53 protein-coding genes, 2 pseudogenes and 2 riboswitches (1 of these 57 cut by a window edge) are annotated in these 55,744 nt (G+C 63.6%); of the genes and pseudogenes, 21 read left to right on the top strand and 34 right to left on the bottom strand.

What is annotated here, in order from left to right:
• Positions 1-234: 234 nt before the first annotated feature.
• The 14 genes from ACSU1G_RS10925 to ACSU1G_RS10990 all read right to left on the bottom strand — a co-directional run bounded on the left by ACSU1G_RS10925 (position 235) and on the right by ACSU1G_RS10990 (position 13,724).
• Positions 235-960, bottom strand: a complete 726-nt coding sequence (locus ACSU1G_RS10925; RefSeq protein WP_439279973.1) for a DUF2786 domain-containing protein — start codon at positions 958-960, stop codon at positions 235-237.
• Positions 961-1,226: 266 nt separating this feature from the next.
• A complete protein-coding gene (locus tag ACSU1G_RS10930) occupies positions 1,227-1,376 on the bottom strand; it encodes a hypothetical protein (protein ID WP_439279974.1) in 150 nt (49 codons plus the stop codon).
• A complete protein-coding gene (gene purL / locus ACSU1G_RS10935; RefSeq protein WP_439279975.1) occupies positions 1,373-3,703 on the bottom strand; it encodes a phosphoribosylformylglycinamidine synthase subunit PurL in 2,331 nt (776 codons plus the stop codon). The genes ACSU1G_RS10930 and purL overlap by 4 nt, the downstream gene beginning before the upstream one ends.
• 81 nt (positions 3,704-3,784) lie before the next feature.
• Positions 3,785-4,606: a 3-keto-5-aminohexanoate cleavage protein gene (locus ACSU1G_RS10940; RefSeq protein ID WP_439279976.1), complete on the bottom strand. Its 822-nt coding sequence runs from the start codon at positions 4,604-4,606 to the stop codon at positions 3,785-3,787.
• A complete protein-coding gene (locus ACSU1G_RS10945) occupies positions 4,606-5,019 on the bottom strand; it encodes a hotdog domain-containing protein (RefSeq protein WP_439279977.1) in 414 nt (137 codons plus the stop codon). The genes ACSU1G_RS10940 and ACSU1G_RS10945 overlap by 1 nt, the downstream gene beginning before the upstream one ends.
• A gap of 13 nt (positions 5,020-5,032) precedes the next feature.
• Positions 5,033-5,632: a TetR/AcrR family transcriptional regulator gene (locus tag ACSU1G_RS10950; protein WP_439279978.1), complete on the bottom strand. Its 600-nt coding sequence runs from the start codon at positions 5,630-5,632 to the stop codon at positions 5,033-5,035.
• Between the two features lie 68 nt (positions 5,633-5,700).
• A complete protein-coding gene (locus tag ACSU1G_RS10955; RefSeq protein ID WP_439279979.1) occupies positions 5,701-6,750 on the bottom strand; it encodes an ABC transporter substrate-binding protein in 1,050 nt (349 codons plus the stop codon).
• A gap of 14 nt (positions 6,751-6,764) precedes the next feature.
• Positions 6,765-7,658 (bottom strand): 3-hydroxyacyl-CoA dehydrogenase NAD-binding domain-containing protein, encoded by an 894-nt coding sequence (locus tag ACSU1G_RS10960; RefSeq protein ID WP_439279980.1) that lies wholly within the window; start codon positions 7,656-7,658, stop codon positions 6,765-6,767.
• Entirely contained in the window at positions 7,639-8,700 is a 1,062-nt protein-coding gene (locus ACSU1G_RS10965; RefSeq protein WP_439279981.1) for an ABC transporter ATP-binding protein, read from the bottom strand. Before ACSU1G_RS10965 ends, ACSU1G_RS10960 begins: the two co-directional genes overlap by 20 nt.
• Positions 8,693-9,481 carry an ABC transporter permease gene (locus tag ACSU1G_RS10970; protein WP_439279982.1) on the bottom strand — a complete coding sequence of 263 codons (789 nt, stop codon included), beginning with the start codon at positions 9,479-9,481 and terminating at the stop codon, positions 8,693-8,695. Before ACSU1G_RS10970 ends, ACSU1G_RS10965 begins: the two co-directional genes overlap by 8 nt.
• Entirely contained in the window at positions 9,465-10,211 is a 747-nt protein-coding gene (locus ACSU1G_RS10975) for an ABC transporter permease (RefSeq protein WP_439279983.1), read from the bottom strand. Before ACSU1G_RS10975 ends, ACSU1G_RS10970 begins: the two co-directional genes overlap by 17 nt.
• A gap of 95 nt (positions 10,212-10,306) precedes the next feature.
• Positions 10,307-11,599: a M20 family metallopeptidase gene (locus ACSU1G_RS10980; RefSeq protein WP_439279984.1), complete on the bottom strand. Its 1,293-nt coding sequence runs from the start codon at positions 11,597-11,599 to the stop codon at positions 10,307-10,309.
• A gap of 109 nt (positions 11,600-11,708) precedes the next feature.
• Positions 11,709-13,091 carry a plasmid pRiA4b ORF-3 family protein gene (locus tag ACSU1G_RS10985; RefSeq protein WP_439279985.1) on the bottom strand — a complete coding sequence of 461 codons (1,383 nt, stop codon included), beginning with the start codon at positions 13,089-13,091 and terminating at the stop codon, positions 11,709-11,711.
• Positions 13,092-13,133: 42 nt separating this feature from the next.
• Positions 13,134-13,724: a biotin transporter BioY gene (locus tag ACSU1G_RS10990; protein WP_439279986.1), complete on the bottom strand. Its 591-nt coding sequence runs from the start codon at positions 13,722-13,724 to the stop codon at positions 13,134-13,136.
• 65 nt (positions 13,725-13,789) lie between these two features.
• On the opposite strand from ACSU1G_RS10990, the gene ACSU1G_RS10995 reads away from it, so the two are divergent.
• Positions 13,790-14,398 (top strand): TetR/AcrR family transcriptional regulator, encoded by a 609-nt coding sequence (locus tag ACSU1G_RS10995; protein WP_439279987.1) that lies wholly within the window; start codon positions 13,790-13,792, stop codon positions 14,396-14,398.
• Between the two features lie 82 nt (positions 14,399-14,480).
• On the opposite strand, the gene ACSU1G_RS11000 is transcribed toward ACSU1G_RS10995, so the two are convergent.
• Both ACSU1G_RS11000 and ACSU1G_RS11005 read right to left on the bottom strand, forming a co-directional pair.
• Positions 14,481-14,849 carry an antitoxin HicB gene (locus ACSU1G_RS11000; protein WP_439279988.1) on the bottom strand — a complete coding sequence of 123 codons (369 nt, stop codon included), beginning with the start codon at positions 14,847-14,849 and terminating at the stop codon, positions 14,481-14,483.
• A 261-nt stretch (positions 14,850-15,110) separates the two neighbouring features.
• Positions 15,111-15,695 carry a large exoprotein gene (locus tag ACSU1G_RS11005; RefSeq protein ID WP_439279989.1) on the bottom strand — a complete coding sequence of 195 codons (585 nt, stop codon included), beginning with the start codon at positions 15,693-15,695 and terminating at the stop codon, positions 15,111-15,113.
• A 173-nt stretch (positions 15,696-15,868) separates the two neighbouring features.
• Between ACSU1G_RS11005 and ACSU1G_RS11010 the strand changes: the two genes are divergently transcribed.
• Positions 15,869-16,354 (top strand): hypothetical protein, encoded by a 486-nt coding sequence (locus ACSU1G_RS11010; RefSeq protein WP_439279990.1) that lies wholly within the window; start codon positions 15,869-15,871, stop codon positions 16,352-16,354.
• Here ACSU1G_RS11010 and ACSU1G_RS11015 read toward each other — a convergent pair.
• Positions 16,338-19,568, bottom strand: coding sequence for a BTAD domain-containing putative transcriptional regulator (locus ACSU1G_RS11015; protein WP_439279991.1), 3,231 nt, complete (start codon positions 19,566-19,568; stop codon positions 16,338-16,340). The genes ACSU1G_RS11010 and ACSU1G_RS11015 overlap by 17 nt on opposite strands.
• A 99-nt stretch (positions 19,569-19,667) precedes the next feature.
• The gene (locus ACSU1G_RS11020; RefSeq protein ID WP_439279992.1) at positions 19,668-20,669 is read right to left on the bottom strand and encodes an SDR family NAD(P)-dependent oxidoreductase; all 1,002 of its coding nucleotides are present in this window, start codon (positions 20,667-20,669) and stop codon (positions 19,668-19,670) included.
• A 74-nt stretch (positions 20,670-20,743) separates the two neighbouring features.
• Between ACSU1G_RS11020 and ACSU1G_RS11025 the strand changes: the two genes are divergently transcribed.
• Both ACSU1G_RS11025 and ACSU1G_RS11030 read left to right on the top strand, forming a co-directional pair.
• A complete protein-coding gene (locus tag ACSU1G_RS11025) occupies positions 20,744-21,319 on the top strand; it encodes a TetR/AcrR family transcriptional regulator (RefSeq protein WP_439279993.1) in 576 nt (191 codons plus the stop codon).
• A 20-nt stretch (positions 21,320-21,339) separates the two neighbouring features.
• On the top strand, positions 21,340-21,852 hold the full coding sequence (locus ACSU1G_RS11030; protein ID WP_439279994.1) for a hypothetical protein: 513 nt from the start codon (positions 21,340-21,342) through the stop codon (positions 21,850-21,852).
• A gap of 34 nt (positions 21,853-21,886) precedes the next feature.
• Here the strand turns inward: ACSU1G_RS11030 and ACSU1G_RS11035 are convergent, their stop codons facing one another.
• On the bottom strand, positions 21,887-22,390 hold the full coding sequence (locus ACSU1G_RS11035; protein WP_439279995.1) for a DUF4188 domain-containing protein: 504 nt from the start codon (positions 22,388-22,390) through the stop codon (positions 21,887-21,889).
• A 70-nt stretch (positions 22,391-22,460) separates the two neighbouring features.
• Here ACSU1G_RS11035 and ACSU1G_RS11040 point away from each other — a divergent pair, with 70 nt between their 5' ends.
• On the top strand, positions 22,461-23,105 hold the full coding sequence (locus tag ACSU1G_RS11040; RefSeq protein WP_439279996.1) for a MerR family transcriptional regulator: 645 nt from the start codon (positions 22,461-22,463) through the stop codon (positions 23,103-23,105).
• On the opposite strand, the gene ACSU1G_RS11045 is transcribed toward ACSU1G_RS11040, so the two are convergent.
• Positions 23,099-23,473: a winged helix-turn-helix transcriptional regulator gene (locus ACSU1G_RS11045; protein WP_439279997.1), complete on the bottom strand. Its 375-nt coding sequence runs from the start codon at positions 23,471-23,473 to the stop codon at positions 23,099-23,101. The genes ACSU1G_RS11040 and ACSU1G_RS11045 overlap by 7 nt on opposite strands.
• A gap of 82 nt (positions 23,474-23,555) precedes the next feature.
• Here ACSU1G_RS11045 and ACSU1G_RS11050 point away from each other — a divergent pair, with 82 nt between their 5' ends.
• Together ACSU1G_RS11050 and ACSU1G_RS11055 are read left to right on the top strand one after the other, a co-directional pair.
• Entirely contained in the window at positions 23,556-23,966 is a 411-nt protein-coding gene (locus tag ACSU1G_RS11050) for a RidA family protein (protein ID WP_439279998.1), read from the top strand.
• A gap of 99 nt (positions 23,967-24,065) precedes the next feature.
• A complete protein-coding gene (locus ACSU1G_RS11055) occupies positions 24,066-24,581 on the top strand; it encodes a nucleoside deaminase (RefSeq protein ID WP_439279999.1) in 516 nt (171 codons plus the stop codon).
• Between the two features lie 53 nt (positions 24,582-24,634).
• On the opposite strand, the gene ACSU1G_RS11060 is transcribed toward ACSU1G_RS11055, so the two are convergent.
• Positions 24,635-25,021, bottom strand: a complete 387-nt coding sequence (locus ACSU1G_RS11060; protein ID WP_439280000.1) for a hypothetical protein — start codon at positions 25,019-25,021, stop codon at positions 24,635-24,637.
• A 254-nt stretch (positions 25,022-25,275) separates the two neighbouring features.
• Here ACSU1G_RS11060 and ACSU1G_RS11065 point away from each other — a divergent pair, with 254 nt between their 5' ends.
• Entirely contained in the window at positions 25,276-25,452 is a 177-nt protein-coding gene (locus ACSU1G_RS11065; RefSeq protein ID WP_439280001.1) for a hypothetical protein, read from the top strand.
• 21 nt (positions 25,453-25,473) lie between these two features.
• On the opposite strand, the pseudogene ACSU1G_RS11070 reads toward ACSU1G_RS11065, so the two are convergent.
• A pseudogene (locus tag ACSU1G_RS11070) lies at positions 25,474-25,686 on the bottom strand (PIN domain-containing protein); the annotation flags it as partial.
• 149 nt (positions 25,687-25,835) lie between these two features.
• Positions 25,836-26,444, bottom strand: a complete 609-nt coding sequence (locus tag ACSU1G_RS11075) for a TetR/AcrR family transcriptional regulator (protein WP_439280002.1) — start codon at positions 26,442-26,444, stop codon at positions 25,836-25,838.
• Between the two features lie 109 nt (positions 26,445-26,553).
• On the opposite strand from ACSU1G_RS11075, the gene ACSU1G_RS11080 reads away from it, so the two are divergent.
• From ACSU1G_RS11080 to ACSU1G_RS11095, 4 genes are all read left to right on the top strand, one after another.
• Positions 26,554-27,867 (top strand): MFS transporter, encoded by a 1,314-nt coding sequence (locus ACSU1G_RS11080; protein WP_439280003.1) that lies wholly within the window; start codon positions 26,554-26,556, stop codon positions 27,865-27,867.
• Positions 27,868-27,897: 30 nt separating this feature from the next.
• Complete coding sequence (locus ACSU1G_RS11085; RefSeq protein WP_439280004.1) at positions 27,898-28,842, top strand: sugar phosphate isomerase/epimerase family protein; 945 nt, start codon at positions 27,898-27,900, stop codon at positions 28,840-28,842.
• Complete coding sequence (locus ACSU1G_RS11090) at positions 28,839-30,383, top strand: GMC oxidoreductase (RefSeq protein ID WP_439280005.1); 1,545 nt, start codon at positions 28,839-28,841, stop codon at positions 30,381-30,383. The genes ACSU1G_RS11085 and ACSU1G_RS11090 overlap by 4 nt, the downstream gene beginning before the upstream one ends.
• A 490-nt stretch (positions 30,384-30,873) precedes the next feature.
• Positions 30,874-31,956: a type I restriction endonuclease gene (locus tag ACSU1G_RS11095; RefSeq protein WP_439280006.1), complete on the top strand. Its 1,083-nt coding sequence runs from the start codon at positions 30,874-30,876 to the stop codon at positions 31,954-31,956.
• 15 nt (positions 31,957-31,971) lie between these two features.
• Here ACSU1G_RS11095 and ACSU1G_RS11100 read toward each other — a convergent pair whose 3' ends face one another.
• Positions 31,972-33,711, bottom strand: coding sequence for a DNA/RNA helicase domain-containing protein (locus ACSU1G_RS11100; protein WP_439280007.1), 1,740 nt, complete (start codon positions 33,709-33,711; stop codon positions 31,972-31,974).
• Positions 33,708-34,058: a nucleotide pyrophosphohydrolase gene (locus ACSU1G_RS11105; protein WP_439280008.1), complete on the bottom strand. Its 351-nt coding sequence runs from the start codon at positions 34,056-34,058 to the stop codon at positions 33,708-33,710. The genes ACSU1G_RS11100 and ACSU1G_RS11105 overlap by 4 nt, the downstream gene beginning before the upstream one ends.
• Before the next feature lie 409 nt (positions 34,059-34,467).
• Here ACSU1G_RS11105 and ACSU1G_RS11110 point away from each other — a divergent pair, with 409 nt between their 5' ends.
• Positions 34,468-35,448, top strand: a complete 981-nt coding sequence (locus ACSU1G_RS11110) for a NaeI family type II restriction endonuclease (RefSeq protein ID WP_439280009.1) — start codon at positions 34,468-34,470, stop codon at positions 35,446-35,448.
• Positions 35,449-35,462: 14 nt separating this feature from the next.
• Here the strand turns inward: ACSU1G_RS11110 and ACSU1G_RS11115 are convergent, their stop codons facing one another.
• From ACSU1G_RS11115 to ACSU1G_RS11125, 3 genes are all read right to left on the bottom strand, one after another.
• On the bottom strand, positions 35,463-36,443 hold the full coding sequence (locus ACSU1G_RS11115) for a DNA cytosine methyltransferase (protein WP_439280010.1): 981 nt from the start codon (positions 36,441-36,443) through the stop codon (positions 35,463-35,465).
• A 336-nt stretch (positions 36,444-36,779) separates the two neighbouring features.
• Entirely contained in the window at positions 36,780-37,754 is a 975-nt protein-coding gene (locus ACSU1G_RS11120) for a PD-(D/E)XK nuclease family protein (RefSeq protein ID WP_439280011.1), read from the bottom strand.
• Positions 37,751-42,955 carry a DEAD/DEAH box helicase gene (locus ACSU1G_RS11125; protein ID WP_439280012.1) on the bottom strand — a complete coding sequence of 1,735 codons (5,205 nt, stop codon included), beginning with the start codon at positions 42,953-42,955 and terminating at the stop codon, positions 37,751-37,753. Before ACSU1G_RS11125 ends, ACSU1G_RS11120 begins: the two co-directional genes overlap by 4 nt.
• Here ACSU1G_RS11125 and ACSU1G_RS11130 point away from each other — a divergent pair.
• A complete protein-coding gene (locus tag ACSU1G_RS11130; RefSeq protein ID WP_439280459.1) occupies positions 42,878-43,219 on the top strand; it encodes a hypothetical protein in 342 nt (113 codons plus the stop codon). The genes ACSU1G_RS11125 and ACSU1G_RS11130 overlap by 78 nt on opposite strands.
• Here the strand turns inward: ACSU1G_RS11130 and ACSU1G_RS11135 are convergent.
• From ACSU1G_RS11135 to ACSU1G_RS11150, 4 genes and pseudogenes are all read right to left on the bottom strand, one after another.
• On the bottom strand, positions 43,190-43,768 hold the full coding sequence (locus ACSU1G_RS11135; protein WP_439280013.1) for a hypothetical protein: 579 nt from the start codon (positions 43,766-43,768) through the stop codon (positions 43,190-43,192). The two genes, ACSU1G_RS11130 and ACSU1G_RS11135, sit on opposite strands and share 30 nt — an antisense overlap.
• A gap of 349 nt (positions 43,769-44,117) precedes the next feature.
• Positions 44,118-46,169, bottom strand: a complete 2,052-nt coding sequence (locus tag ACSU1G_RS11140; protein ID WP_439280014.1) for a hypothetical protein — start codon at positions 46,167-46,169, stop codon at positions 44,118-44,120.
• 351 nt (positions 46,170-46,520) lie between these two features.
• Entirely contained in the window at positions 46,521-47,738 is a 1,218-nt protein-coding gene (locus ACSU1G_RS11145) for an IS110 family transposase (protein WP_439280015.1), read from the bottom strand.
• 165 nt (positions 47,739-47,903) lie between these two features.
• Positions 47,904-48,287, bottom strand: a pseudogene (locus ACSU1G_RS11150) (transposase); the annotation flags it as partial.
• A gap of 227 nt (positions 48,288-48,514) precedes the next feature.
• Between ACSU1G_RS11150 and ACSU1G_RS11155 the strand changes: the two are divergent.
• Positions 48,515-50,335, top strand: a complete 1,821-nt coding sequence (locus ACSU1G_RS11155) for an NERD domain-containing protein (protein ID WP_439280016.1) — start codon at positions 48,515-48,517, stop codon at positions 50,333-50,335.
• Positions 50,336-50,341: 6 nt separating this feature from the next.
• On the opposite strand, the gene ACSU1G_RS11160 is transcribed toward ACSU1G_RS11155, so the two are convergent.
• Positions 50,342-51,766, bottom strand: a complete 1,425-nt coding sequence (locus tag ACSU1G_RS11160; protein ID WP_439280017.1) for an HNH endonuclease — start codon at positions 51,764-51,766, stop codon at positions 50,342-50,344.
• 59 nt (positions 51,767-51,825) lie between these two features.
• Here ACSU1G_RS11160 and ACSU1G_RS11165 point away from each other — a divergent pair, with 59 nt between their 5' ends.
• From ACSU1G_RS11165 to ACSU1G_RS11180, 4 genes are all read left to right on the top strand, one after another.
• Positions 51,826-51,984: a hypothetical protein gene (locus tag ACSU1G_RS11165; RefSeq protein ID WP_439280018.1), complete on the top strand. Its 159-nt coding sequence runs from the start codon at positions 51,826-51,828 to the stop codon at positions 51,982-51,984.
• A gap of 56 nt (positions 51,985-52,040) precedes the next feature.
• Positions 52,041-52,158: riboswitch (SAM riboswitch) on the top strand.
• A 31-nt stretch (positions 52,159-52,189) separates the two neighbouring features.
• Positions 52,190-52,576, top strand: a complete 387-nt coding sequence (locus ACSU1G_RS11170; RefSeq protein ID WP_439280019.1) for a hypothetical protein — start codon at positions 52,190-52,192, stop codon at positions 52,574-52,576.
• 87 nt (positions 52,577-52,663) lie between these two features.
• Positions 52,664-53,122, top strand: coding sequence for a nucleotidyltransferase domain-containing protein (locus tag ACSU1G_RS11175; protein ID WP_439280020.1), 459 nt, complete (start codon positions 52,664-52,666; stop codon positions 53,120-53,122).
• Positions 53,119-53,460: a HepT-like ribonuclease domain-containing protein gene (locus ACSU1G_RS11180; protein WP_439280021.1), complete on the top strand. Its 342-nt coding sequence runs from the start codon at positions 53,119-53,121 to the stop codon at positions 53,458-53,460. The genes ACSU1G_RS11175 and ACSU1G_RS11180 overlap by 4 nt, the downstream gene beginning before the upstream one ends.
• Positions 53,461-53,532: 72 nt before the next feature.
• Here ACSU1G_RS11180 and ACSU1G_RS11185 read toward each other — a convergent pair whose 3' ends face one another.
• Positions 53,533-54,141: a hypothetical protein gene (locus ACSU1G_RS11185; RefSeq protein WP_439280022.1), complete on the bottom strand. Its 609-nt coding sequence runs from the start codon at positions 54,139-54,141 to the stop codon at positions 53,533-53,535.
• Between the two features lie 52 nt (positions 54,142-54,193).
• Positions 54,194-54,310, bottom strand: a riboswitch (SAM riboswitch).
• Positions 54,311-54,376: 66 nt separating this feature from the next.
• Between ACSU1G_RS11185 and ACSU1G_RS11190 the strand changes: the two genes are divergently transcribed.
• Positions 54,377-55,369, top strand: a complete 993-nt coding sequence (locus ACSU1G_RS11190) for a PfkB family carbohydrate kinase (RefSeq protein WP_439280023.1) — start codon at positions 54,377-54,379, stop codon at positions 55,367-55,369.
• A gap of 207 nt (positions 55,370-55,576) precedes the next feature.
• A protein-coding gene (locus tag ACSU1G_RS11195; RefSeq protein WP_439280024.1) for an MFS transporter crosses the window boundary here: on the top strand, positions 55,577-55,744 show its start. The gene runs 1,038 nt beyond the window's last position; the window shows 168 of its 1,206 coding nt (coding positions 1-168); the start codon lies at positions 55,577-55,579; its stop codon lies beyond the right edge, outside the window.

A 55,744-nucleotide genomic window follows, 5' to 3' on the forward strand; every position in this document is an offset into this window, starting at 1 on the left:
TTGGCATCCTCGACGGCTGCCTCCGACACCACACCCCATACGACGAGGAACTTGCCTGGGCGCACCAACACGCCCTCGCGGCTTGACAACTTGCACCCCTGGGATATCTAGGTGGATGCACTCACCTGCCTCCCTTGCGAGTGGGTGCGCGTGGCTCTGTTTCGCGCGAATTCCGAGCCACCATCGCCCACTCGCCGGAGGTGTGGGAGGCGTGAGCGCTGGGAGGGCTGTGCCTCAGCGCGGAAGGCCCCGGCCAGCAGTAAGGGACTTCCCGCCGGTATTCGCGTCACGACCCGACCTGTGCCCATGAGTGAAGGCAGAGAGATCGGCACCCTGACGTGCGCGCGCCCTGACGTGCGGGATGTCGTTGAAGAACGTGTCCACCTGGTCGCGACGAGAGGCAAGAACGACGTCGGTCCCGGTGCTCGACTCCTCGATGATCACACGCCGACTCTCGCGGAGGCGCTGTGACGCACCGATTCCGAATCCCCGGATGAACCCGCTGCGCGCCCGCCGCTTCTCGCTCTCCGAGTGTCGGCGGTACAGCTCCCGTTGACCCGCCCACCATGCCCTCATCGCGACCATCGCCTGCACCTGCAGGCTCGCGGTGAGAATCTTCGCCTGGTGCACATCGGACGTGAAACCGACGAAGTATAGAATCATTCCCCCGCCTGGATGCTCCGCCTGCATCGGGCGGATCGATCCGAGCGCGAACGCGACATTGCCGCCGAGTTCACGGATGTCTCGCGCGTACACACCCGTGAACAGCATCCGTTCCTGGATGATCTCCTCTCGCGTCTGCCCGATCTGCGCACGCCGTGCGTCGAGGCGGGCCTGTTCGATGCCGTACTTCACCATGAGCCGTTCTGCATGCTCGGTCAGAGCCTCGGCCTCTTCTGGAGTCGTACTCTCTGCCTTCGCCAGCAGCTTTGCGATCAGGTCTAACTTGGCTTCGCTCACTTTGTCCTCCTTCATATGCGATGCCTCGTATCCTGCACGGGGCCACCCGCATTGAGGCGCTCGAATACGCGTTCGGTGGATGATCGCGTGTGAGCGACGCCAGTGGAGAAAGAGTCCGCGCCCGCGCCCGGCGCGCCCGACCGCGCCCGCACCACCCGGCGAGCGGCCACTTGTGGCTCACTTTTCGCGAAAAACAGAGCCACGCGCGCCCACTCGCAAGCAGATAGCGAGGAGGGGGAGGAGGGGGAGGAAGGGGCGTGGGGGATCTAGCCGAATAGGAGAGTTAGGACCGTGGAGCCGCCGCCGATGAGGATGAGCGAGACGATCGTTACCCACGCGATGATGCGCATACGACGGTGGCGAGGCTCGCCGAGGCGGCCATAGTCGTCGTCGGTGCGCTGCTCGAGATCACTCATGCTGGCTCGGTGACAGTCGGGCCGAAGGCCGCCGGCAACGTCGCCCGCGACGTGGTGCGCAGTTCCTCTGCCGATACCGTGAACAGCCCAGTGACCTCAAGGTCAGACACCGTGTCGGTGACGCCGATACGCAGCACCGGGTAGCCCCGTCCTTCGCACAGGCCCTGGAACTTCACGTCGTCGTCACGCGGCACGGTCACGATGACGCGGCCGGTCGATTCCGAGAACAGAGCGGATGCCGCATCCACCCCGTCGCGGTCCATGATCTCGGTCAGCCAGACGCGTGCGCCGACGCCGAAACGCATGACGCCCTCGGCGAGTGCTTGTCCGAGGCCGCCCTCCGACAGATCGTGTGCCGAAGAGATCAGCCATTCGTCGCGCGCGGCGGCGATGAGACCAGCGAGGCGCTTCTCGCCGGCGAGGTCGACCTTCGGCGGCAGGCCACCCAGGTGCTGGTGCACTGTCTCGGCCCATGCCGAACCGGAAAGCTCAGTCGAGGTGGTGCCGAGCAGGTAGATGTTCTGCCCCTCGTCCTGCCACCCGGAAGGGATGCGACGGGAGACGTCGTCAATGATGCCGAGCACGCCGACCAGCGGGGTCGGGTGGATCGGAGTGTCACCGGTCTGGTTGTAGAAGGAGACGTTGCCTCCGGTGACCGGGGTGCCCAGTTCGAAGCATCCATCGGCCAGGCCGTCGACGGTCTGCCCGAACTGCCACATGACCTCGGGGTTCTCGGGGGATCCGAAGTTCAGGCAGTCGGTGATCGCGGTCGGGGTGGCGCCGGTGACAGCGACGTTGCGATACGCCTCGGCAAGGGCCAGCTGCGCGCCCGCGTACGGGTCAAGCTGGCAGTAGCGGCCGTTCGCGTCGACCGAGACCGCGAAACCGAGACCGGATTCCTCGTCGACGCGGATCATGCCGGCGTCGTCGGGGAAGGCCAGAGCCGTGTTGCCGAGCACGTAGTAGTCGTACTGGTTGGTGATCCAGCTGGTGTCAGCGAGGTTCGGGGAGCCGACCAGAGCGAGGAACTGCTCACGAAGAACCTCGGGCTCGGAAGAGCGGGGCAGCAGTTCAGCGGCATCCGCCTGCAGTGCGTCGATCCACGTCGGGTAGGCCACCGGACGGTCGTAGACGGGACCATCAACCGCGACGGTGGACGGGTCGACGTCAACAATGCGCTCGCCCTGCCAGTCGATGATGAGGCGGCCGTCGCCGGTGACCTCGCCGAGCACGGAGGTCTCGACATCCCACTTCTTCACGACTTCGAGGAAGGCGTCGAGCTTGGAGGGGGCGACGATCGCCATCATGCGCTCCTGCGACTCCGACATGAGGATCTCCTCAGCGGTGAGCGACGGGTCGCGCAGCAGCACGTTGTCGAGGGAGACCTTCATGCCGCTGTTGCCGTTGGCGGCGAGCTCGCTGGTGGCGCAGGAGATGCCGGCAGCACCGAGGTCCTGAATCGCCTCGACGAGCTCGGCCTTGTACAGCTCGAGGCAGCACTCGATGAGCACCTTCTCGGCGAAGGGGTCGCCGACCTGCACGGCGGGCCGCTTGGTGGGGCCGCCGTCGTCGAAAGAATCGGATGCCAGGATGCTGGCGCCGCCGATGCCGTCACCGCCGGTGCGAGCACCGAAGAGCACGACCTTGTTGCCGACGCCGGTGGCGTTCGCGAGCTTAAGGTCTTCGTGGCGGAGCACGCCGACCGCGAGCGCGTTGACGAGGGGGTTGGCCTGGTAGACGGAGTCGAATACCGTCTCGCCGCCGATGTTCGGCAGGCCAAGGCAGTTGCCGTAGAAGGAGATGCCGCTGGTCACGCCGTGCACGACGCGGGCAGTGTCAGGGTGGTCGATCGCGCCGAAGCGGAGAGCATCCATGACAGCGACCGGGCGCGCGCCCATCGAGATGATGTCGCGAACGATGCCGCCGACGCCGGTGGCCGCGCCCTGGAACGGTTCGATGAAGGAGGGGTGGTTGTGCGACTCTGCCTTGAAGGTGACGGCCCAGCCCTCGCCGACGTCGACGACGCCCGCGTTCTGGCCCATGCCGACCATCAGGCGTTCCTTCATCTCGTCGGAGACCTTCTCGCCGAAGCGCTTCAGGTAGTTCTTCGACGACTTGTAAGAGCAGTGCTCCGACCACATCACGGAGTACATCGCCAGCTCGCCCGACGTGGGGCGACGACCGAGGATCTCTTTGATCTGCGCGTACTCATCGGGCTTGAGGCCGAGGGCAGCGTACGGTTGTTCCTTCTCCGGAGTCGCCGCGGCGTTCTCTACGGAGTCGGGGACATGCTGACGAGCGGATGCTTCAGGGGTGGGGGTGGTCACGCGCACTCCAAGATCAGGGCCGGCGGGGCGTATCCAGTCTACCGGGGGATTAAGTGCGTGAATTGTTGGGCGTCCAGGCCATTACGGTCGGATACCGAGCATCGCACGTGCATCCGATACTGTCATTGGCGTCTGCCCAGCCGCACCGATCACACCGAGAGCGCGGTCAATTAGCTGTTGGTTGTCTTCGACGGGCACGTCACGCGCGAGTGAGAGTGTGTCTTCCATACCGATGCGCAGGTGCCCCCCAAGAGATGTAGCGGCGAGCATGATTGGCACAGATCGCAAACCGACGCCCGTTGCAGACCAGCTGCTCACGGCTGCCGGTAGGCGGGAGACTGCGTAAGCGAGGGTCATCGTGTCTGCTGGCATTCCGCCAGGAACTCCGAGCACGAAGTCGCAGTGAACTTTGCCACCGTACGGCAACCCGTGCCGCTCGAGGAGCTTGTGTAACGCGGCCACCTGGCCTAGGTCGAACAGTTCGTACTCTGGCACAATCTGTCGATCGCGAGCACCCTCGTGCAGAGCGACTATTAGCTCCCATGGATTGCGAAAGATCTCTTTGCCGAAGTTCACCGATCCCATCGAAAGCGAGCAAGAATCGGGGAGAGCATCTAGTGCCGCCAGCCGGTCTTCAAAAGCATCGGCTGTGCTTCCCCCAGTGGAGAGCTGAATGATGAGATTGGTTGAGGCGCGCAGCGCCTCAACCGCTTCGGTGAGAGCCTCGAGTTTCATTGTGGATCGGCCTAGCGTATCGCGCACATGTACGTGAATCATGCCCACACCGCTGAGCTCGGCTCTGCAGGCAACCTGAACCAACTCATCGACGGTGGTGGGGAGGCCGGTCGCAACTGATTTTTGAGTCTCTGCGCCAGTAGGAGCGAGCGTCAACAGCATCGTCATCAGTTGCTCTTTTCCGGTGCCACAACGGTGCCGATCGCAGTGGTGGCGAGGATCGGTTCGTCGAGCACGAGGGCGGTACCGTCAGTCGATCCCGTCCGTCGACGCGACTGTACCCAGACCTCGAACCCCATACGACGGCTGCGCGTGCCTGTCGAGAGCAGTGCGGCACGGCATTCCACGATGTCACCGACGAGGATTGGCTGCAGGAACGTCACTGCGTCGTATCCGGCGAACAGGCCTTCGTTGCCATCGTGCAGCACGCTCAATTCTGTCGCGGCATCGCCGAATAGCTCCATCGCATAAGCACCCGCCGTGATTCCGCCAGCGTAGTGGGCATGCGAATCAGGCACGTAGCGCCGCTGGATGACCAGCGGTCCGTTCTCGAGTGCCTCTTTGTTCAGTACCGCGGCCATTGGGGCCTTCCTCTCACGGTTGGTTGTTGTGGCCGGCGTCGCCGCGGGCCAAAGTGATGCCCATGCGTGCGTAAGATTCGACGAGCTCATCCACGGTTTGTGAGCCATCTGGGCGGTACCAGCGCGCTGGTCCTGTACACAGATCGAGCAACGCAAGTCGGGTGAGGGACGGCGCTGTGATGCGCATGGTGCCGTCTGCTTGTCCGTCTCTGAGGCAACGGCGCCAGAAGGCTTCGTAGCTGTCGCGTAATTCAACGATTTGTTCATGCATGTCTGTGGGCAGCGCCCACAATTCCTCGTCGGTCACCAGACACAGCTTGCGTTCGGTGATGTGCATCCTTACGTGCTGTCGGATGAGTCCATCGAGGCGCTCGAGCGGTGAAGGCGCTGAACGTTCGACCTGCTCAGCTCGGTCGCGTAGTTGCGTCAGGCAGCGCCGCTGAATCTCATAGAGCAGATGCTCCTTAGAGGCGACGTGGTGATAGATCGATGCGAGTGAGATACCGGAACCTGTGGCGATCTGACGGATGCCTGTTCCAGCGAACCCTTGGGTCGAGAAGAGATCGAGCGCTGTTGATTCGATTCGACTCATGGTCGACTCGGTGTCTGTCATGCTGTTGCGGTCCCTTCGACGTTGTGAAAGTGTCCCGGGAGAGTGCGATCCCCCGGGACACTTGGGGGTCATCCGTTGATGAACGCGTCCCAGCGTTCCTGCATCTCAGTCATGTTGTCCGCGAGCCACTGGTAGTCGCGGGTGATCCCGGTGCCATTATCTTGGCCGAGCGGGACGAACAGTTCAGCTGTTTCCTCAAAATCGGGCTGGGCATCAAGGTTGATGGGTCCGTACGCAACGGCAGTCGAGTATGACTCCTGCGCCGAAGCGGATACAGCTTCTGCGAGCAGCTCCATTGCCGCGTCCTTATTCGGCGTGCCCTTGGGAACGACGAGCACGTCGGCGAAGTAGATGGGCTGGTTCCATACAGGCGTGATCGTGGCGCCGTTGACAGCGGCGCCGTAAGCGCGCCCAGGCCAGGCAATCATCATGTCGACGTCGCCACCCTGCAGGAGCTCAGAGCTCTGGGCGCCGGTGTCCCAGAACACGATGTCGTCCTTGATGGTCGAGAGCTTGTCCAGCGCGCGATCGATGTCTAGCGGGTAGAGGTCTTCCGGTGCGACTCCGTCGGCGAGTAGCGCGATCTCCATTGCGGCGTTCTGCGTGATGTTCGCGGCCATGCTGCGCTTGCCGGGGAATTTCTTCACATCGAAGAAATCAGCCCATGACTGAGGGCCGTCTGCGCCATAGGTATCGGAGTTGTAGACGAGCAGGAACGCACTCTTCATCACCGGCACTGCGCATTCCCAGACGAGACCTTCGTCGAGCCGTGACGTGTCGACGATGTCCAGATCGATGGGTTCGAGCAGCGTGCCGCAATTCTGTACGGCGAACTCGGGAACTGAGAGCGACACGTCCCACGTCACTCGATTGGCCTTCACCATTTGCTCAAGCTTGGCGTAGTTAACAGGGGAGTCTTCGATGACATTCACCCCGGTGCGCGCGGTGAATGGCTCAAGGAACGCCACGCGCTGTGCATCCTGCGTGGCTCCCCCGTTCGCCACGTATGTGACGCTCTCTGCTGGGGGCTTTTCGCTCTCCGGGGACGCAGCTGCGCCGCATCCCGCAAGTGCGAGAGTCAGCACTGCGGCGATCGAGAAGCCGGCCGCTGAAGCCATCCGTGTTGTCTTCGTCAACTTTCCACCTCTTTCAGTTCGTGTTCTTCGAATCGTTGTTTCAGGTCTGCAAGTGCGTGTAACCAGCGGTCGCGCCGCGCGGCCAGAGGAGCGGTGCTGCCGTTGCCGTACGCGGCTTCGGATTGTGCGATGAGGTCTTCCCACTTCGCTGGTGTCATTTGCACGGGCGCCGCGGCCTCGTCAATAAGGGCCTCGATGGTTCCTTGGAACTTGTCGTAGTTGTCGCGAAAGCTTGCGCCATTGATGCCTTCGATCGCGAATGGGCCGAACTGCGCCCAGCGCATACCGAGCCCGTCGGTTACGACTGCATCAAGGTCACTTACGCTGATCACGCCGTCGTTCACCAGACGCAGGCATTCACGGAAGAGTGCGTATTGCAGACGGTTGAGTGCGAATCCTGAAACTTCGCGTTGCAGCACGACTGGTCGCTGGCCTACGCTCCACATCAGGTCGGTGGCGATGCGCGTTGCCTGTTCGCTTGTCGCTGGCCCCGGCACAATCTCGACGACAGGAAGCAGATGGGGCGGGTTGGCGGGGTGGGCGACGAGGAAACGTTCGGGGTGGGATGCTGCGCCGACGATGTTTGATATTGGGATTGCCGAGGAGCTAGACCCGATGATCACGCTTGCGGGTAGCGCAGCGTCGATCTGACGCACCATGTCGCGCTTGAGGTCAACGCTTTCCGGCAGAGATTCCTGCACGTAGACGCACTCGGCGAGTTCGTTGAGACTTGACATGAGGGTGATGCCATCGCCGGCATCCGTGGCGAAGGGGTCGTAAGCGATCACACTGTGCCCAGCTCGGGTGAAAACTCGAGCCCAGGACCGCCCAATGGTGCCCAGCCCTATGACTCCGATGAGTTGCGGCATGTCAGTTGTTCTCATCGGCATAGGCGATGGCGGAGCCTTCCGACCAAGTTAGGCAGAGGCGTGTGCCAGCGAGAGGTACGGGCGCAGCAACGTCGATGACGAAGCGCACTTCTCCCCCTGGTGTATCTGCGGTGACGACGACCTGTGCGCCGCTGTACCGATGGCGTATGGCAACAGCGTCGAGACCGCCAGCATCGATGCTGGCGGATACCTGGTGGGGGCGCACCATCACACTCACAGACTGGTCAACGGCAATGTTTCCTGTGAGAATGACCGGCATCTTTGCGCCGCCAATCTCAGCCATCCCGCCGCCGAGATAGCGGCCGGAGAGCACGCTTGACTCGCCGAGGAACTGAGCGACGAAAAGGGTCTCTGGTCGGCTGAAGAGAGCCTCGGGCGTGCCAACCTGCTGGAGTGAGCCACCATCGAAAACGGCGATTCGATCAGAGAGTGCGAGGGCCTCTTCTTGGTCGTGTGTAACGAAGATCACCGTCTTGCGGATTACCTTGTGCAGACGAGCGATCTCCTCCTGCATTCGACCCCGAAGCGACTTGTCTAGGGCGCCAAGTGGCTCATCCATGAGCAGTACAGCAGGGTCGAAGATGAATGAGCGCGCCAGGGCAACTCTCTGCCGCTGACCGCCGGAAAGCTGCGCGGGGTGACGATCGGCCAGGGGAGTGAGGTCGACGGCATCCAGAGCGTCTGAGACGAGACGTGCTCGTTCTGCACGCGCGATTCGGCGCTGCCGCAGGGGGAATTCCAAGTTCTTCGCCACGGTCATATGCGGGAACAGGGCGTAGTCCTGGAACACGATGCCGAGGTTGCGGCGGTGGGGGGCAACGCGGCTGATGTCGCGGCCATCTACGCGCACAACACCGTCGGTGAGGTCTTGGAAACCCGCGATCAGGTTGAGGGTTGTCGTCTTCCCTGAGCCACTAGGACCGAGGAAGCTGACGAACTCCCCGGGTTGGATTTGCAGGGTGACGTCGCGGACTGCGTAGTCCTTCTGGTTGCGGTAGCGCTTGGACACCCCGCTCAGCTCGACGGCCAGTTGGTCATTCATAGGGTGTCTGTACCTTCCCCGTTCTGAACGCGGTGGCGATCAGTGCGGTCGTGAGAACGAGGACGACAGTGGATGCCGCCGCGATGGTCGGGTCGGCCTCTGTGGTCACGCTCGAGTACATCTGTACAGGGAGCGTCCGGAAGGAGGGCGACTGGATAAAGAGACTGACGACGACCTCATCGAAAGAGGTGACGAAGGCGAACAGTGCGCCGCCGATTACACCGCCACGGATCTGCGGAAGAGTGACAGACATGAAGGTGGCGACGGGGCCAGCGCCGAGGCTCTGGCTTGCCAGTTCCTGATTGGGGCCGACATCTTGCAAGGCGGATGTCACGGTCACCATGGCGATCGGCAGGGCAAGCGCTGTGTGCGCAAGAATAAACCCGCCGAAAGTGCCGTCGATACCGGCAGACAGGAACGACTGGTAGATCGCCACGGCCGCGACGATGCCGGGCACAACGAGCGGCACCATGAGGACCACGCGGACGGAACTCGCGATTTTGCCGGACAACCGACTGATTCCGAGGGCAGCGAGCGTGCCGAGCACGGTCGTGCAGATGGCAACGACGATCGCGAGCATGAGAGAGAGTCCGATGCTCTGCACCCACACAGGCTCAGTAAACAGACGTTCGTAGTAGTTCAATGACCACCCGGAGGGTGGAAACTGGAAGCTGTCGCGGTCGGTGAAGCTGAGTGGAATTACGACGAGGGCTGGCCCGATGAGGATGATCGCGGTCAGGGTGCCGATGATGCGGATGAACGGGCTAGTTGCTGTGCGCATCGGCGGGCCTTCCCATAACGATGCGGCCCAGCGCCCACGACAGGAGCGATACCGCGAGGAGTGCGATGATGAGCATCACGGACAGTGCTCCGGCGGCAGGCAGGTCGAGCAGTACCTGAACCTTGCGTGCGATGAGCTGAGCGAGCATCGATTGCTGGGGTGACCCGAGCAGGGCCGGGGCTACGTAGAAGCCGAGGCTGAGTACAAATACAAGCAGCAGGCCAGCCATCACGCCGTTACCTGTCTGAGGGAAGAAGACCATCCAAAAAGCCTTGGTGCGGGAAGCCCCGAGGCTCCGTGCGGCGGTCAACTGGTTATCGGGTACTGCTTTCATGCTGTTGTACAAAGGCAGCACCATGAACGGCAGCATCACCTGCACCATCGCTATGGTGACGCCCATCGGTGTACCGAGCAGGGACGGCAGGTCGATACCGAACAGGCGAAAGACCATGTGGATGGGACCGTCGCGGAGGATCACGAACCAGGCGAACGTTCGCGCCATGACGCTTAGCCAGAACGGCAACAACACCATGAGCAGGAGGAGCTTTTTGGTGGTGGCATTACCTGTCAGCATCCAGTAGGCGTATGGGTAGCCGAGTAGCAAGGTGAACGCGGCGGCCAAGGCGGACATCAGCAGAGTGCGCAGGATGACGGGGACTGTGACGCCGTCTCCGAGGAGGACGAGATACCGCTCGAAGCCGAGAGGCAGGGCAATGCTCTCGGCGATCATGATCGCGCCAGGTACAAGCATGACGCCCACGACGAGCGCAATCGCTGGAACGGTAAGTATGACGGGCGTGAGAGCCCGAGACCAGGTGCGAGCGCTCACGTGGGAGATCCGGATGATCGCTCTCCGAGGTTGATGAGGCCGTATGCGATGGCGTGGGCGGCATCCACGACCTGATTCACTTCGACCGACTCGTTGGGCTGGTGAGCTTCGCGGATATCGCCGGGGCCGAACACGATCGTCGGAACGCCGCGGCCAGCATAGTGGCTGCCATCATTTCCGAAGGTGACGGCCGTCGGCGACGGATTGAGATTTGCGCTACTTGCGCCAGCGCTGAGTGCGGCGACGAGGGGATGCGTGATGGGAGTCTCCCAAGATGGGAAACCTTCATGCATCATGGTCACTTGAGGTGGGTGGGCAGCGAGCCAGTCGTCGGCCTCGACGACAGAATCGACAGCTTGACGGAAGGCAGCGAGGCATTCCTGAATCGTTTCGCCAGGGAGGACTCCGATTCGGGCTTCGAGGAAACCGGCATCGGGTACCGTCGCGCTCCACACGCCGGACTTCAAGACGCTGACGAGCCCAGGCAGTGGGTCGCGCAGTTCGTGAAACAGCGGATGGTCGACGCTGGCGCGGCGTCGGTCGAAGAACTCGATGAGGTGGGCGCGGATGAGGATCAGTTTGTCGAGCGCGCTGACGCCTTCGTGAGGGACTGAGGTGTGAGCGGCTCGGCCCTCGACTTCCACCCGGATCATGAGGCATCCGCCGCATGCTGCTGCAACCCGTGCGGCGGTGGGCTCCAGATTCACGACCGCGAATACCGGCTCGTCAGCGGCGATGCGAGTGAGGGTGCCGAGACCGCCGCTCTCCTCACCGATCACGATTTCTGCTCTTACATCGAAGGGGAGGGCAGTACCGGATTCTTGAAGGATGCGGAGGGCGCCGAGGGCAGAGGCGACCCCGCCCTTCATGTCTGTGGTGCCACGACCGTACATCCGGCCGTCGATGATCTGTGATGCGAATGGGTTGGTGCGCCATTCCGGCTCATTGGCCGCGACAACATCGATGTGTCCGTTAAGTATCACGGGTGCGTTGGCGATGGGCGCGCCAGCGGGGAATGTGATGATGACGTTCGCGCGTGCGTCGATGCGCTGCTCGTGGTGCAGGGCTGGCATCGCGGCGAGCAACTCTGGCGTGCAGTGCTCGAGGCGTACATCAAGGTCATGACGCCTCGCCCAGTCGACGAGCAACTCTTGTGCGACATCCTCGTGCCCCGTGACGCTTGGTGCGTCGATCAGTTGACCAAGCAGCGTAATGATCTCGTCAGTGAACGGGCGCTGGATGGAGGAAGCATCTGCTGACGTTCCCGATCGATCGATCGATTGGCTCATATCGTGATGTTGGCACAGAGAGGTGCGGTGTGTCAATCAATCTTGTGCGCACTCGAGGACGCTCAGGGTGCGTGGGGAATGAGTGCGTGGGGTTCTGCGGCTGCCGTCCCTACCGCAGCGCCTCCCGGGCGAACATTGCCACGAGTGGATCCTGCTCGCCTCGGTAACGGCCGCGCATGGACAGCTCGCCGAGCTGATCGAGCACTTGTTGCGCGCGGAATGTCGCGTGGCCGATGTCCTGCTGTGTGAACCGCCAGCCCGTCGACGACTGCCAGCCGCACACCTCGAGCCCGAATGCGACCGAGCGCCAGCGCTCTTCGGCAGGTGTGCCGTCTGCGATTGACAGCAGGAGCAGCACCGCGGCATCTGTCTCGGCGTCGCTGAGTTTGCGGTACAGGCCGCGGGCGATCAAGCGCAACTGTGCGTGCGGGTCGCCCAATGCCTTCTTCGCCGCAGTGCTCAGCAGTAGTCGTCCCTTCTGTACGCGCACGAGTCCGATGCGCTGGGCGGTTTCGCGCAGGTTAGCCATCGGCGGGGTGAGATCTTCACGGTTGCCTTTGCCGATCCATTCGTCGAGCCAGCCGAGTTTGGTCATGCCGTCCAGGACGGTGGCCGGCGGCATCCATCCGGCGGATGTCAGATCGAGGCCGCCGGCACCGACGGCCTTCATCAGCCATGCGAACGGACGGATGATGCGCGCCGCAGTCTCGGGATCGATTTCGTTGGGTTCGAGCACGCCGGTGCGATGAAGATGCTGACGCAGCTCAGAGCGGATCGGCGGCGACAGCACGGATGCGAACTCGGCGATCGGAGACGCTTCGTGCACGTCGCCGGGGCGGCGATGCGCTTCGATCTTCACCAGTCCAGACATGTCGTACGGCTGCATGCCGGATTCGCCCGGGTTGAACAGCAGGTTCAGCTCTGTCTGCACTCCGATGAGGTCGAAGGCCCCCGGTCCGCGAGGTGCCCACGGCCCGACGGTCGTGTCGATCCAGTCGGTGATGGATGCATGTTCTGGATGCTGCGGATCAGCCGCGATCGCGAGTTTCTCGGCGTAGCCGTGTAACCCTCCGGAATCTTCGAATGGTCCGCGGTTCGCGCCGTCAACGAGGGCGACCGCAGTCAGGACAGAGTCGGAAGGGAGCTGTTCGATGATGTCGAGCCGGTGTATCCAGCCGTCGCCGAAGTCGTACTCGTACCAGAGCGGGCCACCGGCCTGCAGGGCATCGCCGGCAGTGAAGTCTTCCTCGGAGAGGGTGCCTTCATTGTTGACTTCGAAGTCGGGGGATTCCCAGCGCCGCGTCTGCTCGGGCAGCTGACGTCCAAACGGGTCGGCGTCCATGAACGCGTGCAGGTGCGATTCGCGCCAGCCCATGATCGTCTGCAGCGCGAGGTGCAGCATCCGCAGTTTGGTGGTTCCTTCGATGTCGAACGTGCGCCAGATCTCGGGGTCGCTGCCGACGAGTGTCACGCGCAGGCGGTATCGGGTCATGTGTCGAGCGTAGAGGCGGGGTCAGACGTTGATGCCCGACGCTCAGTCGCGCCCGCACGAGCGGTCGACGATGCGCCAGGTGAGCGGCAGCAATCCGGCCATCGCAGCGATTTTGATGGCGTCTCCGATGAGGAACGGCAGAACACCGAGCGTGATGGCGGTGATGAGGTCGACGCCGAGGAACGCCGCGAGCCACGGGACCCCGAAGGCGTAGATCGTGAGCGACCCGAGGGATGCCAGGCCGATAGTCGACCACACGGTGCGGTCGGATCGGCGGCGGGCGAGCGTGCCGACAATGAGCGCGGCGACGACGTAACCGACGATGTAACCGAACGATGAGAACGCCCAGCCGGATGCTCCGTGCGCGAACAGCGGGACGCCGATGAGGCCGAGGGTGAGGTAGAGACCTGCACTCATGGCGCCGCGCAGCGGGCCGAGCGTGGCGCCGGTGAAGAGCACAGCGAACGTCGCCAGCGAGATCGGTACGGGTGTGAACGGCAGCGGGATCACGATGTATCCCGCGACGGTGATGAGGGCGGTGCCGCCGAGCGTCAGGGCGACGTCTCGCGCGCGAGTGCCGGGGATGAGGTCGGCCAAGACCGGGAAGTGGGTGCGGGTTGCGGATACGGACATGGTTCCTCCTGGGCGCTGCTCACCTGAACACTGTTCTGTAGAACAATGTTCAGTACGATAGCAGGATGAACGCACTTCAGGCGGGCGACGCAGGAATTCGCAACGGCAAGCATGATGTCGTCTCGGCTGCGATGCGTGTCCTGGCAGAGCAGGGCCTGCCCGGGCTCTCGATGCGCCGCATCGCCGAAGAAATTCAGGTGCAGGTCAGTGCGTTGTACTGGCACTTTCCGAACAAGCAGGCGCTGTTGGCGGCCGTAAGCGAGCAGATAGTCAGCGCACAAGCGGGTGTAGACGACGCGGATGCTTCCGCTGATCTCGCCGAGATCGCAACCGCCCTGCACGAGCGGCTGCTCGCCCACCGGGACGGCGCCGAGATCGTCTCGAGCTCATTGGCGCTGGGGTTGCTTGAGCTGCCGAGCCGCACCCATCTCGTGTCGGCGGCACGCGGGCTGGGCATCGACGAGGCGTCGGCGGAGGTCGCCGCTGACACGCTGGTGCATTTCGTGATCGGCTACACGTTTCACGAACAGCAGCGCATGCACGCCGCAGTAGTGGGGGCCGCGGATGCCTCGGTCGATCTCGCGCCGGCGCAGGTGGACGAGCGGCTCGACGCATTCGACGCAGGGCTTCGCATCGTCGTCGCTGGCGTGCGCGCGACAACTGCCGCCAGGTAGCTGCGCCCGGTAGCCGCCCGGTGCCACCTCGCCGGGCGATAGCACCGGCTCGGGCACGCCGCACGGGTGCACGGTGCGGAGCTTATGCGTTCGCGAGTTGTGAGATGCGGCCGCGTGAGACGCCGAGCACTGCTGCGGCATCTGTAACCGACAGCCCCGCAGCGCGGAGGTGGCGAACAACCTCGCGCGCTTGCCTGGCGGCCGCGATGGATGCTTCGGAAGCCGCTTCGGTGGCTGCGCGTGCCGCGGCCACTTCCTCGCCCAGTGTGCCCAGTTCTGGAGTCACAGTGATCGTCCAAGAAGAATGGTCGATGTCGGGCTGGACTGTGTCGAGGTAGTCGCGCACCTGCTCGGATGCGCGGTCGAGTGTGGATACTTGCGTGATGGGTTCATCCCCGTGGTGGAGCTCCCACCCGCCTTCCCAGCGGTGCGCGGTGACGGTGATGTTCATTTCTCCTCCTTTGACCGCTCGATCGACTGCAGTGCTTTGCGGACCAGGCCTGGTGAGTGGATGTATCCCGCTTCGATGAGCATTTCGGCGAGCTCGCAGTACTTCATCGCTCTGACCACAGTCAGAAGTTATCCCGCTAAAACCACAACCTATACCCCTCTCGAGGGCGAGGCGACAGTGACCAAGGATGGCTCGTGCGGGGCGATCATCGTGATGGGATCTGCTCCATCCATCTTGTGCCGCGCATGGGCGCCGAGCCGATCAGGACTCCGCGCCGGCCGGCTGCTCCGGCATCCCGGGCGCCCCAGCACTCCCAGCAACACCTCCAGCATTCCCAGCAAAACCACCGCTACCGACCGTCGACTGCGCAGGAACCCCGTCCCACACGGTGCGATCGCCCAGGAACGCATTGCCCGCCCACTGGGCTGGTGCCACATTCGTGTTCCACGTCTGCTTGCCGTACGCCACGACGCCCAACCAGGCGGGCGGGATCAGCCAGAGAGCGACGAAGGCGGGCTCCTTGCCCAGTTTCATCCCGATCCGGTATGCGGCTACCCCCGAGCCGGCGAAGAGGGCGAGAGAGAACAGGAAGCCGATGCCGATCCAGCTGAGCAGCACCGCGCCGCCGAAACAGTAGAGCACGAGCCAGGGGCTGAGGTCGCCCAGCTTGAAGAACACCATCAAGTTGTAGACGGGTGCCCAGGCACGCCAGGTGCCTTGCACGCCCGCTTTGGCGAAGACTTTCGATAGGAAGAACGCCGTGACGACGTACACGAGTACGCCGACGACGATCATGCCGACGATCGCTGCCATGTAGGCGGCCAGCAAGCCAGAGTAGATGTCCATCTTTTCCCCTTAGTAGATGTCCGATGTGCGGCCATGCAATCAGTCACCGCTCACAGACCGCTCACGCGCACGCGAAACGCGCACATGAACCGCGCCCGGGGATTGTGAGCGATCTGTGAGGGCGCGGTGCTGGACTGTGCGGAGAGGTTTCACGCAGCTCAAAGGGGAAGATCATGACGCGCACGCCGATTCGTTTTGCTGGGGGCACGCTCGTTGTCGTCGTCGCAGTGATGTTGACGGGCTGCTTCGCCAACCCACTCGACACCTTGGTGGAGAAGGTGACCGAGCAGACAGCGAAGGACTCCGCAGAAGGGATTGTCGAGGCGATCACCGGTGGCGAGGCCGGCATCGAATTCGGTGGGCTTCCGGACGACTTCCCCGAGGAAGTCCCCCTCGTCTCCGAGAATGTGCTTCAGAGCGTGACTGTGGCCGAGGGGATGATGGTGATCGTCACCGATCCGCGCAGCATGGACGAGCTCGCCGCGCAGGTGCAAGAGGACTTTGCAGGTTGGGAAGAGGTGGTGCGAAGCGACATGGGTGACATGGTCAGTGCCATGTATAAGAAGGATGAATCGCTCAGCGTCACCGTTCTCGTCATGAAGGCCTCGGAGGGAGAGGAAACGACGGTGGGTTACACCGTCATCACTTCGAACGAGTAGCCCCGTCGGGGGCGGTCGACCACAGTGCCATTGTCGGCACGGTGGCGATCAGCCGATCGGCCGCGTCACTCTGATGCGCGCCGGGCCGGTCGACGGCAGTGCCGTCACCAGCTCGCGCGAGCATGAGCCAGGTATCCGCTGCGGTCGAGAGCATTCCCAGTGTTTCCGCGTTGCGTGCGATCTCATCGAGTTCGATGAGGTCACCGGATGCTGTCGCCTCGGCATGCCGCAGGAAGAACTCCAACAGGCCCCCGCCCGCAACAGTCTTGGACTCCTCGAGTACCACGATCGCCTCGGCAATGCGCTGAGCCGCACCGGCACCCGCGTCCGCGCCGGCATCCGCACCGGCACCGGCACCGCTCACGCGAACGGCGCAGTGTGCCAGCATCCCTGCTAAGTAGCTGTGCTGCGCCGTCAGCAGCCAACGCGCGCAATCGACGAGCCGACGCGCGGCATCTGTGGTGCGTCCTTCGGATTTCTCCCGCCAGGCCTCAGCCCACGCGCGGAGCATGACGACCTTGGGGTCGTTGTCGGCGGCCGGGGGGATGGCGTCGAATCTCTCCCGGGCCTCCTCCATGCGGCCGGTGGCGTAGCCGATGGCGCCGGTGAGTGCGATGGCGGCCGGGAGTAATCCGGCGGTGTCGCGCCATTCCAGGTGGGTCATCGCCGCTGTCGCGACGGCATACGCGTGCTCCACGTCACCGGAGAGCAATTCGGAGAACGCCAGCGCGTACTCCCACGCTCCCAGCGATTCGGGCGCGTGCACCTCTGCGGCGGTGATCGACTGCCGCAGTCGTCGCCTGGCTTCCTTAATATCGCCAGTGTTGGACAGCGCCATCGTCGCGGTGAGCTCGATGAGGGATGCTCCGCCAGGAACGAGCTCGATGATCTCCGCAGGCAGCTCGTTCAACCGAATGAGTGCGCGCACGGCATCCTCGAGGGGGCCGGTGATGACGCCGGACATCCCCGCGGTGATCAGCCCGAGGGCCGCCACGGCGTCGGTGGTGTCGCCAGGGGCATCCGCCATTTCGCGTGTCTGCCCGGCGATGACTGACCATCGCATCGCGTCTCGCCGGAGGTGACGGATGTCGCTCGGATCCTCGACCGTGCGCAGTGTCTCGGTGATGATGGCCAGCGCCGCCGGGGCGTCATGGTGACGCAGCCCGACGTGCTGGGCATGGGCGAGGGCTGCCGCCGTGTGTTCGGCGGCCGTCTTCGACATGCGCGTCGCGGTCTCAAAATGTGTTGCGGCCTCGTCTGGCTGGCCGAGTCCGGATGCCGCGACACCGGCGATGCGGTGGGCGGAAGAGTTGTCGGGTTCGAGGTCGAGGACCGCGGTGGCCGCGCGGCGTGCGAGTCGCTCGTCGAAGGCGCCGAGCGCGTGCTCCGCGAGAGCAAGGGTGGCATCCACGTCGACGCGTTCGCCGAGGTCGAGTGCCAGGATCTGGGCGCGACGTCGTGCGGCAGGGAATGCGGCTGTCTTGTCGCTGCGAAGCACGTTCAGCACTTCTCGTGTGAGGTCCAGCCACAGCGCTTCGGAACATCGGTCTTGAAGGAACTCGCGGTCCAGCGGGTGCGACAGCCGCAGCCAGTCTGGTGCGGCGTATTCCACGACGCCGGTGCGTGCCAGCATCCGTCGGTCTGCCGGGGTGAGCGCGAAGATCGGATACTCGCCAGCGATGGCGATCTTCGCCGCGGCCTCGAGGCCGGCGTCGTCCAGGCCGCTGAATCGTTCTCCGACCAACTGGGTGAGTCGCTTCGTCGATGCGGGATTCGCGTGCAGTTCCCAGCCGTGTTCGGTGCGCACGAGGCGACCTTCCTCCACTGACGCGGTGAGAATCTCGCGCAGATGCAGCGGGACTCCCCTCGCCATGTCGAAGATTCGCGGACGCGACTCGGGGGTGAGGGAACCGCCGATCGTGTGCAGGACAAGTTGGTCGGCGTCGGACGCCGTCAGCGGGTTGACCGCGATCTCGATGACATCTCCGCTGTCGTACAGGGCGCGGATCTCGTCGGGGGCCCCGGCGAGGTCTCTGGTGGTGAGGATCGTGGGCATGCGTGAGTTGCGGATGAGCCGGCTCACGACGAAGAGGGATGCTTCGTCCAGTTGATCTACGTTGTCCACGAGCAGCACGGTCGTTGACCGATGGCGGGTGAAATGATCGACGAGTGCGGCCGGTGACGTCCACTTCTCGGGGAGAGTGCCGGTGAAGATGCCGAGCGGAAGCGTGTTGCTGAGCGGGCTTGCCGTCAGCAGCGACACGGTGTATCGCTGCGCCTCGAATTGTGCGCGGATGGCGCGAAGGAGGTGTGTCTTTCCGATGCCGGCCGGACCGGTCAGGAGCAGCGTGCGCTGATCCTGAAGCAGGGCTGCCAAAGTGTCGGGCTGATTCGAGGTCAGGCTGCGGGCCGTTTCCTCCCGCACGGGGGCATCCGCTGCCCCGAGGATGGGCGCGGCGGACGGAAGACGAAGGAGTGACTCCGGCGCCTGCTCCTGAAGAATCGCCATGTGCAGTCGGCCGAGTTCGCTGCTCGGTTCCATCCCCAGCTGCTCGGCGAAAATCGTGCGTGCTCGTGAGAAGGCGTCGAGAGCTTCCTTCATGCGACCGTCGAAATACAGCGCGGTCATCAACTGGCTCCAGTGCCGTTCGGTGAACGGATCCTCTTCGACGAGGGAGTGAAGTTCAGAGATGACGGCGGCGCTTCGCCCGAGAGCGAGGTCGAGATCTATCCGGTCTGACAGGGCGGTGTTCCAGAGCTTGTCCAACCGCGCCGACTCTGCACGCAGAGCAGTGATGTCGAGGAGGCCGGCGAACGCCGGACCCTCCCAGAGGTTGAGTGCGTTGCTGAGATGCTCGGTCGCCTGGACGAGTTCGCCGTCGGAGAGGGCAGCGCCGCCTTGCTGGCAGAGATGCTCGAAGTGCGCGGCATCCGTCTGAACGGCGGCCGGATCGATCCGGTAACCGCCGTCGATCAGCTCGATTTTGATCGGCACCGCCGACCGCAGTCGGGAGACTCGTGCCTGCAGTGCGTGGACGGGGTTTCGGGGAGGAGCGTCGTCCCACAGCTCATCGATCAGTCGCTCTACAGAGATGGCCCGACCGCGAGAGACGACGAGACGCGCGAGGAGTCCGCGTTGCTTGGGGCCCCCGAGCGGATGCTCCAGCCCTCTGGTGCTGGCTTTTACGGCGCCGAGAACGGAGACATCCAGCATGATGCCACGCCCCTTCCCCTGAGCTTGGGGCCACCATAGCAGTGGGGGCGTGGCCAGGGGGAAGGGGTCAGCCCGGCAGAACCGGGACGATCAGTGGGCCTACTGCACCGACCATCCGCCATCGGAGGCAACGATCGCACCGTTGATGTTCACGGCGTCGTCGCTGAGCAGGAAAGTGATGGATGCCGCGAGCTGCTCCGCCGTCGCCAGCGAGGGAATCGCCTGCTGGAACGGCGCCAGACGCGCTGAGCCCGCGGCCGACATGTTCGGAGGCATCGGGATGCCGGTGGCGACGCCGCCCGGTGCGACGGAGTTCACGCGGATGCCCTTCGGCCCGTACATGAACGCAGCAGACTTCGTGACGCCGATGATGCCGTGCTTGCTCGCGGTGTAGGCGTTGCCGGATGCGTTGCCGCGCAGCCCCGCTTCGCTGGCGACGTTTAGTACTGCTCCTGAGCCGGCCGCCTCCATGAGGGGGAGAACGGCGCGCATGAGCTTGAACGGTGCGGTGAGGTTGATCGCGATGACGCGGTCCCACACAGCATCCGTCGTCTCGCCTGCCGGGGAGAAGTCGTCGTTGATGCCGGCAACGTTCGCGAGGGCGTCGATGCGATCGCCCGCGGCGGCGATGACGGCGTCGATCGCGTCCTGTGTGGTGAGGTCGCCGGCGACGGTGGTGATGTCGGCATCCGGAAGCTCTGCCTTGATGGCCTCGAGCTTGTCGGCGGCGATGTCGGAGGCGATCACGCGGCCGCCTTCGCGGGCGATGCGGAATGCCGTGGCCTTACCGATTCCGGATGCTGCGCCTGTGACGATCACGGTCTTGCCGGCGAAGCGGCCGGGAGTGGTCTTCTCGACCCAGCCGGTGGGGGCGTCGTCGGTGGGGATCTCGCCGCCGTTGGCCGCGCGGACGAGGTCGTCGATAACCGACTGCGGCATCGCGCCCTGGCTGAGGGCGACCATCTGCTGCAGGGGCAGGCCGAGTACGGGGGTGAGCGAGTCGGCGTTCGCGCCGGACTGGGCCAGCATGCGGCGGATCAGCTCGCCGCCGGTCCGATCGTGCAGCCATTCGCCGATGGTGGAGTGTGCGGTCAGTGCCATTTTCTTCTCCTAAACCAAGTTTCGCAACGGAGCGTCTACTTACCTTTCATCGTACTCCTCGATACGCTGAAAAGGTGCCGAGACCTCGCAGTGAAAAAGCACGCCAGGCGGTGCTGGCGGCGATGCGTCGCGCGCTCGCCGCAGGTGGCTATGGGGCGGTGACGATCGAGGGGCTGGCTGCGGAGGCGGAGGTCTCGAAGCAGACGATCTATCGCTGGTGGAAGTCGAAGGCGGCGATCCTGGGCGAGGCGCTGCTGGACGGGTCTCTTCCTGGGGCTGATGTCTCGTTGCCGATGACGGATGATCTGCGGACTGACCTGCGGGCCTGGTTCTCTGCGGCATCTGCGGCGCTGGGTAAGCCCGAGGTTGTCGCGCTCGCGCGGGCGCTGATCGCGGTGACGGCGACGGATCCCGAACTCGGTGATGCGCTCAACCGGCGCTTCGCCGACCCGATCGTGGAATGGATCACTCAGCGCGTCGAGCGTGCGCGTGACGCGGGAGACGTGCGAGCGGATGCCGACGCTGCGGTCATCGCGGATCAGTTCGTCGCGATGGTGTCGTATGCCGCGCTGCTCGGCCGTCCCCTCAGCGAGGAGCGAGTCGACGCGACCGTGGATGTGCTGCTGCGCGGGATCGCGTCCGGGCGCTGAGCCCCGGCTACGCTCGTGGAGTGTCCGCTCTCGCCCTGAAGTACGCCGTGATCGCACTCGCGATCCTTTTGGTGGTCGGCGGAATGTGGTGGGTGGCGAAGCGTCCGAACCGATCGAAGCGAGTTTCCGGACGACTGCGGATGCCGATCTTCGTCCCGCTCGTCGGCGCGGTGCTGCTGTCGGTCGGAGTCCTCTTGGCGCTGGTCTCGTTCACGTCGCGGTACACCGCTGACCTGCTCCCCATGCGCATCGCGTCGGTGGTGGTTGCGCTCGCCGGGGCGTTCTTCCTGTTGATGTATCGCAATTGGTACGTCGAGGCCGACGCTGTCGAGGTGCGCTTTCGCACTGTGTTCGGGCGCGAGCGCGTGATCAGGTACGTCGACATCGTTGACTCTCGGATGCGTCAGATCAACGGGCAGCCCCGGCTCCAGGTGCGCTCGTCATCCGGCGTGAAGCTGAGTCTGAATCCACGGATCTATCCGGTCGAGCCGCTGTTGGGTGCGGTCGGGGTCGGGCAGAGCGCCGGGCGCTGAGTTGGTGCGCCGCCTGCGCGCCGAGCGGATGCCGTCACCTCCCCGTCGCGACATCCGCCACGGTCCGCCCTTCCGCGAATCGCGCCTGCGCACGCTCGTTCCGCTTCCCGACCTCAACATGCTCCGTCGCGTTCGCGAGCCCCATCTGTTTGGTTGACACGTACATGCTCTCGGCGCGTTCGACGAGGAACGTCTCGTGCCAGACGCCGACGGCGCCCGGTGCTCTGCGGGCGGCCTTGTTGAAGGCGGTCCAGGCGGGTCGGTGTTCCTGCGAAGGTGCGGATGCGTAGGCGTAGAGCTTGTCGATCGATGACCAGTACTGCACGGCGAACGGGCCGCCGTCCCCGAACAGCAGTTGGAAGCCGAGTAGGCCGGATTCTTTGTCGATGGACAGCTCGCGCAGCATCCGCGGCATGGCGAAGAATGCCGGCATCCAGAGATCCGGGCGCCACCAGCGATTGATCTGCATTCCGATGTGGAAGACGACGAGCTCGCCCTCGTGGTGGTGGGTCATGCGACCCTTGACGACCTTCGACACAGCATCCTCCTAATTAGATAGCGACACTATCCATAATGGATAGCGTTACTATCGATGTCAAGAGGTGGCGATGAGAATTTCAGAGCTGTCGGCGCAGACGGGCGTTCCGGTGCCGACCATCAAGTACTACCTGCGCGAGCAGCTGCTGCCCGAGGGTGAGCGCAGTGCACCAACGCAGGCCGCGTACGGCGAGACGCACGTGCAGCGGTTGCGGGTCATTCGCGCGCTGATCGAGTCGGGGGTGAGCGTCGCGGAGACGCGTCGGGTGCTGGATGCGCTGAACAACCCGCCGGAGAACCCGCACGAGCTGCTGGGTGCTGCGCATGCGGCGATCACCCCTCCGGTCGATGAGTCGCTCGATCTCACATCGGCGCAGGATGTCGTCGCGGGTCTCGGGTGGACGCCAGGGATGTGCGACGACGCGGTGCTGCATGATGTCGCCCGCGCGTTGCAGGGGCTGGAGCGTGCCGGTTTCGAGGTCCCGCAGGAGACCATGCCGGTGTACCTCAGGAGTATGCGCGAGATTGCGGATGCCGAGATCGCCGGGGTCCCGACCGAATCTGCCGAGGCGGCGGTCAGGTACGTCGTACTGGGGTCGTTGTTGGTCGAGCCGCTACTGCTGGCGCTCAGAAGGGTGGCGCAGCAGGTGGCGTCGGCGGAGCGGTTCGGCGGCGTTGATGAAGGCGGTGTTGATGAAGGCGGCGTTGGTCAGTGATCATGCTCGGCATCGAACCGTTCGCGGGCTAGAGTGACGTCTGCGAGGTGGGTGGATGTCCACAGGAGCAGTGCGTCGACGAGGTCTTGCAGGGTCTGTCCGAAGTCTGAGATCCGGTATTCGACGGCGATCGGCCGCGTATCGATGACGACTCGCGTGACCATTCCGTTGCGTTCCAGCCGGCGCAGAGCCGTCGTCAATGACTTCTGGGAGACGGCGGGGATGACCCGCCGGAGCTCATTGAAGCGCCGAGGCTGTTCGCAGAGCCGGTCGAGGATCAGCAGAGACCACTTGTCGAGCACCTGGTCCAGGAGTTCACGGTGCTCATCGGAAATCTGGGTGTCGGGGGTCGCGCCGGTTTCGTCCATGAAACCTAGTCTCGTTGAAGTGTCCTTCAAGCACTAGGTATAAAAAAGATACTTGATTGCTGAAGATGAAAGCAGGTATCACATGACTGTCGATCTGATCACCCCGGAGGGCATGTTCCAGCCGGTCCCGTACCACCACGTCTCCATCAGCTCGGGGCGCCGCCACGTGAGCGTATCCGGCCAGATCGCTCGTGACGAGCACGCGAACAAGCTGTCGCCGGGCGACTTGGCCGGCCAGCTCGCCCACGCGCTACGCAACACCGCACGTGGGTTAGCGGGCGCCGGAGCAAGTTTCGCTGACGTCGTGCGACTGCGGGTGTATGTCATCCCCACGGACGAGACGATGTACGCCGACTTCATGCGCGGGCTCGAGAGCGTCGTGGAAGAGCTGGGGATTCCGCAGCCGCTGCCGCCGCTGTCGGTCATCGGGGTGAACTACCTGTTCGAGCCGGATGTGCTCGTCGAGGTGGAGGCCGACGCTGTGCTCGACTGAGAGAGGTCCAGCGTCGCGTGTCAACGACGTACACCTCCGCCTATTGGCGGGGGTGTACGTGAGGCGGTGCTGACCAAGTGATCGGTTTATGCTGGCCACATGAATCCGGATGCAGCGGCCGAAGGTGATCGCGACCCGGCGGGGAGCCGCAGTGACAAGGACTTTCTGCAGCAGGCGGTGAGCCTGGCGGTCGATAACGTCGCCGTCGGCGGTGGTCCTTTCGGCGCCCTGGTGGTGCGCGACGGTGAGATCATCGGCGTGGGGCAGAACAGGGTCACGCGAGATCACGATCCGAGTGCGCACGCCGAGGTGATGGCGCTTCGCGCGGCGGGGCAGCGCATCCGCGACTTCTCGCTGGAAGGCGCGACGCTGTACTCCTCGTGCGAACCGTGCCCGATGTGCCTGGCCGCGTCGCTGTGGGCCCGCGTCGATCGTGTCGTCTATGCCGCTGACCGTCACGATGCGGCCGCCGGTGGATTCGATGACCTTGCGTTCTATCGCCTGTTCGAGACCGAGCGCTCCGAGTGGGCGGTGCCGGTGGAATCCCTGCGGATCAGTGAGGCGGCGGCGCCGTTCGAGCGGTGGTTGAGCACGGAGGCGCGGACGGAGTATTGAGCGCGAAAGCCAGGATGCGGTGATCACCCCTCAGGCGGTGGATGCCGCTGATGTCACCGCGCCGTCACCAGCTGGTGTGCCCGTTGATGCGAGACGCCGAGGATGGCGCCGATGTCACGCACGGGAACGTCAGCGGCCGCGAGGGTTCGGGCGAGTTCCGTCGCGTGGATGGTCGCGGACTTCTCGAGTTCGGCGGAGCGTGCGCGTTCCGCACTGATTTCAGCGATGCGATCGGTGATGTCATCGACCTCGCCGATAGGAGCGAAGGACAGCGTGACAGACACCGTCTCGAGCGGAACATCCTGAGAGGCGGCGATGTGCTCGCGTGCCATCTCAGTCGCTTCGGTGAGACGGCGGGCTTGGGTGAGTCCGTCGATTGCGGGGATGCTCACCATCCACCACTTACCTTCGCGGATCACGTGCCCTTGGTATACAGTCATCGCCGGTCCTCGTCCAGAGCCTTCAACAAATTTCAACCTTGCGTGTCGGTTGTTCAGAACGAACAGTCTACCTCCCTAGACTGTTCTGGTGGAGAGTTGTCGAAGATCATGACCCGAACGCTACGCGCGGGGTGCGACACTGCCGGCGCAGTGAGGTGGCGGTGTCGTTCGAGCGGTGGTTGAGCACGGAGGCGCGAGCGGAGTATTGAGCCGGGCCCTGGGCTTTCTCGGGGGAGCGCCTTTAGTCTGGATGTATGAACAAGAGCAGCGTATGGACCATCGTCGGTGTTGTCATTGCCGTCATCATCGCGTGGACTCTCGTCAGCATTCTGTTCAGCGTGCTGTGGTTCATCGCCAAGCTCGCGGTGGTGGCCGTGGTCGCGGTGGTCGTGTTCCTGGTGCTGCGCGGGGTCTTCAGTAAGACGGAATAGCCGGCGAATACGGATGCTCCGCTAAGCCACTGTCGCCTGGACGCCGTGACGAACTGCTGCGCCTGCGAGTTCCTTGTCGAACGTAAGGATGCCGCTAAGCGCTCCTTTGAGCCGCACGGCCGTTGCCAGGTGCAGGGCGTCGAGTGTGCGCAGGCCGCTGTGCATGCTGATGGCTTCCTCGAGGATGCCATCGCCGAGCGCCACGAGCGCCACTCGGTCGAGCAGTTCTTGCGCGGCTCCTTTACGACCGTCCGAGCATCGACGACGCCAACGGGGCCACCCTCACCTCCAGCGACGGCACCTGGCGAGATTGCGGTACAGGACTGCAGCGAAATTAACCGCTGCAGTCCTGTCGTTGCCGTATCGCTCCGCGGCGCGTCAGATCACTGCTTCGCTTTCGCCGCGCGCATCCTCGGCACCACGATCTCCGCGGTGCTCAATGACTCCAGCGCCTCACGGAACAGGACCCGATAGTCCTTCTCGTGGTCGCCTCTCCACTGTTCGTCCACCCGGTAGAAGATGTCCAGCGCGATCCCGACGGTGATCTGCACGACGTGGTCGGTGGGCTGCCGGCTCATCCTCTCGGCAAGGGCGTGTTCGAAGTCCGCACGACTGTTGAGGAAGAAATCCCAAAGCCGTGCTCGCGGTACCGCTGATGCGTCGATGATCCGGCGGATCTCGGTGATGCGTCGTGATGGATCTGTGAACTCGTCGGCCAGATCCATGAGGGCGCCTGCCAGCGCCTCCTCGACGGGCTCGTCGGTGGGGCGTGCTCGAAGAAAGCGCCCGAAGTCGAGTACCTCGGCGAATGGCTCGAGGATCAGAAGTTCTTTACTCGGGAAGTACCGATAAAGCGTTGAGGTGCCGATCTCAGCGGCCTCGGCGATCTGCTCCATGGTGGTCTCGTCGTATCCCTGCTCGATGAACGCCGACACGGCAACTTCGGCGATCTGGCGTCGCGTGCGTGCTGCTTTCATCTCCCGGAGTCCCACAGCCTCGAGTCTAGATCGATTATCGAAATACTTGACAATAAACTGGGTGATCCTCCATATTGGGAGTCACTTCCATTTTGGAATGACTCTCACGCACATAGGAGTGCACATGACCCGATCCGATATCGCCGTCGACGAACTGGTAGTCCGACCAGCTACGCCGCTTCCTCGCCTCATCGCAGCGATGTTCTCGTCGAATGTCGGCGCGCTCATCGCGTTGCTGACACCTCTGCAGTTGCTGCTCACACTGCAGACCACACGGATCGCCGGCACAGACGCTGCCGCGGCGTTCGGCTTGATCACCGGGGTGGGCGCGCTGTTCGCCCTTGTCGCCAATCCGCTCGCAGGCCGTATCAGCGATCGCACGGCGGCCCGTTTCGGGCGTCGACGCACATGGATCCTCACCGGAGCCACCGGAGGGTCGCTCGCCGTGTTCGCCATCGCGTTCACCACGGAGATCTGGCAGGTCGCGGTCATCTGGTGCCTGACGCAATCCCTGTTCAACTTCCAGCAGGCCGCGACCAATGCGCTGCTCGCCGATCAGGTGCCCTCGGACCGTCGCGGCACGGTCTCCGGTTTCATAGGCCTCGCCGGGGCGGTCGGACCGCTCGTCGGCATTGCCGCGGTGAGTGCACTGACCGACCCGTTCTTGCAGTGGGGAATCATCGCGACGGTCTCCCTCGTCCTCGGAATCGTCGCCGTCTTCGTGTTGCGCGATCCACAGCACGTCCCCGCAGCAGACCAGGCCGGATTGAACCTGAAGCAGTTGCTTCTGTCGTTCTGGCTGAATCCACGTAAGCACCCCGCATTCGGATGGGCGTGGCTCGTGCGGTTCCTGCTCACATGCGCGTACGCGAGCGGCACGTACAACGCATTCTTCCTGATGGATCGTTTCGGCGTCGCGCCTGAAGACGTCGGCGGCAGCGTGCTGTTGCTGTCGCTCATCTCGGTGGGACTATTGGCGGTCACGAGCGTCATCGCCGGTCCGATCTCGGACCGCGTGCGTCGTCAGAAGCCCTTCGTGATCGCCGCGGGTGTGCTCGCCGCTGCTGCCCTCACGCTGCAGGCGTTCGCGCCGACAATCGAGGTGGTGTACCTCGCCGTGGGCATTCTCGGTCTCGGCACCGGTCTGTTCTTCTCGATCGACAGCGCGATGTGTGTGCGGATGCTTCCGAGTGCCGAGAACGCCGGAAAGGACTTCGCGATCATCAACATGGCCAACACCCTGCCGCAGTCGTTCGTGCCGTTCATCGCGCCGCTGCTGCTGGGCATCGGCGGGTTCACCGCGCTGTACGTCACGCTCGCCGTGATCGGTATCATCGGCGCCCTGTTCGTGCTCAGGCTGCCCGAACTCGGCCGCGAAGGCGATCCCCGATGGGCGCTGATCACCCGCGAACCCACGACCACGGCAACGTCCGTCTGACCTGCACCCGCCACACCGAAGGAGAAAATGATGACCACCCTCGCGATGTCCTCGTACAGCGTTCGAGAGCACCTCGGACCCGTCGAGTTCAGCTTCACCGACCCCGAAGGGGAGACGAGAACCTTTTCGTTCCCGTATGAGAGCCTGACCACCCTTGCCGAGTTCCCCGCACGTGCGAAAGATGCCTTCGGTGTCGACCAGATCGAGACGGTCGCGTTCCAGTTCAGTGGCGGTCTAGCCGATCCAGAGCTCGATGCGTTTGCAGAGGCGCTCACGGCATCCGGGGTGCGCCTGCTCAACGTCGCCATCGACACCGGTGATCTGCTCGAGCAGGACGACGACAAGCGTGCGGCTGACGTCGCAGAGCTGAAGGAATGGATCGCGCGATTCGCCGACATGGGAGCACAGTTCGTGCGTGTCAACCCCGGATCGCCGTTCAGTGCGCACCATGGCGAGCAGCCGCCGGCTCATCTCGTGAACGCGCTCGTCGAGCTGGGCGAGTACGCGGCCAGTCGCGGAAGCCGCCTGCTCGTCGAGAACCACGGCGGTCCCAGCAGCGATCCGGCATGGATGCTGAGTCTGCTCGATTCCGTGGGAAGCGAGCACCTCGGTCTTCTGCTCGACCTCGGCAACTTCGACGCGCTCATGCAGCCGGTCATGGCGCTGATGTTCCAGCCGCCCGGTGCTCCCGCCGTCGACCCGGTCACGCTGCTCAAGAACGTGGATTTGGGCCCGGTCTACGCGGGGATCGAGAAGCTCGCACCACGCGCCGAGCTCGTCCACGTCAAGGCGCACGACGTGGACGACTCCGGTATCGTCCGGCCCATCGATCTCGAACATGCGATCGGCATTCTGCGTGCGCATGGTTTCGACGGTCCTCTGACTGTCGAGTACGAGGGCACCGGAGGCGATCCGTGGGTGAAGAGCTCACGTGTCCTCGATGTCGCCCGCCAAGCGGCGGAGGTGGGCGCGTGAGCGTCCGCGACGAATACGTCGACGTCCTCATCATCGGGAGCGGCCCTGCGGGGTCGATGTACGCACGCACCATCGGCGAGCAGGTGCCTCATGCCCGCATACTCATGGTCGAGCTCGGTCCGCGGGTTCCAGGGATCCGCGGGAACCACACGCAGAACATGACGGATGAGGAGCGTGCGGCGGTCCAGTTGCTCACTCAGGGGCCGGATGCCGGAGTCGAGCGTGCCGCCGCGATGCAGGACATCGCCGAGGGCCTCGACCCCAGCCTGGAGTTCCGCCAGACGATCCTGCCGGGCCTCCACTTCGTCGATCCGCGTCCGGCGCTGAGAGACGGCGAGGTCGGCTTGCCGGCGGCGAGCATGTCCACCGGCGTGGGGGGAATGGGCATCCACTGGGGCACCTCGGCGCCGCGCCCGCATCAGTCCGAGCGGATTTTCTTCATCCCTGATGAGGAGATGGATGCTGCGTTGACGTATGCCGAGTCGGTGCTCGGCGTGACCGTGCAGACGCCCTCGGGCGACGGGCTCGCTGCAAAGCTCTACGGTGCTATGGCCGATGAATTCGACGGACCCGGGTTGACCCCCGTCGGCTTCATGCCCAGTGCGACCCGCTGGCAGGGTGAGCGTCTGACCTTCTCGGGAACCGGGCAGATCCTCGGTGAGATCGAAGAATCCGTGGCAGGGTTCGAACTTCGTCCGGAGACGCTTGCGCGGCGGGTGCTCGTGGAGGACGGTGTCGCGATTGGGGCCGAGTTGGAAGACCGGGCGACCGGGGAGCGCTACACGGTGCGGGCCGCACGTGTGGTGGTCTGTGCCGATGGGCTGCGTACACCGCAGGTGCTGTTCGCCTCCGGCATCCGCCCTGCGGCGCTCGGGCACTACCTGAACGAGCATTTTCAGATGGCATCGTTCGTCATGCTGTCGGATGAGTTTGATCCGGCCGGGTTCGACCGCGATCCGAAGAAGCTCGGCTACGTCTTGATCCCATTCTCGGACGAGCGGCCGATGCAGGGCGGCGTGATGGCGCTAGCGGGGTCACCGTATGCTCTCGGACTCGGCGATGACGCGGCGGCGATGCGCCTCGGCATCTTGGCCTGGTACGCGGCGAAAGACGTCCGTTACGAGGATGCCGTTGAGTTCAGCGACTCGGAGTTGGACTTCTACGGCATGCCGAAGATGTCCATCCGATACGCGCGTACTGGGCGGGACCTCGAGACCATCGATCAGATGCGCGCGAACTCGATCCGTTCGGCCGAGCGCATCGGCACGCTCACCGAAGAGCCCACGTTGGCGGCGGGTGGGTCGTCGCTGCACTACCAGGGCACCGTGCGCATGGGCGAAACGGATGATGGCACGTCGGTGTGCGACGAGAACCTGCGCGTCTGGGGCGTCACGAACCTGTATGTCGGCGGCAACGGCGTGATCCCCACCGCCACAGCGGCGAACCCCACCTTGACGACTGTTGCTCTCGCCTGGCGTGCGGCGACCGCCTTGGCCGCGTCGCTGGCGGATGAGCTCGCGGAAGCTTCAGCCGGCCGCTGATTCAGACCGGGGCGGGTGCTCCTCCTTGTGCCCGCCCCACCTCTCGGTGGCAGCGCCATAGGTCGAGCGACGCTGTGGGCAGAAGGTGAGCACGGGCGAGACGTGTGCGGAGCGAGACGTGTGCGGTGTGCCCGAATCGATTTCGAAGTCAGGAACCATCTGACTGCCCAACCACGTGCGTATCGCGACGATTGGCACCGTGGCACCCCGACCGTACTTCGAGGACGTCTATCGCAAGGCGGACTTTGTGCTCGTTGGCCATTTCGGCGCACATCTCACAAACGCGATGACCGATTAATGAAAGGGGATATCGCGTTCAGGGTGCGCAACGACGGGATGTGTTCCCTGACGAAGCTGCGGTGGGTGGAGTCCGGCCCGCAATTTTTAACGATTGATTCATCCGCATCCATTCTGCTGTACGTTCAGTCACATAGGCGTGATCCGCGCGTCTTAAACGCCTCTGGCGGATCAACGAAGATCGGGAGAAGCAATGGATTTTTCGGAGCGCCTGGAGTCGCTGGCGACCAAAGTCAGAAATCAATCGGCGGCAATCGGTACTGAGGAGGCGACGAAGAACGCCTTCGTTATGCCGTTCATCTCCTCGATTCTTGGGTACGACGTTTTTGATCCGATGGAAGTCGTTCCGGAGTTCACTGCGGACGTCGGCACGAAGCGCGGCGAGAAGGTCGACTACGCGATCATGCGGGATGGCGAGGTGCAGATCCTCATCGAGTGCAAACCGTCCATGGGAGCGCTCAAGATCGAGCATGCCTCGCAGCTATTCCGGTACTTCTCGGTTACCAACGCGCGCATCGCAGTCTTGACGAATGGCGTCGTATGGGAGTTCTACTCGGATATCGATGCTCCGAACAAGATGGACTCCAAACCATTCCTCGTACTCGACTTGCTCGAGATCGACGACTCGATCGTTCCTGAGCTGCAGAAGCTGAGCAAGGAGAGCTTTGATCTCGACTCGATCATCAGTGCAGCGGAAGAGCTGAAGTACGTGGGTGCGATCAAGCGAGAGATCGCGGCGCAGTTCCGGGAGCCGTCGGATGACTGGGTGAGGTTCTTTACGACTCGCGTCTACGAAGGGCAATTCACGCAGAAGGTACGGCAACAGTTCAGTGTGCTCGTCACAAAGGCGACGCAGCAGTTTCTGACTGAGCGAGTCAATGACCGTCTGAAAACGGCACTTGGCGCTGGCGGAGGTCGCCCGACGATGGCTGCCGATGCGCCATCAAGCGCACAGGCGGTAGAAATCGACTTGGACCGTGACACGGAAATCGAGACCACCCTCGAAGAGCTCGAGGGTTATCAGATCATCAAGGCGATCGCATGCGGAGAGGTCAAACCTCAGCGCATAGTTCAGCGTGACTCGAAGAGCTACTTCGCCGTTCTTCTGGACGATAACAATAGAAAGCCCATCGCACGGCTTCATTTCAACGGGAAGCAGAAGTATCTGGGCCTGCTCGACGAGGACAAAACCGAAACTCGTCATGCGATCGACGATCTAGACGAGATCTACTCGCACGCCGAGGAGATTCGCGAAGCTACTCGCCGTTACATGTGACTACTGAGGGATCGGCTAATGCGTCAGTCGTTCCCGTAGCAGCTTCCGCAACCCCGGATCGCACACATACACATACGTGCCGAGCATCCCGCGCGTCAGCAGCACTCCGTAGATGTTGCGGATGAAAACCAGCAGGTCTTCGTCGCCGAACGCGTCCTTCAGGTGACCGGTGTTTTCCTTGCCCTTCTTGTCGCGGTAGGCGTCCCAGTCCGCAGCGATCTGTCCGGACACGGGATCGATCGTCAGATCCGGCCCGATGATGACGCCCGCGTAGTTCAGATCGTATCCCTGCACCGTGTGGATCGAACCGACCTCTTCGAGCGATCCCTTCGAGTTGATCCAGTCCTTGGCAGTGCTGTTCCACCGCAGCTGCTGGCCGTCGAGCTCGATGTCGAAAGCGGCGGGGTCGCGACGGGATACCCAGTCCCAGGCGTACCCGGCGACCAGCCGGGATAGCCCGACCTCGGCATCCCTCGCCATGATCGCAGCCCGCATCTCGCCGAGATCATCGAAGAATCTCAGGTCGTAGTCGCCGAGTTCCGGTCGTGCGGGATCTTCGCCGCGCAGCATCGCGCGGACGAACTCGACGTAGTCGGTGCCGGCCTGCACGCGCATCTGTGTGGTGAGCGCGTAGTGGCGGTGCGCATTCTTCGCGCCGCTGACTTCGCGGTTGAGGATGGCAGGAGAAAGGTCGTGCGGACGCACGCTCTGCTCGCCATCGACGAGCAGCAGTTGGTGCTTGCTGCGTTTCTTGATCCAGTCGAGCTGCGTGTAACGAGGTGCGTCCTCCTCGAAGAGGGCGATGTTGATATCGCGGAACTTCTTATTCTGAACGCCGGATGCCTGGTTCGCTCGTTGTCCGAGACGGTGAGTCTCGTCGACGAGAACCAGATCGAAATCGGCATCCGATTCGCCGATCTGGAACGGAGTGAGCACCATCTTGGGATCCAGGCGGGGCGTCTTTTTGAACACCTTCCTCACTGATTCGCGAAGCGATTGCTGAGGAATCACCAGCGCCATGCGCAGGTCGGCGAGCAGCGCGCGATTCTCGGGCACGAAGAACTCGGCGAACATCGAATCGGGCTCGATGTCGGCGTGGTCCTGATAGTCGCGGATGTCGGCGAGCAGCTTCATGAGGAAGATCGCGATGATCGTCTTGCCCGTGCCGGGATTACCCTGCACGACGAGGGTGCTCGTGCGCTCCGGGTGGCGGAGGTCATCGAGGAGGCCTTCGACTATGTCCGTGATCGCTACGGCCTGATCATCGTTGAGGGCCTTGAAAGGCGAGAGCTTGAAGAGATCTGAGTTCTCGATCTGCGGGATGCTGCGCGAGAAGAGTCCCTCTGCGCGGAGCTGCTCGAACACGTCGCGGAACGACTCGCGGTAGAGTTCACGGTCGTAGTACTGCGCGTCGGTGAGCCCGTCGTTGCCATTGAGAATGTCGTAGCGGCCGTCGCCGTGGAACCAGCGGATCAGGTGTGATTCAAGATCGAGGCAGACGGACTTGTTGAATCGCTGGTCGATGACGACGCGGATCGACTCCAGGCCTTCGTCCTTCTTCGAACCGGCGAGATGCTGGCGCATCCGCGTCGCGGTGCTGACCGTCTCGCCCACGTAAACGCCGGGAGTCTTGCGCTGGTCGGCCCCGTCGATCACATAGACGACGGGCCAGTTGGTGTGCAGCGGGTCGCTGCGCGCCCACCCGTCGACTGCGCCGCGCTCGAACGCGAGGCGCTCGATGCTGAAACGCGTCATTCCTGTTCCTGCCTCTGCTGCTCGGCAGCGAGCTCGGTGTACTTCGTCATACGCCCCTTCGCCAGGTCGACGGGGTACTTCGCCTTGGTTGACTCGAGTTTGCGCATCACGATCTCGTCGAGATCGACGCCGAGCTTGCCAGCGAGATGAATGCAGTAGGTGACGACGTCGGCGAGTTCCTCTTCGACGCGGGTCTGGTCTGGCGTTCCGCCCCACTGGTAGAGCTCCAGGAGTTCGGCGGACTCGATCGAGATGCTCTTGGCGAGGTTCTCGGGGGAGTGGAACTGGTCCCAATCGCGCTCGGCGACGAGCGCGCGGAGGGCGGCGAGGGTTTGCTCGGTAGGCATGAGTGTGACGGTAGCAGGCGGCCGCAGCCGCAGCGTTGAGCTTTCACTGGCTGCGGGCGCGACCAAGGCAGCGGGTGTGGCGGGCACGTGCACGCTGGCACTCAAGATTCCGGCGCCAGGCAGGAGCATCGCGGCGATACCCACCGCGGCAAATCCAGCCCGTCGCGAGCCGAGGGACAGCCGAGGCATTGACCGATCGACTATCGCAATGCGTCCCAGTTGACAATGATCTCCCCAGTTTGGTTCGAGACGCGAAGGTAGAGACCGATGATCCCCCCGACATGATTGAGGCCTTACTCTGAACGGTGTGGATCGATGCGACTTCGTCGAGAGAGCTTGTCGCGCACGATTCAATAGCTGCGTTCGCGGAATCGCCCTTTCACTGAGCCGCCACCGGTAGGCTCACGCTGTGAGCCAGCTTTTTGATGTCTATGCACACCCTGATGATCCAGCACTTGATGAGGTCGTGGAAGAGCTGCGTCGGGGTGATCCGAAAGGTCGCCGTTGGGCTGAGGTAATTAGGCATACCTACGACATGATCTATAACGGCGCGGAGACAGGCCGATATCAGTGGGCAGAGCTGGCGAAGACAGAGAAGACGCACTTCGGGACGTTGTTTGAGATCAATGCGCAGCGAGAGTTTGGATTCGCGGACGGAACTGGCGACGCGGACAACCCAATCGACCACGGTCTGGACTTCAATATCGCCGGGCATGACATCGACGCCAAGTGGAGCCAGAACGACGGGCGTTGGATGCTGCCGCCAGAAGTCTTCGAGAAGCTGGCTTTGGTTGCGACTGGCAGCGACCCGAGGTCAGAGTTTTCTCTCGGCGTCGTCCGTGTCCGCCGCGAGTATCTGACCACCGGGAGCGAGGGCAACCGGGATAAGAAGAGCTGGCTCAGCCCGCTGGGCCGCGCGCAGGTGCGGTGGCTCTGGCGTCACGCACCGATGCCAAGCAACATTCTGCTCCAGTTACCGAGAACGAAGATCACCCACGTTCTCGAGGGAAATTCAGGTATTGAGCGTGTCGCGCGGCTCTTCCTAGCTGCTGAAGGTCAGCTCGTACATCGAACTGCTGTAGCAACCGTTGCACGTCAACTAGACCATCAGAAGCGCGTTCGCCGGAACGGTGGCGCCCGAGATTCATTAGGTCAGGGAGGGTGGCTCATCATGAGCGGCGCTTACCATGCACCGGTTGCTGAAGCACTCGGGCTTACCCGACCAGGCGGTGCGGAATACATCGCTGCACGTGTGGTGAAAGCGGACGAAGGTGTGGGTGCGTTCCTGCAGGGCGAGTGGTGGCGAGTCGCCAGGGATGACGAGACGTCTGTGCTTCCCGCGCCGCTCCTCCCGGACGAGGAAAAACGGAGAAGGACGCCTGCGAGCTAATGAGGAGCCGCTCGCTACGCCACGATGCGGAGTGAGCGCCGTGACGTTGTCGTTGCGCCGAGCGCTGCTCGGATCGCCGTGCCGACACCTTCGGCGACGGGCGGCGGGAAAGCATTACCAATCTGTCGATATACCGCGGTCTTACGACCGCTGAAGCGCCACGAGGCATCGAATCCCTGAATGCGGGCGACCATCGGATTAGTAAGCCGGGGGATGAGATCAAGCGGCGCGTCTGCTGACGGCGCTTCCTCGACAATGCCCTTACCGTCGACACCCAGCTCGAGCCAGGCTGCCTTGGCGCGAGTTGGGCCGAGGTCGGCACCACCGTGTTTCTTTGAGCCACCGACGACGGTTGGGGCGACGCCATTGGCTCGCCTCGCCCAGGCAGCCGCACCTTTCCACTCGTTCGCAGCCATCAATGGCCCGAGAGCCTCGCCTACCGTCGTTGGGCTATTCGTTGCACCTGGGAATGCGAAATGTTTGAACTTGGCTCGTTTGATCCCGACGAGGATGAATCGCGGGCGGAGCTGCGGGACACCAAACTCAGAGCTAAAAAGGAGCTGCCACGTCGTTAGATACCCGAGCCGTTCGAGCTCACGGATAATCTCGTTCCGGTAGTTGTTGAACCGGCTTGAAGCAAGGCCTTTCACATTCTCGAGCATGACCGCGGCTGGCCGTGCTTCGCGCACGAGCCGCAGCGCTTCTGGGAAGAGATCTCGCTCGTCATCTGCTCCGAGCTGTTTGCCCGCGACGCTGAATGGCGGGCAAGGCACGCCACCCGCGAGCAGATCGATACCGCGGTAGTCGCGACCATTCACCTCTCGAACATCACCTTCGTGGACGTCCCAGTCGGGACGGTTGAGGCGAAGGGTATTAGAAGCATCCTTGTCGATCTCGACCGCTAGTTCATGGCGAAAGCCGGCTCTCTCAAGGCCGAATGACTGGCCGCCAGCGCCAGCGCAAATCTCGAGGACGCTAAGGTCTTGGTTGGTCACGATGGATTCCTATTCGGCCCTTTGGGCGGCTGGAGGGTCAGTAGGAGGATAGCCTGACACTGGGCTCTGACATCGACGCCTGGCCGGGGTAGCGCAGATCCGGCCACAGTAGACCCATTACGTGGTTGCAGTGGCAGATGCGGAACCGCTGACACTCACTGGCCGATGAATACGCGTTGCGTGCACATGCTGTACCAATTCGGATATCTGCTGCGCTGCACGAGCCTCAGATATCCTGCCAGATGCTACCTCACCGCGAAGTCAAGACATCACTTCGGACGCCTCCCTTGCTGCGCACGTGACCGTCACGGAAACTGACTTCCTTGCCACCCGCTGTCAGGTTCGACTACCCACAGGCGAGACCCGTGTGGAGCGAGTTGCTCGCCATTCGCTTTCAGCTCCGTCTCCGCGACGTGTAACTTCGGCGACTCGAATCGAACTGCCTACCCCGATGGTTCCGTCGCCCAGCGCAGCCAGGCCAGTGATCCACTCTTCACCGCGCGATGTAGCGATTCGAATGGCCGTCAGCCCCACCCGTGACGTCTCGACCTTGACGATGGAGCCCTCTACGCAGTCTGGGTCCGCCCACATCTCCGCGGCTTCCCAATGGGGCGCGCATGTGAGTCGACGACGGCAGTATTTACATCCTGTCTTGTTAGGAATGGCCGGAGGTGGCCGTGTGCCTCGTGCAAGCTCGATGAACGCAAGCAGTGCGTTGATGTCTGACTGCGAGAACTCGACGCGCACCCCGCCGTACCGGAGGCTGAACGCGACTAGCGAAGTAGGCAGTTGCCCGTATCGCTGAGCGAACAAGTGCGCGTATAAGAGGAGCTGAGTCCGGACGTCGTCGCTGATGGTGCCGTTGCCAATATCGCCGGTCTTCAGGTCCACCACCGCGCCGCCATCTGAGCCGTTCACTACGACATCGAGCTGACCGTATATGCGCCGGTGGTCGTCTTGAAGGACCGCTTCGGAGAGCGCATTGCTGCCCGAGGTCCTTAGGAAACTGGCTAGCTCGGCACCTCGGCGACGCAGTCTCGACCGGGTAATGACGGAGTCATCCAATCCCTTCGCGTCGATGCTCCAGCGCGAGGCTTCAGCGTCCCAGGCTGCCTGGAGGGAGGCGCCGGGGTTATCTGCCAGCCACGCGCCGCTCTCGAGCCACGCGCCCATTGCGAAATGCGCGAGCGAGCCGGCATTGCGGGGCGTGGAAGCGCTTGGCACCACCGGCACAGGCGTGAATGCGGCTGACGCCGGGCAGCGCAGCAGTCGCCCAGCGGATGTCGCGGACAGCCACTGAGCCTCACTCATTGTCGCGCCCGCTCTGCATCCGCCATGAGCTTGAGGACGCGGCGCGGGTCCCGGTCAATGGTGAATGAGTCGACGAACACCACGCCGTCACACTCGTTCTCCGCTTCTATGTCTGCGGCCGCATCGGCGAGCCGCTCGGCCATCACTCCTGCGTCCGAGCCCTCGAACGGGTGCCGGAGAATGACCGCGTACGTGCCATACTGCGAATTCAGCATCGCAGCAGCCACTCCCGGGGCATCGAGAACAGTCGCACCGTACGCCGTCGCCCATCGGCCGAGAGCTGTCGCTTCCTCTGCATCGTCGATGTGCAGCTCTCCGTGACAGAGTACCCCGAACAGGTCGCGCGCTAGGCGCCAGTCGAGCAGTGCGTGGTAGGCCATGTTCCCATAGTCGCGCAGGCATCGGTAGCACGAGGAGTTACAGGTCTGCGGATGGTCATCTTTCTCCAGTTCGGAGAGGTATACCTCGACAGCCCCGAGAAAGTCGGGAAGGAATTCTTCGGACCCGAGGTGGGTGCTGAATCCGGCGCCGTTCTCGAGCGTGTCCGCGAGGAACGCTTGAACTGTCGGCTCGCCCTCGGACGTCACGCCCGAGTAAATCCCCGCGTTGAGCTCGAGGGGCAGGATATCCAGCTTGGTCGCGGCGACCGTGCGCAGGAGGAATGCAAGTGAGTACCACCCCGCCCTGCGGCCCTCGGTCACATCGGCTGCGTTGGTGGGCTGATGGATGCCCGACACGAGGTTTAGGCGGATGCCACGGTCGGCATCCGTCGGCGCTGACGCTCCGATGAAAAGGAAGTCCGTGTGTTCCACCGCCCCGAGGGCGACATTTTCGACATCGCCGGTGGCGAATGAGGACGGAATGAGGTCCTGTTCGATGGCCTGAACAGATACGTACCCGCCCCAGTTGATCTTCCCAGGCGTGGCCTCCCGGAGGGGGAACAGCCGCCCACCGTTGTCGTTGATGACGTACCGTTTCGCAGGCCCGGACAGCACTTGCGCCCGCCCGAAGGACGACTCAGTGAGTTTGTCCGCATCCGCCATCGCTCTCGCCGCCATCGCGCGCGGAGACCAGGAGAAGTTGCCATCGAAGTCGGTCGCACGGCCGCTACGGAAGCCCAGGGGCTCGCGCAACGGCACTTCCGTGAAGTACGTCGGGCCTGCTCCGCAGCGAGGACAGGTGTCGGAACCGTCGTCGGTCCGCACGTCCCCGAGGTAGGAGCACGTCCGGCAGATGAATAGCGCAGTCGAGTGCCCGAGAGGGTCCGCAACTGGCTGCGGCGGTTGACCGCCCGCGGGCTTGAACGCGGTGATACCGACGACGGGATAGACCTTCCCGTCGCGGACGACCTCACTGAGAGGGGAAAATGCGCTGACAGCCATGCTCAGGTCACGGTCGATGATGTTCTTTGGCGGCCACGGGTTCGAGCGTGAAGGGCGATTGAGATAGAGATATCGCACCGATGTTGGGAACCCAAACATCGGAAGGAGGCCCGCCTCGGCGAGGAGCTGGCTCAGGTCGTCGTGCCTATCGCTCACGACCGCGGCTGATATGTCAGCAGTAAGCGTCGCAAGCACGCTGCTCGCGCGTTCTTCCGCAGATTCTTCAAACGAAGTGCCGGAAGCCAACGCTTCAGCTATGGAGACCACGGCCGCCTTGTTCTGCGAAATCCAGGCCTCGAGTCTCGGCCGGATAATCCCGTCCCAGGCAGCCGTCACACCGAACTCGCCGTGCACGTTCACTGATAGGTCATCATCTTCGGCGGACAGGTAGTCGGCCGAAGCCAGGCGCAGAACTTCGCTGCGAAGCGAGCGGTCGAATAGCTCGGGCCGGTCTAGCGTCAGGTAGGGCTTTGGCGTCGGCTCGTTCGTGATACGTTCTGGTCGCTCAAAGTAGTATTCGTCGTGGCTGCGACCGCGGCAGACAGTGAGGGCGATGGCTACCGGCGAGCCACGTCGGCCCGCCCGTCCCACGCGCTGCTGGTAGTTGAACCTCGTCGGCGGCATGTTGCCCAGGACTACGGCAGAGAGAGAGCCGATGTCGACACCCGCCTCCATGGTCGTCGTAACGGAGAGAAGGTCAACGGCGTCTGTCTTCGGATTCTCGTCGCCGGCGAGGAACACACCCTGAAATCGAGCCTGCCTGTTCTGAGCATCTATTCGGTCGGTCTGACCGGTCAGCTCGGCCGTGTTCAGCCTGAATCGGCCGTCATCGCTCATGGCCTTCCAGGCGTAGTAGTCGGTGTCGTTGACGACGTCATTCGGCTCGGCAGGGAGCTTGCGCGCGCACTTGGTGCAAAAGCCGTTCCCCGTCGTCAGATGCTGACGGCGGCAAGTAGCGCACGTCCACGCCCGTCCATCGCTGAGGCGGATCGATACTTTCGACGGGTCGATGAGGTATTTCACGACCGCGGTGCCTGCCCTGTCCAGCGCCTCCTGGAGCATCGAAGCTGGGTCATCCTGGGTCGCATCGGAGACCTTCTTCCAGAACTTGCGAAGGCGGGAGGTTGGGTCATCACGTACCGCGCGAATCTTCAGGAACCGCCGCTGGTCGGCCAGGACGCGAAGCGCGGCTCGTGCTTGTGCTGTCCGGCTGTCGCCGGGCTCATCCGACGGCGCCGTGTCATTAGCGAGCGTCAGCCAGCCGAGGCCTGTGGTCTCAAAATCCCGGCCGCCCCCTGCGTATAGCCCTTCGAGGATCTCGCTTTCGAGCGAGGCGCCGATTGCCTCGATGAGCGCCATCTGGGATATCGAGAGATTCCCTCGAGGTTGAACTGGTCTTGCGTCCCAGTTGAAGAGTGACGCCCAGGATTCGTCATCGGTTTCGCGAAGGCTGGCGTGAGGGCCTCCCGGATTCATACCCAGCTCCAGAAGGTCGAGCCCGACAAGGTTGGATAGCTCGCTAAGCGTCAGGCCCTTCGACAGATCGGCGACGAGGCTTGGCTCCAGGCTCGTGTCGACTCCTGGCGCCTTCTCCCAAATATCCCGCAACGTCGTGAAGGCCGGAGCATCGCGCGAACGGAGGCGGCTGACGGCTTCCCACCCCTCGTCTGTCCTCAAATTGTCTGCCAGATACTCGCGGGCGAGCTGTACATCGGATGCAGGATCACCTACAGCTTTCAAGCGCAGATACATCAGCTGGCGCAGCAGATCCTGGTAGTGGCGTAGGCCAAGCCCAGCGGATAGCTTCGCGGCATCCTGTCGGCTGTCCGTGAAGACGATGAGCTTTCGTTCCCGCTCACTCAGGTCGTTCGCGAGCTCGGTCGTCAGAACCTGATTGATCTTCTCGAAACCAGTGCGCATTGCTCGGATGGGCGAACGCTGCGTGCGCGGATCCGTCGCTTTCAGGCGCGTGCTCCCGGCGTACTCCTGCTCCCAATCGTCGCCGCACGCGGGGCACTGCGTGGGGAACGGGCTCACCGTCGCCATGTCGCGCTTGAGTTCGCCAGCATTATCGCGGGCAACCTTTGCGTGAAAGCTCCAACCGGTGTAATCCTTCGAGACGTTCATGAGCTCCCCGGAACCGGGGTTCAGCTGACTCGGGCGGAACGAATACTTGACCGCCTGACCATCCCGCGCCCACTCGGTCGCGTCGAGCGGGTCCAGTCCCACTTCAGGCCGCGGCCAGTACACGATGTAGTTGTCCGCCGTGCGCTGAAGGCTGATCTGGTCCGGAAGCTTCGCTAGCTCAGGGACATCAGCCAGGAGCATCGTCCTCACCCGCTTCTCCTGCGGCTCACCTTCCGGAGCGAATCCGCCAAGGAACACGTCGCCGCAGTTCTGGCAGTAAAGCAGCTCCAGAACCCTCGCGCCGCACTCGCATCGTGTCGCCGGCTCCGAGTGGAGCTTCCCGATGGTCCGCGTCTCAGACGGAGGTGCGACCGAGGTGCATGCTGGGTCGGAACAAGCCCACATCCCTGCGACATTCCGGAAGAACAGATGCGCGCGTAGTTTCGGGTCGCTGTCGTCCGGCGTCGCCGCAAGGCCCTCCAATACCCGGGCAACAGCAGTCCGGGCAACCGAAGGTTCAGCCTCAGGAAAGACTGCCCCTGCGAGGGCGCCCAGGTTCTTCGCCGCCCCGTTGTCCGCGTGGAGTGCGGCTCGAAGGGATTCGACTACTCCCCCGTCCCGGGCCGCGACTGCCGCCTCGCTCGCGGGGAGCTCCGCGAACAGGACAGGGTTCTGATCCGAGGCGGGCTCAGTTTTTGACGGCTTCTTGTTCGTGCCTTCAACGAAGACAAACGAATCAGGAGCAACGTCGAAGAACTGGTGGAGGTATTTCTCATCTCGCTTAGGGTTCAGCGAGGCGGAGGCGGCAAGAACGCGGAACTGCTCTGGGCGGTCGTCCAGCCCCAGTCGCCGCTTCAGATGACGGAGCAGATACGCGACCTCACTGCCTGCGGTACCACGGTACGTGTGGAGCTCATCGACGACGAGCGTGAAACGGTTGACCGGGTCCTCGAGCCATTTGCGAGTGGACTCGAAGAAATGGCTGTCACGGTCGCGCAGTAGCATCACGTTGAGCATCGAGTAGTTGGTGATGAGGATGTCCGGCGGCGCGTCTGCCATGTCCCAGCGCGAGCGCATTTCAGCGCCGTCTAGGCGCGGCACGAAGTAGCGCAGATCCTCGTCCGCATTCTGCGCCGCGAGTTCCCTCGCCCGTTCACCGCGCGCGGCCGTCGCGCGTAAATACGCGGCAAGTTCGTTCACTCTCAAGCGGTTGGTACGCGCCCCGGTCACGGGCGTCGCGCCCGTGTACCTGCCGAAGTAGAAGCGGTGTCCGTTGCGATGCTCATCGAGCCAGGCGCGGACATCGTCGCTGTCGAGCGCACGGCGAAGACGAATAAGCTGGTCGTCAACGAGCGCGTTCATCGGATAGAGAACGATGGCGCGGACCGCCGCTCGCCCCGCATCGGACTGACGCTGCGAAACGAAGGTGCCACCGGGAGGCTTCCACCAGTTCGGCCCGCGGTTTGAGGGCCCCGTCCAGTCCCGTGACTCGTCGAGGAGAGACGATAGCAGCGGGAGCATGAACGACTCGGTCTTGCCGGAGCCCGTTCCGGCGGTGATGACCATGTTCTTTCCGGGCGTCACACCCGCCGCGAGGGCGGCTTCCTGGTGGCCATGCAACGCACCTACACCCTTGAGGAGGCCACGGGAAGCGAACTCGGCCAGCTCGGGTGCCGCGCCGACCGCGCTCACCGAATCGGCGAGGGACCTACCGGTGCCTTCGTACTCGGGGCGCAGTTCGAGCAGCGGCTCGCGGAAGACGCCACCGTCCCGGTCAAGGAGTGCTCGGCGCTCGGCCTGGAGGCTGGGGTCGGAAAGCCCATATGGCGTGTCGTAATAGTTGAAGTACGCCTCCCGCAGGTGCTCGAACGTCTTGACGGCGTCGAGGTGACGCGGAGCAGGAGCATTCATGTGATGACAGACCTCTCAGTCGATGACCAGGGCTTGGCCGAGTGACGTGCAGACGCGTGCCGCGATGCTTCGCGGCACGTTCTCATAGATAGCAGTGGTCGCGATTGTCCCGAACTTCGGCGGGAGTCCCGTGCACAGAACGAGCGCGCGGCTGTGAAGCGTCGGCAATGGCGCCCCCCAGTCGACGAAAACGGTGCCGGTGTCGGCGCCCTTGCGTTCGGAATCGATCCGCCAGCGCACAGCCGACTCCCCTCTCCTGGCGAGTTCCGCGAAGATTCCGATGGAGAGCTCGCTCGCGAACCACTCGCCGCCGCGGCGCGTGATGTATCGCGGTCTTCCGTGGACTTGTTCGCTATACAGTCCGTCCGAAGGGTTCGACTGCGCGGCGCTCACGGGCAGCCACTCGCGAGGCTGGGTTGTATGTAATCGTTTGACTTCCGAGCCGTAGGCCGGCGGGCCGGTCGGGTCACGAGGCTCGATCGAGTTGAGAGAGAGCGCAATTCTGTGTGCGGCTAGTCCGGCGAGCGCGAGGCCCGCCTCCGCCGCACCCTCAGCCAGCTCGGCCTCGGTTCTGAACACCGCGTAGAGCGTCATGGGCAGAGGTACTTCGCCTGGCGGCGGTTCCCGGCGCGCCGATTCCAGCGTGCCCCAGAAGTCGTCAATCGAACGCATAGTCCGCAGCCGTCTAGCACCCGCGAGAACCGAAAGTCCGTCCCCTCTTGGAATACGAACGAGAGCGGGCGGCGCGACAGACCAGTGACCGCTCTTCCAGTCCAGTTCGCAGTGACCGAGGGATGTGACGTCGCGAAGCCAGCGTCCGCTAGCCCATCCTGGCAGGTCGAGGTCCTCGGTTCTGCTCATCCATTCGATTCGGCTCCGCAGGTCGGCAATCGTTCCCGAGCCAACTTCGCTCATCCACCGCAGCAAGATATCGCCGATACCCTCATCCATTGGCGATTCCTAGCTGCAGAGTCCAGAACGTGGCTCCGGAGGCATCGGCTGTTCTCGCCCAGGTTCCGAGCACATCGAACGCTGCTCGCACCTCCCGGGGTATGCCGGGCGTGATTCGGATCAGGCGCCAGTCCCTGCCCATGCGCTGCGCAAGCCATTGCGCCGACGGAGGGACCTGAAGCTCGAAGAACGCGGGCGCAAATGAGAACCCAACTCCTTGCGTGAACGCAGGCACGCCCGGCTCATCGCAGCGCTGCGCCCCGCCGCCGTCGAGTAGGAGCCACGTGTCGTCCTTCCCGCGACGGGCCAGGACGACGGGTGGGTCGGACGCTCCGTCGGCGATGGCACCGATAATCTGGGCATTCTCCGCAGCGGTCGTAATCGCTCCTTCCGCGGACCAGCCCAGGGCGCCCGTCCCTCGGGGAGTTGCAGCGATGGCCGATTCGGCGTGAAGTGTGAAGCGCAGGCGCTGTCCGTCAGCGATGACGTCAACCTCCCCCACCGGATAGCGGAGACGGCGTACTTCGAACGGAAACCCGTTTGCTGTGATGAGTTCTTCGTAGCCGTTCAGCGAGAGAATGACGACGTCAGGCTCTTCCGGGGTAGGAAGGAGAATGTCTGGTTCACCGCCGAGAAGGTAGTGATTCGCAGCGAGCTCGCGGTCAACGGGTAAGCCACGGACGAACCGAGCACGCGGGACGAGGGTAGGAGCAACGCCAAGTACCCTGAGACCGGGTTCCTCGACGAGCGCGGCCTGGAGCGCCTTGTCGTTCTTGAATCTGACTCCCTCGAACAGCCTAAAGCCGGGGAGAAGCGCATTGGCTCCCTGCCTGCGCGTCGTCCACCCCTCCTCCGCGGCTCTCGTGAGGACGCGGGATACCGCGGACGACTCAGCGGAGTCGGCGGCAATGAGGTGGGTCTCGAACGGAGTGATTCCCGGAGTGGATGACCAGGCGCCTGTCTGCGCGTCCTGGGCGAAGATCAGGACCTCGGCCTTCGAGAACTCTGCTGAAAAAAGAGTCCCCCGAAGGTGAAACCCTTGCCGCAGGAGTTCGGGCCTCACTGGCGGGCAATTCTCGGCGATGTAATAGCGGTAGGGCGGCCGCCGCACGAGTGAGATCGGCTCGACGGAATAGCTCATCCCGTCGAGCACGATGGGCGATTCGACGTCGTCCAGCACAGGAAAGAGCCACTCGGTGGTCCACTGCTCAAGGTCGACGCCGAGCCGGATGTCAATCCGCCGGCGGCCATCTCGTGTAATGACATGGCCGTCCCATGCAGCGGCGAACGCCAGAACGACGGCGGCGATGAGCCCTCTCGTCTTGTCATCCTTGAGCGCTGCCATGAAGGTCTCGCCTAGCCGGTTCTGGCTTCGTGTGCTCCAGACCTCGAGTGCCCGGAGCACCGTTTGCTCGTCCGGAAGGCTGGTCTTATCGAGGCTCAACGCAGTGAAGAAGCTTGTCAGCTCGGCGCGATCACCCCGAGTGAGGAGGGCTTGTGACTGCGGGTATCCGACGCGCGTGAGCCGCTCGTGCGTGCGAATGGTCGATGCGCCTACGCGGCCGTCCTGCGACGTGACCCACTTGTCCAGCGAGCTCCACATCCCTACGACATCCTGGAACGCCTGACCGGCCACCTCGTCACGCAAGGCGGTCACCTGGGTGTGATCAGCCTCGGGGTCAATCGATTCCGCTAGCCGCCAATAGTAGTTCGTCGAGAGCGCGTGCCCGTCCGAACGCATCCGAGTCGCAGCCAGCACGGTGAGCGCGAGCACGGGAAGGGTCGGAGGAGGAACGGACTTGTCTCCGAGCTTCCAGAGCCTGTGCTGCCTCTCGACCCGGCTAAAGTATGCTCCCTGCGCGGAAGAGCTCGCGTCTCGAACAGCGAGCGCCAGATCAGCCGCGGGGTCATCGAGGTCGGGTGCTATGCGTCGAAGTTCTTCGTCGTCGAGGAACAGGACGAATACGCTGCTTTGCTCGACCAGGAATGCTTCGGAAAGCGTGCGCTGCCACCGCTCGTAGCGGTCATCCGTCATCGGTGCCATCGTGTGCCTTCCTCCAAGACACACCATACATACGAGTGACAACTTTTCACTCGGGCGTTGTTCGTGCGTGGTGACGACAAGCGGTGAGATAAGTCAACGCTGGCACACCGTCGAACGGTTCAATCTTGAAATTCCCCACCTCGACCTGCCGACGCTTCTGTGCATGACTGCTGCTCCCGAAGGGGCGGTGAGGCACCCCAGCACCCCACCCGCGTGCACGACGTCCCCGTGCATCGTCCAAAGCGAGCGGTCCCCCGGACCGCTCGCGGTTCTGACAGAGCTGCGAGCGGTCAAGTTCCGGGTAATGGTGTAGCGGTGTCCTTCGGTGGTGTGGGGGGCCTATGTCGTTTGTCAAGCCGCGAGGGCCGGCGTAGTGACCCGTGATTCGTAGAGGGTGCCGTCGCGGAGCATGGCGTAGAGGACGTCGCAGCGTCGTCGGGCGAGGGCGATGAGGGCTTGGTTGTGGCGTTTACCCTGAGCGATCTTCCGGTCGTAGTAGGCGCGGGAGACGGGGTCGCGGAGCGCGGCGAATGCGGAGAGAAACAGCGCTCGTTTGAGGATCTTGTTTCCGCGTCTGGAGGGATGCTCGCCGCGGATCGATGACCCAGATCGTCGCGTGACGGGCGCGAGGTCGGCGCAGGCGGCGAGATGGCCAGCGGTGGCGAAGTCTTTGCCGGAGACCTCGGTGAGGAGTCGGGCCGCGGTCCTGACGCCGACTCCGGGCATGCTCGTCAGGACGGGCTGAAGAGGGTGCGCCTCCACGAGGCGTTCGACCTCAACAGCGATCTCGGCCCGCTGCCGGCGGAGACCTGCGAGCTGCTCCGCGAGACGCGGCAACACCAGCGCGGCGGCGTTGGTGCCGACCACGACGACCGTCTGCTCGCTCAACGCCGCGGTGATCTGCTCCGCAAGGCGGCGTCCCATGCGGGGTGCGAGCTTGACCAGCCGGTTGCCGAGCCGGGTCATTCCCGCGGCTTTCATCGCGACCGAAGACGGGTAGCGCTGCAACAAGTCCAGTACCGCCGGATGATCCAGGTGCGGGCCGAGCGTCCGCTCCAGGGCAGGGTGGATCTGGGTGAGGAGCCCGCGGATACGGTTGCTCGTGGCTGTGGCCTGCCCGACAAGGTCGTCATCGAAACCGCAGAGCATCGACAGCTCCGCGACCTGCTCGTCGGCGACCTGGATCGACCGCAACGCGTGAGGGAGGGTCCGGGCGGCTTGCGCGATGATCGCCGCATCCCGTGCATAGGTCTTCGCTTCGCCAGCATGCAGGTCTGCGATGCGGCGCATCGCGAGCCCGGGGAGGTACCCCACCAACACGTCCTCCGCCTGGGCGACAGCGATGGGGAGGGCGCCGATCGTTGCGGGCTGATCCACGACGAAGAGCACCTGACCATGTCGTTTCAGGCTGCCGATGACTGCGCGAATCCGCGCTTCGTCATTCGGCAGTGCTTTGTCATAGAGCACCGCTCCGGCTCGGTTCAGGGCCACGGCGTGGTGTTCGCCTTTGCCGACGTCGAGGCCGATGAAGACGGCGACGTCGTCGTAGTGCTCGATGGTCGTGACCACAGTGTCCTCCGTTCGATGAACGACAGCACTGCGGCAGTGAGTCTCGGCATCCACGTTACGAACGGCCTCAGCATCCGCTGGGTCCAGCCCCTATCAGCGATCACGCACTGCCAACCAGGTCCGGTGACAACACCCCCAGATCATGAGTACGACAGGGGGCAGCAATCATGCCGAGCCCGGCAGGCTGTCACCATTCAGCATCCTCGCCGAACGGCTACGAAGAAAGTAACGGGGGTAGGCTCTGAGTTCGAGGATGGTATTGGTCACCTCCTCGGTTTCGGTGTTGGGGACGAGGTAGAGGCGGCCTTCGGCCCATTCGTCGGTTTGCTCGGCGAGGACTGCGCCGACGAGGCGGATGATCGCGTCGCGGTTGAGGAAGATGCCGACGCTGTCGGTGCGGCGGCTGATCTCGCGGTTGAGTCGCTCGTTGTGGTTGTTGGACCAGATCCGCGCCCAGAGCCCATCGGGGAAGACGGTGAACGCGAGGATGTCGGCCCGTGCAGTGTCGAGGTGCTCGTGCGCGTCGGGGAGTTTGTCTTCGACGTCATCCCCAGCGCATCGAGAGCGTTCTCTGCCCGTGCATCGGTCCCCGAGATCGCAAGGATCACACCGTTTACGATCGAGTTCGTGGTGCTTGACCTGCGGATCGTGATGCGCGTCGGCGTTGGCATCGCGAACGATCTGAATAGGTGGCCTCATCCCGTGCTCTCGGTCTTGCTCGGCACGGCGGAAGCTTGTTGGGCATCACGACGTCTGCGCACCGCTACGATCCAGTCATGATCCGCATGATTCCGCCTCGTCCGCGCACCGGTGCCAACGTCTCCGAGAAACGGATCTTCGATGCGTTCGCCGGCGCCCACGACGCGGACGACTGGATCGTCCTCCACAGCATTGAGATCCGCCGGCATGCGGCGCAGTTCCAGGGTGAAGCGGACTTCATCGTTCTGGTGCCAGGGCGTGGCATTGTCGTGATCGAGGCGAAGAGTCCCGAGTACGTCGAGTACAAGGACGGCGATTGGCGGCTCGATCGAGTTCCGAACCCAGGTAAAAGCCCTCTGGCGCAGCTCGATGGCAGCATCCGAAGCCTTCGCGGATACCTCAAGCAGCGTGGCATCCTCCATGGGTCTGAGCCGATCGCGCGTCTCATCTGGTTCACACCGCTTGACCGCTTCCAGTTCAAGAACGCTTCTCCCGGGGACATGCAGTTCTTTGAATGGGAACTTGCCTGGCGTGCAGATCTGCAGAACCCGATCAAAGCAATTCGACACCTACTCGATGAGCACGACGCCTGGTACTCGACGGTCGACGGAGTCGAGCATGACCCGACGACGATGACGCCTGAGCATGTCGAGGAGATCGCCGGCGCACTCGTTGGTGACTTCGCCGGCGGCCGGTCACTCGCAGATCGTAAGCTCGAGCGTCTTGACGACGAGAGCCGGCTGTTGAAGCAGCAACGCGTTGTGCTGGAGATGATCGAGCGAAATGACCACGTCTACTTCGATGGCCCCGCGGGCACGGGCAAGAGCTATCTCCTCACGCATCTCGCGAAACGGTGGCGATCACACCACCGGACGCTCGTCACCTGTTGGAATCTGTTTATGGCTGACGAGCTTCGTGACATGCTGCGCACGAATCGCGACGTCGAGGTCGATGATCTCAACTCGATCATGCTCCGGCTCGCTGGTCTCTCCTCTAACCCCGAGAATGCCGAGCACAGCTGGTACACCGAGGAGCTTCCCTCCCTCGCGCTTGACGCTCTGAAAGCGAACCCGACGCTCGGTGGGTACGAAGCGATCTGCGTCGATGAGTTTCAGGACATCGCAGCCTTCCCGGCGGTGCTCGACGTGCTTATCGCTCTCGCCGGCACGGGGTCCCCGGATGGCACGAAGCTCGCATTCGCGGGTGACGCGAGGCAGCAGATCCTCCGTCCTTCGGACTCTTACGTCGATCCGTATGAGATCGCGCGGAACCGCGTCCCGGATCTCGTGCACGTTGCACTGCGCCGAGGGTTGCGGCAGGTGGGAACGTTGACGGCATCCGCGGAGTCGCTGCTCTCACGTCAGTTCGGCTACTACGGTCATCGTGTCACCTCGACGATCGATGCACCGCTGGTTGTGAAACAGGTGTCGGATTCCGCACAGGCGTCCAGCGCGCTCGCCGAAGCGCTGAAGGAACTGCTCGAGCATCACCAGGCGCATGACATCGTCATTCTCAGCCCGTTCGGTGCGCGCAACTCCCTAGCTGGGCGATTGCTTGCTGCGGAGCACTTCTCTAAGGAGGAGCGTTGGCTGCGGGAACGGCTCAAAGTGGAGCCGCAGTCGGGCACGGGACTCGGTCCGGTAGATGCCGTCTCGACGGATGTTACTGTCGACGTGAGCGAGGCACCCAACCCGGGGACGATGCCCAAGGCTCCTTCAGGCCGCGTGCGCTGGGGGTCGATCTTCAAGTACAAGGGCTTGGACGCTGAGGCCGTGATTCTTACCGACATTGGTGACGATGGGCTCGCGTTCATCCGTCGAGAGGGCATCGATTGGTTCGACCTGCTCTATGTGGGCCTGACTCGGGCGCGGTATCGGTGCGTGGTGATACCTAACTGAGTGCGCTCAGTATCCCAGCTCCACGCGCCTGGCCAGTTTTGCGGGGTCAGGCGGTGCGACTGAGGGCTTGAAGATCTCCACGTCGTCAATCTTGGAGAGTTCCAACTTCAAGATCGGGTCTCCCTCGATCTTGTCCCATCGCACCGCAGTCCGGCCTTCTGGAGTGATGGCCAGAAAGCCCGCGTCGAACGCGCGGTCTACGAAGGTCGAGAGGCAGATCCCGTTGCTCGGGTCGAGACGGATCTGCTGATCCTCGCTCCACGGCACGATGTGCGATGCCACAAGAAATGCACGAGTCTTGATGCCCGTCACCGCGCATTCCCAGCCGTAATTGTTCTTGACGGCTTTTGCGAAAACCGCTTGCGCACTGCCGCGGGACTTTGCCGTGCTGTGTTTGTCTTCGACAGCGTACGAGCGAGCGTCAAGCTGCTTTTGATATGTCGCGACCATCTGTGGATCCGTGTCGGCGGCTTCAGCTACTTGGTCGTCCTGCACCGGCCGCGAGCGGTTGGGAGTGAATGAGAAGTCTCCCTCGCCGTCAAAGTAGACCGTGTGCGCGACTCGTTGATGCACCCAACGCGTGCGATCTGAGAGCTGAGGTGCACCCTCGAAGACGCCAAGGAAGGTATAGAACCGAGGCCCGGCTGCCGGCTTGGCGTGCCCGAATGTGATCACGTACTCGCGGATGGGGTCGGTCTCCATGACGCCGCCGTACTTACCGCCTTGAATATGCTGCATCGTGATCACCTCGCCGTCGTCAGACAAAATGTTGCTCCAGTCGCCGTTCGGGTACATCTTGGGAAACCAGACTTCCGTTGACTCGTCTAGCTGGAATGTTGCGGTCTGGTGGCCTTTGTAACTACGGCCGAAAAGCTTGGCGACTTCAAGGTGAGTGCGAAACGGGATCGGGTCGCGGGCGGAAAGCTCGCCCGTCGCGATGAGTTCGTCGAGCCAGGCGTCCGAGGTAGCATCTGCTCCTTGTGCGCGTCGCCGCAGCGCCACCTCCGGCGGGAGCATCGGTGTGCCGCCATCGGCTGGCATGTCTGTTGCGAACGCCGCATAGCAAAGCAGTCGGTGTTCGGCTGCTAGCTGTTCGACGTCGCTGGTGCTGCTCGGCGTTACGGCCTTGGGCGCGCGCATGTAGCCATCGCCGATAGTGCCATCCCCACGAACGCATAGTGAGGTGAGAGGGGGCTCGTTCGCATCCGCAGCTCGTTGGGCCGCGATCTCGAGAACGCCACCAATCCAGTTCTGCATGAGCATGCCGGTGGTGAGGCCAGTTTCCTCATGGAGCACCGTCCTCAAACCTGCGTAGCTGATGACCTTGTTGTAAGTTCCGGCAACTCTCTTGAGTTCTTCATATGCAACGGCTGCCCACTGCTGAAGCGCCTCGGAATGTGGAACTTCGGTTCCGTCGTTGCGTTGCGCCATGCGTAATCGCTCCCCCTGCTCGTCGTCGAGTGGTTGAGGCGCGTTGTCAAGAATCCTGCGTGCCTCAAGATGAGAGTAATGGGTCGCAGCGGTACGGCGTCGGTGGCGAGTGCGGGGACTCGCGCCAAGCGCTGTTTGTCGATCCCTGGGGCGACAGCGGTCTCGCCAGCAGTTCACGCGCAGCCCGCGCCGGAGCATCCGAGGTGATGGTCGCCTAGAGCACTATCACCCCCCAGGGATGAATGTCGGACCCGATTGCTACAGTCGTTTTCGCGTTCAAGAGTCGCGGCCACAGGTACCTGGCCGACCGCGCGGCAACCCGAGTCCATCGACTTCCGGGTGCCCCAGGGGAAGAACGGGCGCCGCGAGATCTCGTGTCGCAAGTTTCGATGGAGGCGTGCCCTCCTGAGAGGGGCTGAACTCATGAGTGGTCAGCTTTACAAGGAAGTACGCACGAAGAAGCAGCTGAACGAACTGCTGCACTACGGGCATTCGCTTCCTGTCCGAAGGGGCTACACGGACGAGTACGTCCGGGAGCATTACCCGGATTGGACGTGGAACGCGCTCGTTCGAGTGCTCACGGCGGCTGGCGTCTACGTCGGAAGGGGAGGGTCGCCGCCGTGCTGCGACGATCGCGTGGTTCGTGTGCACTTCGACAGCGAGCAGGCATGGCGCGTCGAGTGGGATGACGGCACCAACACGGTGGGACCCGCAGTGCCGGGAACGACCGCGCCGGATGCTGCACGCGGGCGTGAAACGATCGCGTTCGACATCGGAACAGGACTGAGGCTGGAGGATCTCGGGATCTGAGTGAAGCTGTGGTGGGCGGACAGAAGTTTGCCCACCACAGCACCCCGAAAATATGTACAATTTCATGTACATCTTCTGGAGGTGCGCATGGAAGTCATCTCAGTCGCAGACGCGCGGTCCGGCCTGTCGGCGCTCATCGCCGGTTTTCGCGAGACTCCGGATGCTGCTCCCGTCACGGTCGGATCTCATCGACGGCCAGAGGTAGTGCTGCTCTCGCTGGAGGCATACCGCAAGCTCTCGGCCCAGTCGGAGCCAGTGGTCTCGCTTGAACGACTCCGGTATCTGAAGCCGGTGATCGAGCGGCTTGCTCAGAGCGCGAACCTCGGATCGGTCCAGGTCTACGGATCCGTTGCCAGGGGTGAGCAGACGGTCAGGAGTGATCTCGACCTGCTCGTGACCTCGGCGCCCGACGCGACCCTCTTCGATATCGCGCAGTTCGAGATGGACATGGAAGTACTCGTCGGCGTTCCTGTATCTGCGCTGTCGATCGCATCCCTTGACGACGAGCGCGACGCGACGATCCTTCGCGAAGCCATGCCGTTGTGAACGAGGTGGACCGCATCCAGCGCTGTCTCGATGAGCTGCGTTCTGCGTTCGACACTGCAGCGAACCTGGTCGAACGAGGACGCGACGCCTACGACTCTGATCTAGCTGTGCCGCTTGCGTTCGAGGCGCTGTCCAACCGCATCGGCGATCTCGTGAGGCGTCTCGTGGCGGCCGATTCCGAGCGCTTCTCCGCCTCGATCTGGCGGCAGGCCGCGCGTCATCGTGACTACGTGGTGCATCACTGCGACCGACTGGATGCCGAACTCCTTTGGCGCACGGTGACCGAGAGCTTCCCCGAACTGGCGGCGCTCGTTCGGGCGGAGCAGCAAACAGGCTGAGTCACCAGCCCACGAATGGAACCTGAGCTGCCACGGCGGGCCGACTCGCGTCAGCCCGCCGCAGCATCCGATTCAGTGCGTCACGTCAGCCGGCGAGAACGTCGACCTGCCGAGAGCCTCCTGCGCGTGCCGATACGTCGCGGGCATGAACCCGGCAGCTTCCAGGTCGGCGGCGCGCTGGGCGTATCCGAACCCGTCCGGGATCAGCCCCGCCTCGAGTTCGGACGTGCGCTCTGCCCGCAATTGCGACCCCGGATGCACGAACCCGCGCGGCTCGTACTGATAGAGGTTCCAGCACCACGCGATCGCGCGGCCCCGAGTGAATCCGGCCCAGTCGCCGCGTTCGACCGGCACATCGGCATCCGAAGCCGACAGCGCGCTGCGCACGTTCGCCCATCCTCGTTCGCGGCGCTGGTGGGCCTCGTCTTGCACTGTGGCTTTGGTCGCCTCCTCGATAGCGGCGAGCTCTGCCGCGACCTGCTCGACGGTGAGGACTGAGTCGCCCTCAGCGGTTGCACGGGTGAACCCTGACGGCTGCAGTGAGCTCAGGTATTCGCGGCGTGCGGATTGGAGGCGACGCTCGTTGCTGCTGGCTGCGGGGTCGCTGCTGTCGTGGAGACCGAGTTGGCGCCACCACAGATCTCGTGAGTGATCGGCATGGACAAAGGTGGTTTCGCTCATCAGAGCATCCCTTCGTGGGAAGGGCTCGCGCAATCTCCACAGACGAAGCGAACCCATCGACTTGCCCGAACGCGTTTGCGTCGGACCGGTTCTTCCCCTGGGGCACCCCGCTCGATGGAGGAGGGTTGCCGTGCAGCCGGCCAGGTACCTGTGGCTGCAACTCTTGAACCTGAAATGGACTGTAGCAGGGAGCGGAGACATCACCGCACCTGCGCCCCCTGGATAGGCTGTCCGCATGCGCACCCGTGCCGAGATCAATGACGAGCAAAACAGGCAGCACCCACCACGAGTGATCCACACTGGGCAAGCGCTGGTCGATCTGGTCATCGAAGTGCCTGACCTTCCCGCGCGCGGACAGAACGTGATGGCCGACTCCGTCGCGCAGTACGCGGGTGGCGCGGTCACAGTGCTGCTCGCGGCAGCCCGGCTGGGCGCACAGTGCGTGCACGCCGGATCGCTCGGCACCGGTCCGCACGGCGATCTGATCCGCGAGGCACTGGATGCCGACGGCATCGCAGCATCCGCCCCGCAGGTCGCCACGCAGGACACCGGTGTGTGCGTCGTGCTGGTCGAACCGACGGCAGAGCGAACCTTCGTCACGACGCTCGGCGCCGAGCGCGACATCACCGTCGACTCCCTTGCGAGTGCCGACGTCCAGCCCGGCGACCTCGTCTGCGTCACTGGATACTCCCTCGCCGTCGCGCAGACCCGCGAGCCGCTGCTGGCCTGGTTGGTGTCCCTTCCCGAGGCTGCGGTCGTCGTCCTTGACCCTGGGGCGGCGTTCGCCGCGCTGCCCGCCGACGCGCGCGACACGATGCTCGCCCGCACCGACGTGTGGACCAGCAACGCAGAGGAGGCGACCGACCTGCTGGCTGCGCTGTCTGTTCCGGTCGAAGCATCCGAACGCGAGATCGTGGCGCAAGCCCGGGAGCTTGCTCCGCTGATGCGCGCCGGAGCGGTTGCCATCGTGCGCGACGGCGGCGAAGGGTGCGCGGTGCATGCGCACGGCGAGACCACCTACGTGCCGGGCTTTCCGCAGACCCCCGTCGATACCAATGGCGCCGGTGATACCCACACCGGCGCGCTGATGGCCGGCATCGCCGACAGCTCGACGTGGGTGGATGCTTGCCGACATGCCAACGCGGCAGCCGCGATCAAAGTCACCCGTCGTGGACCGACGACGGCTCCGACCGCAGCCGAGGTCGAGGAGTTTCTCCGCGACCGGTGAATCCACCTCAAGGTGAAAACGGCGAGGTGAACGTCGGGGACCGGCGGGGTCGGCGGCCGCGCCGTCGGGTTGGCGCCACCGCCGGCGATGGGGGAATGGAAACCTGGCTGAAACGCGCGATTTAGCCGGGAAATCCTTCCCGCGACAGGCGTGGATCGCGCGGTCAGCGTCGCCACCCGGCATCCGTCCACACCTACGCTGGTGCATATGTCTTCTTTGACCGCCGTCAGCCCGGCCGTGCGCCGCGCCCGCATCGGCGTCGCGCTGCTGTTCCTCACCAACGGCGCGCTGTTCGCGAACATCCTGCCGCGCTATCCCGAGATCAAAGCCTCGCTCGGACTCGACGCCGCCACCTACGGACTCGCGATCGCGGCA

It is taken from the genome of Microbacterium sp. A93 (assembly GCF_051842835.1).

Excerpts from the sequence above, each read along its gene's own strand:
- ACSU1G_RS10930 (WP_439279974.1), bottom strand. The coding sequence starts at position 1,376 with ATGAGTGATCTCGAGCAGCGCACCGACGACGACTATGGCCGCCTCGGC.
- ACSU1G_RS10940 (WP_439279976.1), bottom strand. The coding sequence starts at position 4,606 with ATGACGATGCTGTTGACGCTCGCTCCTACTGGCGCAGAGACTCAAAAA.
- ACSU1G_RS10945 (WP_439279977.1), bottom strand. The coding sequence starts at position 5,019 with ATGGCCGCGGTACTGAACAAAGAGGCACTCGAGAACGGACCGCTGGTC.
- ACSU1G_RS10950 (WP_439279978.1), bottom strand. The coding sequence starts at position 5,632 with ATGACAGACACCGAGTCGACCATGAGTCGAATCGAATCAACAGCGCTC.
- ACSU1G_RS10955 (WP_439279979.1), bottom strand. The coding sequence starts at position 6,750 with ATGGCTTCAGCGGCCGGCTTCTCGATCGCCGCAGTGCTGACTCTCGCA.
- ACSU1G_RS10960 (WP_439279980.1), bottom strand. The coding sequence starts at position 7,658 with ATGCCGATGAGAACAACTGACATGCCGCAACTCATCGGAGTCATAGGG.
- ACSU1G_RS10965 (WP_439279981.1), bottom strand. The coding sequence starts at position 8,700 with ATGAATGACCAACTGGCCGTCGAGCTGAGCGGGGTGTCCAAGCGCTAC.
- ACSU1G_RS10970 (WP_439279982.1), bottom strand. The coding sequence starts at position 9,481 with ATGCGCACAGCAACTAGCCCGTTCATCCGCATCATCGGCACCCTGACC.
- ACSU1G_RS10975 (WP_439279983.1), bottom strand. The coding sequence starts at position 10,211 with ATGATCGCCGAGAGCATTGCCCTGCCTCTCGGCTTCGAGCGGTATCTC.
- ACSU1G_RS10980 (WP_439279984.1), bottom strand. The coding sequence starts at position 11,599 with ATGAGCCAATCGATCGATCGATCGGGAACGTCAGCAGATGCTTCCTCC.
- ACSU1G_RS10985 (WP_439279985.1), bottom strand. The coding sequence starts at position 13,091 with ATGACCCGATACCGCCTGCGCGTGACACTCGTCGGCAGCGACCCCGAG.
- ACSU1G_RS10990 (WP_439279986.1), bottom strand. The coding sequence starts at position 13,724 with ATGTCCGTATCCGCAACCCGCACCCACTTCCCGGTCTTGGCCGACCTC.
- ACSU1G_RS10995 (WP_439279987.1), top strand. The coding sequence starts at position 13,790 with ATGAACGCACTTCAGGCGGGCGACGCAGGAATTCGCAACGGCAAGCAT.
- ACSU1G_RS11000 (WP_439279988.1), bottom strand. The coding sequence starts at position 14,849 with ATGAACATCACCGTCACCGCGCACCGCTGGGAAGGCGGGTGGGAGCTC.
- ACSU1G_RS11005 (WP_439279989.1), bottom strand. The coding sequence starts at position 15,695 with ATGGACATCTACTCTGGCTTGCTGGCCGCCTACATGGCAGCGATCGTC.
- ACSU1G_RS11010 (WP_439279990.1), top strand. The coding sequence starts at position 15,869 with ATGACGCGCACGCCGATTCGTTTTGCTGGGGGCACGCTCGTTGTCGTC.
- ACSU1G_RS11015 (WP_439279991.1), bottom strand. The coding sequence starts at position 19,568 with ATGCTGGATGTCTCCGTTCTCGGCGCCGTAAAAGCCAGCACCAGAGGG.
- ACSU1G_RS11020 (WP_439279992.1), bottom strand. The coding sequence starts at position 20,669 with ATGGCACTGACCGCACACTCCACCATCGGCGAATGGCTGCACGATCGG.
- ACSU1G_RS11040 (WP_439279996.1), top strand. The coding sequence starts at position 22,461 with ATGAGAATTTCAGAGCTGTCGGCGCAGACGGGCGTTCCGGTGCCGACC.
- ACSU1G_RS11045 (WP_439279997.1), bottom strand. The coding sequence starts at position 23,473 with ATGGACGAAACCGGCGCGACCCCCGACACCCAGATTTCCGATGAGCAC.
- ACSU1G_RS11050 (WP_439279998.1), top strand. The coding sequence starts at position 23,556 with ATGACTGTCGATCTGATCACCCCGGAGGGCATGTTCCAGCCGGTCCCG.
- ACSU1G_RS11055 (WP_439279999.1), top strand. The coding sequence starts at position 24,066 with ATGAATCCGGATGCAGCGGCCGAAGGTGATCGCGACCCGGCGGGGAGC.
- ACSU1G_RS11060 (WP_439280000.1), bottom strand. The coding sequence starts at position 25,021 with ATGACTGTATACCAAGGGCACGTGATCCGCGAAGGTAAGTGGTGGATG.
- ACSU1G_RS11065 (WP_439280001.1), top strand. The coding sequence starts at position 25,276 with ATGAACAAGAGCAGCGTATGGACCATCGTCGGTGTTGTCATTGCCGTC.
- ACSU1G_RS11080 (WP_439280003.1), top strand. The coding sequence starts at position 26,554 with ATGACCCGATCCGATATCGCCGTCGACGAACTGGTAGTCCGACCAGCT.
- ACSU1G_RS11085 (WP_439280004.1), top strand. The coding sequence starts at position 27,898 with ATGACCACCCTCGCGATGTCCTCGTACAGCGTTCGAGAGCACCTCGGA.
- ACSU1G_RS11095 (WP_439280006.1), top strand. The coding sequence starts at position 30,874 with ATGGATTTTTCGGAGCGCCTGGAGTCGCTGGCGACCAAAGTCAGAAAT.
- ACSU1G_RS11100 (WP_439280007.1), bottom strand. The coding sequence starts at position 33,711 with ATGACGCGTTTCAGCATCGAGCGCCTCGCGTTCGAGCGCGGCGCAGTC.
- ACSU1G_RS11105 (WP_439280008.1), bottom strand. The coding sequence starts at position 34,058 with ATGCCTACCGAGCAAACCCTCGCCGCCCTCCGCGCGCTCGTCGCCGAG.
- ACSU1G_RS11120 (WP_439280011.1), bottom strand. The coding sequence starts at position 37,754 with ATGAGTGAGGCTCAGTGGCTGTCCGCGACATCCGCTGGGCGACTGCTG.
- ACSU1G_RS11130 (WP_439280459.1), top strand. The coding sequence starts at position 42,878 with ATGCAACGCACCTACACCCTTGAGGAGGCCACGGGAAGCGAACTCGGC.
- ACSU1G_RS11135 (WP_439280013.1), bottom strand. The coding sequence starts at position 43,768 with ATGACGCTCTACGCGGTGTTCAGAACCGAGGCCGAGCTGGCTGAGGGT.
- ACSU1G_RS11140 (WP_439280014.1), bottom strand. The coding sequence starts at position 46,169 with ATGGCACCGATGACGGATGACCGCTACGAGCGGTGGCAGCGCACGCTT.
- ACSU1G_RS11155 (WP_439280016.1), top strand. The coding sequence starts at position 48,515 with ATGATCCGCATGATTCCGCCTCGTCCGCGCACCGGTGCCAACGTCTCC.
- ACSU1G_RS11160 (WP_439280017.1), bottom strand. The coding sequence starts at position 51,766 with ATGGCGCAACGCAACGACGGAACCGAAGTTCCACATTCCGAGGCGCTT.
- ACSU1G_RS11170 (WP_439280019.1), top strand. The coding sequence starts at position 52,190 with ATGAGTGGTCAGCTTTACAAGGAAGTACGCACGAAGAAGCAGCTGAAC.
- ACSU1G_RS11175 (WP_439280020.1), top strand. The coding sequence starts at position 52,664 with ATGGAAGTCATCTCAGTCGCAGACGCGCGGTCCGGCCTGTCGGCGCTC.
- ACSU1G_RS11185 (WP_439280022.1), bottom strand. The coding sequence starts at position 54,141 with ATGAGCGAAACCACCTTTGTCCATGCCGATCACTCACGAGATCTGTGG.
- ACSU1G_RS11190 (WP_439280023.1), top strand. The coding sequence starts at position 54,377 with ATGCGCACCCGTGCCGAGATCAATGACGAGCAAAACAGGCAGCACCCA.